The sequence below is a fragment of the Acetobacter fabarum genome, from assembly GCF_029069195.1.
GTDB lineage: Bacteria > Pseudomonadota > Alphaproteobacteria > Acetobacterales > Acetobacteraceae > Acetobacter > Acetobacter fabarum_A.
Genome location: NZ_JARDYK010000001.1, coordinates 627,536 through 685,206 on the forward strand (window position 1 = coordinate 627,536; position 57,671 = coordinate 685,206).

The 57,671-nt window shown below is 54.0% G+C and carries 49 protein-coding genes, 1 tRNA gene and 1 pseudogene (2 of these 51 running past the window's edge); 17 read left to right on the forward strand and 34 right to left on the reverse strand.

The window, feature by feature from the left end; translation table 11 throughout:
• Positions 1-830 carry the 3' portion of a CTP synthase gene (locus PY793_RS02940; RefSeq protein ID WP_275176602.1) on the forward strand. It extends 805 nt beyond the left edge of the window, so 830 of the gene's 1,635 nt are visible here — the last part of the coding sequence; the start codon falls outside the window, past its left edge; the stop codon is at positions 828-830.
• Positions 827-1,663, forward strand: coding sequence for a 3-deoxy-8-phosphooctulonate synthase (gene kdsA / locus PY793_RS02945; protein WP_275176603.1), 837 nt, complete (start codon positions 827-829; stop codon positions 1,661-1,663). The genes PY793_RS02940 and kdsA overlap by 4 nt, the downstream gene beginning before the upstream one ends.
• 79 nt (positions 1,664-1,742) lie before the next feature.
• Here kdsA and gyrB read toward each other — a convergent pair whose 3' ends face one another.
• The 6 genes from gyrB to mutM form a co-directional block, all read right to left on the reverse strand.
• Positions 1,743-4,181, reverse strand: a complete 2,439-nt coding sequence (gene gyrB / locus PY793_RS02950) for a DNA topoisomerase (ATP-hydrolyzing) subunit B (protein WP_275176604.1) — start codon at positions 4,179-4,181, stop codon at positions 1,743-1,745.
• Positions 4,182-4,274: 93 nt separating this feature from the next.
• Positions 4,275-5,408 carry a DNA replication/repair protein RecF gene (gene recF, locus PY793_RS02955; RefSeq protein WP_275176694.1) on the reverse strand — a complete coding sequence of 378 codons (1,134 nt, stop codon included), beginning with the start codon at positions 5,406-5,408 and terminating at the stop codon, positions 4,275-4,277.
• Between the two features lie 50 nt (positions 5,409-5,458).
• A complete protein-coding gene (gene dnaN / locus PY793_RS02960; protein WP_275176605.1) occupies positions 5,459-6,583 on the reverse strand; it encodes a DNA polymerase III subunit beta in 1,125 nt (374 codons plus the stop codon).
• Positions 6,584-6,700: 117 nt separating this feature from the next.
• A complete protein-coding gene (gene dnaA / locus PY793_RS02965) occupies positions 6,701-8,137 on the reverse strand; it encodes a chromosomal replication initiator protein DnaA (RefSeq protein WP_275176695.1) in 1,437 nt (478 codons plus the stop codon).
• A gap of 340 nt (positions 8,138-8,477) precedes the next feature.
• Positions 8,478-8,747: a 30S ribosomal protein S20 gene (rpsT, locus tag PY793_RS02970; protein ID WP_086645988.1), complete on the reverse strand. Its 270-nt coding sequence runs from the start codon at positions 8,745-8,747 to the stop codon at positions 8,478-8,480.
• A 138-nt stretch (positions 8,748-8,885) separates the two neighbouring features.
• Complete coding sequence (gene mutM, locus PY793_RS02975) at positions 8,886-9,725, reverse strand: bifunctional DNA-formamidopyrimidine glycosylase/DNA-(apurinic or apyrimidinic site) lyase (RefSeq protein WP_275176606.1); 840 nt, start codon at positions 9,723-9,725, stop codon at positions 8,886-8,888.
• Between the two features lie 29 nt (positions 9,726-9,754).
• On the opposite strand from mutM, the gene PY793_RS02980 reads away from it, so the two are divergent.
• From PY793_RS02980 to PY793_RS03000, 5 genes are all read left to right on the forward strand, one after another.
• Positions 9,755-10,537, forward strand: a complete 783-nt coding sequence (locus tag PY793_RS02980; protein WP_025825263.1) for a class I SAM-dependent methyltransferase — start codon at positions 9,755-9,757, stop codon at positions 10,535-10,537.
• Between the two features lie 6 nt (positions 10,538-10,543).
• Positions 10,544-11,770 (forward strand): bifunctional phosphopantothenoylcysteine decarboxylase/phosphopantothenate--cysteine ligase CoaBC, encoded by a 1,227-nt coding sequence (gene coaBC, locus PY793_RS02985; RefSeq protein WP_275176607.1) that lies wholly within the window; start codon positions 10,544-10,546, stop codon positions 11,768-11,770.
• A 39-nt stretch (positions 11,771-11,809) separates the two neighbouring features.
• Positions 11,810-12,289 carry a dUTP diphosphatase gene (gene dut, locus PY793_RS02990; protein WP_275176608.1) on the forward strand — a complete coding sequence of 160 codons (480 nt, stop codon included), beginning with the start codon at positions 11,810-11,812 and terminating at the stop codon, positions 12,287-12,289.
• Positions 12,290-12,441: 152 nt separating this feature from the next.
• Positions 12,442-14,046, forward strand: a complete 1,605-nt coding sequence (locus PY793_RS02995) for an ABC transporter permease subunit (protein ID WP_275176609.1) — start codon at positions 12,442-12,444, stop codon at positions 14,044-14,046.
• A 15-nt stretch (positions 14,047-14,061) separates the two neighbouring features.
• The gene (locus PY793_RS03000; RefSeq protein WP_275176610.1) at positions 14,062-15,417 is read left to right on the forward strand and encodes an ABC transporter ATP-binding protein; all 1,356 of its coding nucleotides are present in this window, start codon (positions 14,062-14,064) and stop codon (positions 15,415-15,417) included.
• On the opposite strand, the gene msrA is transcribed toward PY793_RS03000, so the two are convergent.
• From msrA to PY793_RS03025, 5 genes are all read right to left on the reverse strand, one after another.
• Positions 15,418-15,960: a peptide-methionine (S)-S-oxide reductase MsrA gene (gene msrA / locus PY793_RS03005; protein ID WP_275176611.1), complete on the reverse strand. Its 543-nt coding sequence runs from the start codon at positions 15,958-15,960 to the stop codon at positions 15,418-15,420.
• Between the two features lie 62 nt (positions 15,961-16,022).
• Positions 16,023-18,719, reverse strand: coding sequence for a valine--tRNA ligase (locus PY793_RS03010; RefSeq protein WP_275176612.1), 2,697 nt, complete (start codon positions 18,717-18,719; stop codon positions 16,023-16,025).
• Between the two features lie 136 nt (positions 18,720-18,855).
• Entirely contained in the window at positions 18,856-19,476 is a 621-nt protein-coding gene (locus tag PY793_RS03015) for a DUF2497 domain-containing protein (protein ID WP_275176613.1), read from the reverse strand.
• Between the two features lie 30 nt (positions 19,477-19,506).
• Positions 19,507-20,946: a TolC family outer membrane protein gene (locus PY793_RS03020; RefSeq protein WP_275176614.1), complete on the reverse strand. Its 1,440-nt coding sequence runs from the start codon at positions 20,944-20,946 to the stop codon at positions 19,507-19,509.
• A gap of 124 nt (positions 20,947-21,070) precedes the next feature.
• Complete coding sequence (locus tag PY793_RS03025; RefSeq protein WP_275176615.1) at positions 21,071-21,784, reverse strand: protein-L-isoaspartate O-methyltransferase family protein; 714 nt, start codon at positions 21,782-21,784, stop codon at positions 21,071-21,073.
• A 150-nt stretch (positions 21,785-21,934) separates the two neighbouring features.
• On the opposite strand from PY793_RS03025, the gene PY793_RS03030 reads away from it, so the two are divergent.
• A tRNA-Cys gene (locus tag PY793_RS03030) sits at positions 21,935-22,008 on the forward strand.
• 66 nt (positions 22,009-22,074) lie between these two features.
• Here PY793_RS03030 and PY793_RS03035 read toward each other — a convergent pair.
• On the reverse strand, positions 22,075-22,572 hold the full coding sequence (locus PY793_RS03035; protein WP_275176616.1) for a peptide deformylase: 498 nt from the start codon (positions 22,570-22,572) through the stop codon (positions 22,075-22,077).
• A gap of 323 nt (positions 22,573-22,895) precedes the next feature.
• On the opposite strand from PY793_RS03035, the pseudogene PY793_RS03040 reads away from it, so the two are divergent.
• Positions 22,896-24,185: pseudogene (locus PY793_RS03040) on the forward strand (Nramp family divalent metal transporter); the annotation flags it as partial.
• 30 nt (positions 24,186-24,215) lie between these two features.
• On the opposite strand, the gene PY793_RS03045 reads toward PY793_RS03040, so the two are convergent.
• The 4 genes from PY793_RS03045 to PY793_RS03060 form a co-directional block, all read right to left on the reverse strand.
• A complete protein-coding gene (locus PY793_RS03045) occupies positions 24,216-25,052 on the reverse strand; it encodes a transporter (RefSeq protein ID WP_275176696.1) in 837 nt (278 codons plus the stop codon).
• Between the two features lie 384 nt (positions 25,053-25,436).
• Positions 25,437-26,558 (reverse strand): acetoin dehydrogenase dihydrolipoyllysine-residue acetyltransferase subunit, encoded by a 1,122-nt coding sequence (locus tag PY793_RS03050; protein WP_275176618.1) that lies wholly within the window; start codon positions 26,556-26,558, stop codon positions 25,437-25,439.
• Positions 26,559-26,561: 3 nt separating this feature from the next.
• Positions 26,562-27,593 carry an alpha-ketoacid dehydrogenase subunit beta gene (locus tag PY793_RS03055; RefSeq protein WP_275176619.1) on the reverse strand — a complete coding sequence of 344 codons (1,032 nt, stop codon included), beginning with the start codon at positions 27,591-27,593 and terminating at the stop codon, positions 26,562-26,564.
• Positions 27,594-27,618: 25 nt separating this feature from the next.
• Positions 27,619-28,584, reverse strand: coding sequence for a thiamine pyrophosphate-dependent dehydrogenase E1 component subunit alpha (locus tag PY793_RS03060; protein WP_275176620.1), 966 nt, complete (start codon positions 28,582-28,584; stop codon positions 27,619-27,621).
• A gap of 236 nt (positions 28,585-28,820) precedes the next feature.
• On the opposite strand from PY793_RS03060, the gene PY793_RS03065 reads away from it, so the two are divergent.
• Positions 28,821-29,753 (forward strand): helix-turn-helix domain-containing protein, encoded by a 933-nt coding sequence (locus PY793_RS03065; RefSeq protein ID WP_275176621.1) that lies wholly within the window; start codon positions 28,821-28,823, stop codon positions 29,751-29,753.
• A gap of 8 nt (positions 29,754-29,761) precedes the next feature.
• On the opposite strand, the gene PY793_RS03070 is transcribed toward PY793_RS03065, so the two are convergent.
• From PY793_RS03070 to PY793_RS03080, 3 genes are all read right to left on the reverse strand, one after another.
• Positions 29,762-30,967 carry an acetate/propionate family kinase gene (locus PY793_RS03070; RefSeq protein WP_275176622.1) on the reverse strand — a complete coding sequence of 402 codons (1,206 nt, stop codon included), beginning with the start codon at positions 30,965-30,967 and terminating at the stop codon, positions 29,762-29,764.
• A gap of 27 nt (positions 30,968-30,994) precedes the next feature.
• Positions 30,995-31,978 (reverse strand): bifunctional enoyl-CoA hydratase/phosphate acetyltransferase, encoded by a 984-nt coding sequence (locus PY793_RS03075; RefSeq protein ID WP_275176623.1) that lies wholly within the window; start codon positions 31,976-31,978, stop codon positions 30,995-30,997.
• 76 nt (positions 31,979-32,054) lie between these two features.
• Entirely contained in the window at positions 32,055-33,146 is a 1,092-nt protein-coding gene (locus PY793_RS03080; RefSeq protein ID WP_275176624.1) for a L,D-transpeptidase, read from the reverse strand.
• A gap of 454 nt (positions 33,147-33,600) precedes the next feature.
• Here PY793_RS03080 and PY793_RS03085 point away from each other — a divergent pair, with 454 nt between their 5' ends.
• From PY793_RS03085 to PY793_RS03095, 3 genes are all read left to right on the forward strand, one after another.
• Complete coding sequence (locus PY793_RS03085) at positions 33,601-33,771, forward strand: hypothetical protein (protein ID WP_275176625.1); 171 nt, start codon at positions 33,601-33,603, stop codon at positions 33,769-33,771.
• A 336-nt stretch (positions 33,772-34,107) separates the two neighbouring features.
• Positions 34,108-34,407 (forward strand): hypothetical protein, encoded by a 300-nt coding sequence (locus PY793_RS03090; RefSeq protein ID WP_275176626.1) that lies wholly within the window; start codon positions 34,108-34,110, stop codon positions 34,405-34,407.
• Positions 34,404-36,038 (forward strand): PepSY-associated TM helix domain-containing protein, encoded by a 1,635-nt coding sequence (locus PY793_RS03095; RefSeq protein WP_275176627.1) that lies wholly within the window; start codon positions 34,404-34,406, stop codon positions 36,036-36,038. The genes PY793_RS03090 and PY793_RS03095 overlap by 4 nt, the downstream gene beginning before the upstream one ends.
• A 2-nt stretch (positions 36,039-36,040) precedes the next feature.
• Here PY793_RS03095 and PY793_RS03100 read toward each other — a convergent pair whose 3' ends face one another.
• The 4 genes from PY793_RS03100 to PY793_RS03115 form a co-directional block, all read right to left on the reverse strand.
• Positions 36,041-37,150, reverse strand: coding sequence for an S-(hydroxymethyl)glutathione dehydrogenase/class III alcohol dehydrogenase (locus PY793_RS03100; RefSeq protein ID WP_275176628.1), 1,110 nt, complete (start codon positions 37,148-37,150; stop codon positions 36,041-36,043).
• 16 nt (positions 37,151-37,166) lie between these two features.
• Complete coding sequence (locus PY793_RS03105; protein WP_275176629.1) at positions 37,167-37,442, reverse strand: metal-sensing transcriptional repressor; 276 nt, start codon at positions 37,440-37,442, stop codon at positions 37,167-37,169.
• A 194-nt stretch (positions 37,443-37,636) separates the two neighbouring features.
• On the reverse strand, positions 37,637-38,206 hold the full coding sequence (locus tag PY793_RS03110) for an NADPH-dependent FMN reductase (protein ID WP_275176630.1): 570 nt from the start codon (positions 38,204-38,206) through the stop codon (positions 37,637-37,639).
• A 57-nt stretch (positions 38,207-38,263) separates the two neighbouring features.
• Entirely contained in the window at positions 38,264-39,133 is an 870-nt protein-coding gene (locus PY793_RS03115; protein WP_275176631.1) for a pirin family protein, read from the reverse strand.
• 124 nt (positions 39,134-39,257) lie between these two features.
• On the opposite strand from PY793_RS03115, the gene PY793_RS03120 reads away from it, so the two are divergent.
• Positions 39,258-40,187, forward strand: a complete 930-nt coding sequence (locus PY793_RS03120) for a LysR substrate-binding domain-containing protein (protein ID WP_275176632.1) — start codon at positions 39,258-39,260, stop codon at positions 40,185-40,187.
• Between the two features lie 55 nt (positions 40,188-40,242).
• Here PY793_RS03120 and PY793_RS03125 read toward each other — a convergent pair whose 3' ends face one another.
• Positions 40,243-40,476 (reverse strand): hypothetical protein, encoded by a 234-nt coding sequence (locus tag PY793_RS03125; RefSeq protein WP_275176633.1) that lies wholly within the window; start codon positions 40,474-40,476, stop codon positions 40,243-40,245.
• A gap of 367 nt (positions 40,477-40,843) precedes the next feature.
• Entirely contained in the window at positions 40,844-42,058 is a 1,215-nt protein-coding gene (gene hmpA / locus PY793_RS03130; protein ID WP_275176634.1) for an NO-inducible flavohemoprotein, read from the reverse strand.
• 355 nt (positions 42,059-42,413) lie between these two features.
• On the opposite strand from hmpA, the gene PY793_RS03135 reads away from it, so the two are divergent.
• Complete coding sequence (locus PY793_RS03135) at positions 42,414-43,607, forward strand: MFS transporter (protein WP_275176635.1); 1,194 nt, start codon at positions 42,414-42,416, stop codon at positions 43,605-43,607.
• 220 nt (positions 43,608-43,827) lie between these two features.
• On the forward strand, positions 43,828-44,979 hold the full coding sequence (locus tag PY793_RS03140; protein ID WP_408744646.1) for an L-dopachrome tautomerase-related protein: 1,152 nt from the start codon (positions 43,828-43,830) through the stop codon (positions 44,977-44,979).
• Here PY793_RS03140 and fdhD read toward each other — a convergent pair.
• Together fdhD and mobA are read right to left on the reverse strand one after the other, a co-directional pair.
• The gene (gene fdhD / locus PY793_RS03145) at positions 44,963-45,838 is read right to left on the reverse strand and encodes a formate dehydrogenase accessory sulfurtransferase FdhD (RefSeq protein WP_275176637.1); all 876 of its coding nucleotides are present in this window, start codon (positions 45,836-45,838) and stop codon (positions 44,963-44,965) included. The genes PY793_RS03140 and fdhD overlap by 17 nt on opposite strands.
• Complete coding sequence (gene mobA / locus PY793_RS03150; RefSeq protein WP_275176638.1) at positions 45,828-46,457, reverse strand: molybdenum cofactor guanylyltransferase; 630 nt, start codon at positions 46,455-46,457, stop codon at positions 45,828-45,830. The genes fdhD and mobA overlap by 11 nt, the downstream gene beginning before the upstream one ends.
• 105 nt (positions 46,458-46,562) lie before the next feature.
• Here mobA and mobB point away from each other — a divergent pair, with 105 nt between their 5' ends.
• Positions 46,563-47,087: a molybdopterin-guanine dinucleotide biosynthesis protein B gene (mobB, locus tag PY793_RS03155; RefSeq protein WP_275176639.1), complete on the forward strand. Its 525-nt coding sequence runs from the start codon at positions 46,563-46,565 to the stop codon at positions 47,085-47,087.
• A gap of 24 nt (positions 47,088-47,111) precedes the next feature.
• Here mobB and PY793_RS03160 read toward each other — a convergent pair whose 3' ends face one another.
• From PY793_RS03160 to aspT, 7 genes are all read right to left on the reverse strand, one after another.
• Positions 47,112-48,374: a molybdopterin molybdotransferase MoeA gene (locus tag PY793_RS03160; RefSeq protein WP_275176640.1), complete on the reverse strand. Its 1,263-nt coding sequence runs from the start codon at positions 48,372-48,374 to the stop codon at positions 47,112-47,114.
• 19 nt (positions 48,375-48,393) lie between these two features.
• A complete protein-coding gene (gene fdhE, locus PY793_RS03165) occupies positions 48,394-49,314 on the reverse strand; it encodes a formate dehydrogenase accessory protein FdhE (RefSeq protein ID WP_275176641.1) in 921 nt (306 codons plus the stop codon).
• Complete coding sequence (locus PY793_RS03170; RefSeq protein WP_275176642.1) at positions 49,314-49,967, reverse strand: formate dehydrogenase subunit gamma; 654 nt, start codon at positions 49,965-49,967, stop codon at positions 49,314-49,316. The genes fdhE and PY793_RS03170 overlap by 1 nt, the downstream gene beginning before the upstream one ends.
• On the reverse strand, positions 49,967-50,902 hold the full coding sequence (gene fdxH / locus PY793_RS03175; protein ID WP_275176643.1) for a formate dehydrogenase subunit beta: 936 nt from the start codon (positions 50,900-50,902) through the stop codon (positions 49,967-49,969). The genes PY793_RS03170 and fdxH overlap by 1 nt, the downstream gene beginning before the upstream one ends.
• A 9-nt stretch (positions 50,903-50,911) precedes the next feature.
• Positions 50,912-53,965 carry a formate dehydrogenase-N subunit alpha gene (gene fdnG, locus PY793_RS03180; protein ID WP_275176644.1) on the reverse strand — a complete coding sequence of 1,018 codons (3,054 nt, stop codon included), beginning with the start codon at positions 53,963-53,965 and terminating at the stop codon, positions 50,912-50,914.
• Positions 53,966-54,432: 467 nt separating this feature from the next.
• Positions 54,433-56,025, reverse strand: coding sequence for a bifunctional aspartate transaminase/aspartate 4-decarboxylase (locus PY793_RS03185; RefSeq protein WP_275176645.1), 1,593 nt, complete (start codon positions 56,023-56,025; stop codon positions 54,433-54,435).
• Between the two features lie 33 nt (positions 56,026-56,058).
• On the reverse strand, positions 56,059-57,671 hold the 3' portion of the coding sequence (aspT, locus tag PY793_RS03190; protein ID WP_275176646.1) for an aspartate-alanine antiporter. 70 nt of this gene lie beyond the right edge of the window; 1,613 of the gene's 1,683 nt are visible here — the last part of the coding sequence; its start codon lies beyond the right edge, outside the window; its stop codon occupies positions 56,059-56,061.

Below are 57,671 nucleotides of genomic sequence, written 5' to 3' on the forward strand. Positions count from 1 at the left end.
AAGAACCCGATCTTTCCAACTGGCAGAATATTGTGGACGCCCTTCGTCACCCTGCGGGGGAAGTGCGCGTGGCGGTGGTGGGGAAATACACGGCCCTGCTCGATAGCTACAAATCCCTGAACGAAGCCCTGCTGCATGGGGGGATTGCCCACCGTGTTAAAGTGACACTCGACTGGATTGATTCTGAGCAGTTTGAAAAAAATCCGGCCACGCTGGAAGAAAAACTGAATGGTGCAGATGCCATTCTGGTGCCCGGTGGTTTTGGTGAGCGTGGTTCTCAGGGTAAGATTGAAGCCATTCGCTATGCGCGTGAAAAAGGTATTCCGTTCCTAGGCATCTGCTTTGGCATGCAGATGGCAGTTATTGAATGTGCCCGCAACCTTGCCGGTTTGAACGATGCCTCCTCCACTGAATTCGGTAGAACAGAAGAGCCGCTGGTCGGCCTGATGACCGAGTGGGCACGTGGAAATGAGCGTTTGCGCCGCAGCGAAGGTGGAGAGCTGGGAGGCACCATGCGGCTGGGGGCCTACCCTGCTACTCTGGTGTCCGGCTCCCGTGTTGCGGAAGCTTACGGAACCACCACCATTCGCGAACGCCATCGCCACCGCTATGAGGTGAATATTCATTACAAGGATCAGCTTGAAAAAGCGGGTCTCCGTTTTTCTGGCCTGTCACCAGACGGTATTCTACCAGAAGTGGTTGAATATACCGATCATCCCTGGTTTGTTGCCGTGCAGTATCATCCCGAACTTAAATCACGCCCTTTTGCGCCACATCCCCTGTTTGCCGGGTTTGTCGGGGCTGCTGCAGCCAAGGCAAAACAGGCATGATCCCGGCCATTGGCGCGCCTGTTGAAATTGGTGGGCTGAGTCTTGGGAATAATTTGCCTTTTGTGCTGATCGCAGGGCCATGCCAGATTGAATCAGCGGTTCACGCCATGGAAACAGCCGCTGCCCTTAAAGAGATATGTCAGGCTGCTGGCGTAGGACTGATTTATAAAAGTTCTTTTGACAAGGCCAACCGTACCAGCCTTTCCAGTACGCGCGGGGTTGGGCTGAAGGATGGGCTGGCTATTCTGGCCGATATTCGCCAGACGTACGCTCTGCCGGTTCTGACTGATGTGCATACGGTAGAGCAATGCGCTCCGGTAGCAGAAGCGGTGGATGTGCTGCAAATCCCTGCTTTTCTGTGCCGCCAGACTGATCTGCTTCTGGCCGCAGGCAAAACAGGTGCGGCAGTCAATGTAAAAAAAGGGCAGTTTCTTGCCCCATGGGACATGCAGCATGTTGCCGCCAAGGTTGCCTCAACCGGTAATCAGCGTGTGCTGCTATGCGAGCGCGGGACCAGCTTTGGCTATAATACACTGGTGAATGACATGAGAGGTCTGCCTGTTATGGCCCAAACCGGTTTTCCTGTGGTGTTTGATGCAACGCACTCCGTGCAGCAGCCAGGGGGAATGGGAAGTTCAAGTGGTGGGCAGCGTGAGTTTGCGCCCATTCTCTCCCGCGCAGCATTGGCCATAGGTGTTGCTGCACTGTTCATAGAAACACATGAAGATCCGGACAAAGCGCCAAGTGATGGGCCAAATATGTTGCCTATCAGCCAGTTGCCCGCCTTGCTTGAACAGTTCCGGTCTATAGATAGCCTGATCAAGGGGCTGTGACGGGCTCAGGGATGACGCATAAAAAAAGACGCCATGGCATGTAATCCATGGCGTCTTTTTTTTAAGAAAACGAGATTCCTTACACGTCCAGATTGGCAACCTTAAGAGCATTGCCCACAATAAAGTCACGCCGTGGTTCAACCACATCGCCCATCAGGGTTGTAAACACATCTCCAGCTTCTTCCACATCCCCAACACGTACCTGCAAAAGGGTGCGCATGGCGGGGTCCAGAGTGGTTTCCCAAAGCTGTGCATCGTTCATTTCGCCAAGACCTTTAAAGCGGTTAATGGCAAGGCCGCGGCGACCCTGTGCAAGCAGGCGCGTAAACAGATCAGATGGCCCGTTCAGGCGGTGTTCCGTGGCTTCAAACTTCAGCACAACGCCTGTTGAAAAATCTTTCTGCAACCGTGCCAGTTGGGATGTCAGCCAGCGTGCATCTGCCCCAGCCAGAGTGGCGGGGTCTATGCGGTAAACTTCGCCAACGCCGCGTACATTCCTCGCAAGTTCCACGCCATCCACGCTGGCGACGGCTTTCCAGCCCCGCTCGGTGGAGGGAGACGCCGCATCCAGCCGCTGCTGGAGCACGGGCATGCGCTGCTGTAGCTGCTCAAGGTCAGTGCTGAGTGCACCAGCAAGAGCAACCTGTTCGACAATCCATGCAGGAATGCGCGTGGAAATGCGAGAGATAGCCTGACAGGCCTGCCGGATAAACGGCAGATCGGCCTCCAGGTCCGTATTGCTGACCGTGCGACCATCAGCATAGACAAAGCTTGCATTGCTGAGCGCTTTATCCAGCAGATATTGCTCCAGTGCTGCGTCATCCTTCAGATAGGTTTCCTCATTCCCGCGTTTGGCCCGGTATAGAGGGGGCTGGGCAATGTAGAGGTAACCGCGCTCGATCAGTTCAGGCATCTGGCGGAAGAAGAAGGTCAGCAGCAGTGTACGGATGTGGGAGCCATCCACGTCAGCATCGGTCATGATGACAATGCGGTGGTAGCGGAGTTTTTCTATGGAAAAACCACCTTGATCCACTTCTCCACGGCCAATGCCCGTGCCCAGAGCGGTAATCAGTGTTCCAATTTCAGCCGAGCCAAGCATGCGGTCAAAGCGGGCGCGCTCGACGTTCAGGATTTTACCTTTGAGTGGCAGAATCGCCTGGAATCGCCTGTCTCTGCCCTGTTTTGCAGTGCCTCCTGCGGAATCCCCTTCCACAATAAACAGTTCAGCTTTGGCAGGATCACGCGCCTGACAGTCTGCCAGTTTACCCGGAAGGGATGAAACGTCCAGAATGCCTTTGCGCCGCGTCAGTTCGCGTGCCTTGCGCGCGGCCTCACGTGCAGATGCCGCATCGAGCACTTTGGAAACGACAATTTTGGCTTCCTTGGGGTGAGTTTCAAACCAGTGGGCAATAATGTCAGCCGCAGCCGCGTGGACCACAGGCTGCACTTCGGAGGAAACAAGCTTGTCTTTTGTCTGGGACGAAAATTTTGGGTCCGGCACTTTAACCGACAGAACGGCGGTCAGGCCTTCACGCATATCTTCGCCCTGAAGAGACTGCGCATCTTTTTTGGCAATGCTTTCGGCGTATTTGCCAACAACGCGGGTCAGGGCCTGACGGAAGCCTGCCAGATGCGCCCCACCATCCCTTTGCGGAATATTGTTGGTGAAGCAGAGCATGGTTTCGTGGAAACTATCATTCCAGCTCAGGGCAAATTCAACCTTGATCCCGTTGTCCGGGTTTTCCAGACTACCGGTAACAGGCGGAGTGATCAGGGATGTGCGTGAACGGTCAAGCCAGTTTACAAAGGCTTCCAGCCCGCCTTCATAGTAGAATTTTTCTTCCCGTATGGGTGTAACACGGGCGTCCCGCAGGACGATCTCCAGGCCGGAGTTCAAAAAAGCCAGTTCACGGAGCCTGCGTTCGAGAATGGTAAAATCGAACTCGATCCTGGGGAAAGTCTGCAAGCTGGGCTTGAAGGTGACCTGCGTGCCGGTTGCCTCAGCCGATGGGCCAACAACTTCAAGCGGGGCATCCCGCTCGCCATCATGGAAGCGGATGCAATGTTCATGCCCATTGCGCCAGATGCGTACTTCCATCCATTCTGAAAGTGCGTTCACAACAGCAGCACCCACGCCATGCAGCCCGCCAGAAACCTTGTAGGAATTCTGGTTGAACTTGCCGCCCGCATGCAGGCGGGTCAACACCACTTCGGCTGCGCTTATGCCTTCCTCGTGGTGCATGTCAGTTGGGATGCCGCGCCCGTTATCCCGGACAGTCACGCTGCCGTCTGCGTTCAGGGTGAGAACACAGCGCGATGCAAATCCGGCTTGCGCCTCGTCCACCGCGTTATCAATGATCTCGAATGCCATGTGATGCAGGCCAGAACCGTCATCAGTATCACCGATGTACATTCCGGGCCGTTTGCGGACAGCATCAAGCCCCTTCAGCACAGAGATAGACGCGGCATCATACTCTTCGTTACCAGCAGATGGCGTAGGCTGAGAGAGGTCTGTCATAAGAATGCTGCACTCCGCAAAAAAAGGATGGAAGCCATTGTGGTCTTATACTCCGCCCACGGCATTGCGACCAGCGCCCGAAGGCTCCTTTTGTCAGCAGATCGACAAAAAAGCACCCTGCCTGAGTGTTGCAAACTCAGCATGTCCCTGCAATGGCGTAAACGGCGCACGATCCGTGCCGGTTATGAGCACAGTACTTTGAAAATTTTGCAGAATTTTTTGTAAGGATAACCGGCGTTGTTCGTCCAGATGGACCAAAGGTTCATCAAGCAGCAATAGCGGGGCAGCCCCCCTGTGGTCCCTGACCAGACGGGTATGAGCCAGAATAAGCCCGATGAGCAGAGATTTCTGCTGACCGGTGCTGGCCAGCGCTGCAGGGAGCTGTTTTTTAAGATCGGTAAGCGCGAAGTCGCTTTTGTGCACACCAAGGCTGGAGCGCCCTTTTTCGCGGTCCAGTCTGCGCGAAGTGGCCAGTTGTTCCCTAAGCCAGTCTTCCACATGCAAGGCTGGATGCTTTTCAAGTCTGTCCGCTATTGTGCAGAGCAGCTTGATCTGCACTGCGGGAAACGCATCCATATCCTGCTGGGCATAGAGGTTGATCTGACGCACGGTTTCGTTCCGTGCAGCTGTGACCGATACTCCATGCCGCGCCATTGCGGCCTCCAGCCCGGACAACCAGACGGGTTCATTGGCGCGGGTTTGCAACAGGCGGTTTCGCTGGCTCATGGCACGATCATACGCCGCCAGTTCGCGCGCATGGTGGGGATAAGCGGCCATGACAAGCCGATCCAGAAAGCGCCGTCGCCCGGATGCGCTTTCGCTGAACAGACGGTCCATCTGCGGAGTGAGCCACACGGCAGCCAGAGGGTTTTCCCATGCATTCTGGTTGCGAAGAGGTTTACCATTGAGCAGAAAGATGCGGCGTGGAGCATCGGTTCCGGGCTGAAGCCCCGTACCAAGTTCCATGGGATCGCCATCAACCAGAATTTGGGAGGAAATACCCCAATGGGCGCTTCCATTCCGGCCAAGCAGGCCCAGAGATGCACCGCGCAGGCCGCGGCCGGGTGCCAGGAGTGAGGCCGCTTCAAGCAGGTTGGTTTTCCCGCTGCCGTTCTCCCCTGTCAGTACAACAATGGGAGCCTGAGGCCGAAGGCTGAACTGGTCGTAGTTACGAAAGCGGCAGAGGGTCAATCTGGCCAGTTGCAACCGTGCGGAGGTCTGCCCCACCTTGCCGGTAAACAAGGTGGGTGCTGTGTGCTGGTGCGGTATGGCGCTTGTCACACGCGCATCGGCATCAGAACATACAAAGCAGACGGGCTATCCACATCCCGAACAATGGTGGGGGATGCGCTATCGGCAAAGCAGAACTCTACTTCTTTTTCCACCTGATCGGTAATATCGTTCAGGTAACGGGCCTGAAAACCGATTTCCAGTGCTTCCGCGTCATAGGAAATCCGGTTATCGTCCAGCTCTTCCTTGGCTGTTCCCTGCTCTGCGCTGCTGGCGGAGAGGGTAAGCAGGCCGGGTTCCAGCATCAGTTTGACCGGGCGGGAGCGTTCCTGGCTAATGGCGGCCACACGCGCTACCGCATCGGAAAAGTCTTTTTTACCTACCCGTAGAATACGCGTATTATTGCGTGGGATAACACGTTCATATTCGGGGAAAGTGCCGTCTATTAGCTTGGAGGTCAGGGTGATCGGCCCAACCGTGAACTGAATTCTGGTTTCAGAAAGGGCAACAGCAATGTCTTCTGGCGCTTCATCAATCAGCTTGCGCAGTTCTGCAACAGTTTTACGCGGAATGATCACACCGGGCATACCTGCGGCACCTGCGGGCATTTCAGCCTCCACCCGCGCCAGACGGTGGCCATCCGTGGCAACGGCACGGAGCAGAGGCTTGCCGTCAATGTCTGCGGCATGCAGGTAAATGCCGTTCAGGTAATAGCGTGTTTCTTCCGTGGAAATGGCAAAGCGGGTGCGGTCGATCAGCGAACGCAGGACTGCATCATTCAACTGGAACCTGTGCGGGAAGTCCCCTGCCCCCATGGACGGAAAGTCGTCAACGCTCAGGACATTCAGGTGGGTGGCGTAGCGGCCTGCACGCAGATGCAGCTGGCCGTCACTGTCTGTCTGGTCAAGCTCAACTTCAACGCCATCGGGGAGCTTGCGCACGATTTCGTAAAGCACGGATGCGGGAGCTGTAGTGGCCCCTTCCCGCGTGATGGTGGCTGGTACGGTCTCAACCACCTCGATTTCCATGTCGGTAGCTTTCAGACACAACTGCCCGTTTGTGGCCTGCATGAGCACGTTGGCGAGAATGGGAATGGTATTCCGTTTTTCCGCCACGCTCTGGATATGAGCCAACGCTCTAAGGAGCGTTGCGCGCTCTGCCGAAAACTTCATGTATCCCTCTTTCCTGCACAGCAAGTTCTGCACTCCTGAGCGGAGATGGAACCCGTCTTATCCATTCTAAAACTAACAGGCCGTGTTTATCCGTCAATCTTTTTGAAGCCGCTGGTTCTAGCTTTCCAGCATGCGGCGCATCAGTTCCACATCTTCCGCAAAAGCTGCGTCACGCTCCATCAGTTCCGTTACGCGATTAACCGCATGCATGACAGTGGTGTGGTCACGATTACCAAATTTGCGGCCGATTTCGGGCAGTGAGCGGCTGGTCAGCTGTTTGGCCAGATACATGGCGACCTGCCGCGGGCGCGCCACGTTACGCGCACGGCGGGCGGAGGACATATCCGTCAGGCGAATGTTCCAGTGTTCAGCTACTTTTTTCTGGATTTCCTCAATGGTCACGCGCCGGTCGTGGGCTTTGAGAATATCGTGCAGCACATCTTGTGTGGCTTCGAGAGTGACCGGACGACCAAACAGGTTGGCATGGGCGATCAGTCGGTTCAGTGCGCCTTCAAGTTCGCGCACGTTGGATGTAATTTTGTGTGCAAGAAACTCCAGCACCTTTGCCGGAACCACTACGCCAGACGCGGCTGCCTTGGCTTCCAGAATGGAAATGCGCAGTTCAAATGTTGTGGCGTGAATGTCTGCCACCATGCCACAGCCCAGACGGGTGCGAAGCCTGTCTTCCAGCCCCGACAGGTCCGAGGGGGACTTGTCGGCCGAAACCACAATCTGCCGCCCCGCGTCAACCAGTGCATTAAAGGTATGGAAGAATTCTTCCTGCGTATTGTCCTTGCCGATCAGGAACTGGAGATCGTCGATCATCAGCACATCCACGGAACGAAGCTGCTCCTTGAACTCGATCGTGGACTGGGAGCGGATGGCCGCAATAAAGCGGTACATAAACTTTTCGGCGGACATGTACGCCACCGAGACATTGCCACTTTTAACCAGCTCCGCACCAATGGCATGCATGAGGTGCGTTTTGCCCAAACCAACGCCACCGTACAGAAACAGCGGGTTAAAACCGACGCTGGAGGGTTTTTCCGCCACCCTGCGCGCACAGGCATAGGCAAATTCGTTGGGTTTGCCCACGATGAACGTGCCAAACGTAAACCGGCTGTCCAGTGCGGTCACAAGGTCACTACGTACTTCGGCAACAGGACGACCTGCCGGGCTGCTCTCTTCCGCGGGAAGGGGCGCACTGACCGGTGATGGCGCAACTTCAGCGACGGGTAGGGGCGCAGGGTCACCAGCACGCGCGACCTGCAGTTCAACCCGCCGAAGGGAGGGAATTTCGTTATGCCAGAGTTCGTTCAGCCGGTCACCGTACTGGCTGCGGACCCAGTCGCGCAAAAAGCGGGTAGGCAGCAGAAGCGTAATCTCATCGCCATCAATCGGTCCAAGGGCAATCTGGGTTAGCCAGGTGCGGTATTCGACCTCCCCGACTTCTCCTTTCAGGCGGCCACAGATACGCACCCACGATTCCGCAAGCCCTTTATTGTCTTCCAGTCGGGAAAAGGCGCTTTCGTCATCGTCCACTCCGATTGTCATTTTTGCTCCCGAGCGGTCATTAAAGGCGCATGTGCTGCGCGAAAAATTCAGCGGCATCTGTGCCCTGGCCCAGACTACCGGTGTTCGTTTATTCTGATGCGGATATCTTGTCTCAGCGGGACCGTGGATACTCTTTTTGGTCTGGCTTGCTCAAGGGTATTCTAGCCAAGATAAAGCAGTGTCGTGCCCACGGGCAATGAAAAAGCATGTCCGGGCTGCAGGTCAGGCTTGTAGCAGGGAATAGTCATATACAAAAAACAAAGCCGAATCATCGCCTTGATGATTCGGCTTTGCTGCAAACAATCGCATAGGCTCCCCTGCGGAGGGCCCGATCGCTTGATTACGCTGCTGCCAGCGCCTTGATACGGGCCGACAGACGGGAAATCTTGCGTGCAACCGTGTTGTGGTGTGCAACGCCTTTGCTGGCTGCACGCTGGATTTCTGGTTGTGCAACGCGCAGGGCTTCACGAGCGGCTGCCTGATCCCCGGATTCAATCGCGGTTTCCACCTTTTTGATGAAGGTGCGCATGCGGGATTTGCGGGCCGTGTTACGGGCAGTCCGCTTTGCGGTCTGCCGGATGCGCTTACGCGCCGAAGCGATATTCGCCATGAGTTTCTATTCTGTCCAGCACTAAGAAAAAGTAAGGAGCCAACGCGCCGCTATGGCCCGTCAGCACAAAGAGTAAGCGGTGCTGTAATGCACGCATGCGCTTCCAGTCAAGCATGTTCCGGTCTGAACGCTCGAATTTTACCCGTTTTTCTGATGTTGCGGGCAGAAAAACGTCGTGCGTCCGGCCTGTGTCATGTGCTGCACACCCGCGCATTTGGGGGTGCCGGGGCACTTGGGGCAAGGCTGGTTTTTTTTGCCATAAACCTGCCATGCATGCTGGAAGTAGCCTAGACCGCCCTCTGGCCGCACGTAATCCTTCAGGCTGGATCCTCCTGCGGCTATGGCGTCCTGCAACACGGTGCGGATGGCACGGACCAGCACTTCTGCGGCTTTGGGCTTAAGGTCACAGGCTGGCATGGTTGGCGCAATGCCCGCACGGTACAGGGCCTCGCATACATAAATATTGCCCAGCCCGGCTACAACATGCTGGTCAAGCAGGAAAGGCTTTATGGCTGTGTGTCGGCCTTTGCCTGCGTCCAGCAGGGTTTGTGGGCTGAACTGGTTACCCAATGGCTCTGGCCCCATTCTGGCAAAGGCACGGTAGGTGTCTTCCGCATGGGTGGGCACAAGGTCCAGCATGCCAAAACGGCGGGGGTCTATATATCCGCAGCGTTTGCCGTCATCGGTCACAAAAACCACATGTTCATGCCGTTGAGGTGTCTGCGGAGAATCGAGTAACACCCGTCCGGACATACCCAGATGCAGCACAATCGACTGACCGCAGGACAGGCGGATAAGAATATATTTGCCTCGCCGATAAAAGCTCTGGATCGTCGAACCAGTAACCTGCTGTGAAAAATCGGCAGAAATCCGCCATCTTAGGTCATGGCGATGGATGATGGTCTGTTCAATGACGCGATCTTGCAGGGCTATCTGCATGCCGCGCATCACGGTTTCTACTTCGGGGAGTTCCGGCATGGCTATAAAGCAGGGTATAGAGGAAACCCATGACCGACAACTCTTTTGCGCCCTCCCCCGCTCCTTCTGACGTAACTGTGGAAGAAACGGATTTTGGCTTCCGTTCCGTCAGGAAGGAAGAAAAGAAAAACCTCGTCCGCGGCGTGTTTGACAGCGTGGCCGGACAGTATGACGTGATGAACGATATCATGTCGCTGGGTATTCACCGAATATGGAAACGCATATTCGTAACGGAGCTTGGCCCCCAGCCCGGCCTGACACTGCTCGACCTTGCCGGTGGTACGGGCGATATTTCGTTCGGCTGGCTTAAGGCAGGGGGTGGCCCTGTTGTTATGACCGACATCAATCGCAGCATGCTCTCTGTCGGGCGTGACCGGGCTTTGAACCGTGGGCTGGTGTCTGACCTGTCCTTCTGCGTTGTGGACGCCGAGGCCATTCCCGTGCGTGATATGTCCGTAGACCGGGTTTCCATTGCTTTCGGTTTGCGGAACTGCACGGACAAACTGGCCGTGATCCGCGAGGCCCGGCGTGTGCTCAAGCCCGGTGGGCGTTTTTTGTGTCTGGAATTCTCCCGCGTGCAGGTTGCCGCACTGGCCCCTATTTATGATGCATGGTCCTTCAAGGTGCTGCCCGCCATGGGGGGAATTGTTGCCAAGGATCGGGAAAGCTACCAGTATCTGGCGGAAAGTATACGCATGTTCCCGGATCAGGAAACACTGGCGGACATGTTCCGTGAAGCGGGTCTGTCCCATGTGCGTTATCAGTCCCTCTCTGGCGGGATTGCGGCTATCCATTCTGGCTGGCGTATCTGATCTGGCATGTCTGCTCCCTCCACTTCCCGCTCGGTCTTGCTGATTGTTGGCGGTAGTATTGCTGCTTTCAAAGCACCTGAACTGCTGCGTCTGTTGCAGGCCGAAGGCATGCAGGTCCGGTGCGTGCTGACCGAGGGAGGGAGCCGGTTTGTAACTCCCCTGACCTTGCAGGCCTTAAGCGGGCAGTCCGTGCATACAGACCAGTTTTCCCTGACCGCTGAGCAGGAAATGGGGCATATCGCCCTTTCACGCTCGGCGGATCTGGTGCTTGTCTGCCCGGCATCGGCCAATTTGCTGGCACGTATGGCGGGAGGGCTGGCCGATGACCTTGCTGGGACACTACTGCTGGCAACCAATGCGCCGGTTATGGCCGTGCCTGCCATGAATGTGCGCATGTGGGAGCACCCTGCGACACAGGCCAATGTGGCGTTGCTGGCTGAGCGTGGCGTGCGTATCCTGTGGCCCGTCAGTGGGCCCATGGCCTGCGGTGAATTTGGGCCGGGGCGTATGCCTGAGCCTGTGGACATTAAAGATGCGGTTCTGGCTTTCTTCCGGCAGCAGCAATGCCTGTCAGGACCGCTGGCGGGGTGCAGTATTGTGGTGACGGCAGGGCCGACGCATGAGCCACTGGACCCCGTGCGCTACCTTGCCAACAGATCGTCCGGCCAGCAGGGTTTTGCCCTTGCTTCGGCTCTGGCCGATATGGGGGCCATGGTCACGCTTGTGAGTGGCCCAGTATCTCTCTCTCCGCCTGCTGGAGTGACGTATCTGCCGTGTGAAACCGCGCGAGAAATGCACACCCTTGTAATGGGGGGGGGACCGTTTGATGTGGCAGTCTGCACTGCGGCGGTAGCGGACTGGCGACCTGAGCATGAAGCAGGGCAGAAAATCAAAAAAACCGGTGCCTCAGATGCCGCTCCTTCCATAAAACTTGTTCCCAATCCGGATATTCTGGCCGAACTTTCTGCTCCGGGGCAAAGTAGGCCCCGGCTGGTGGTGGGGTTTGCCGCCGAGACTGAAAATGTGATCGCCCACGCCACTGCCAAGCGGCAGCGCAAGCGGTGCGACTGGATCGTGGCGAATGATGTAAGCCCCCAGACCGGCAATATGGGGGGGCTGGATAATGAAGTGGTGCTGATAACTGCCAGTAACACTGAGCACTGGCCCAGAATGAGCAAGGCAGACGTGGCAAAACGGCTTGCCATGCGTATAACGGACTGGCTTTCTGAATAACCCTGATACAGTATCTGGTTCAACTCCGAGGAGTAGCGCATGTCCGTCTCTGAAAAACCGTCCGGCACCGTAGGCATCAAGGTTCGGCGACTTTCTCATGGACTGGGTCTTCCCCTGCCAGCATATGCCACGCAGGGTGCGGCTGGTATGGATCTTCTGGCAGCCCTTGACGCTCCCTTGCGGCTTGAGCCCGGGCAGAGGGGGCTTGTCCCGACCGGGCTGAGCATTGCCCTTCCTGCCGGGTATGAATTACAGGTACGTCCTCGCTCCGGGCTGGCTCTTAAGCACGGAATTATCCTGCCAAATGCGCCGGGTACCATTGATGAAGATTACCGCGGCGAGATTGGTGTTATTGTGATGAACGCCGGGCAGGAAGCTTTTGTCATAGAGCCCGGCATGCGTATTGCGCAGGCTGTTCTTGCGCCCGTTATCCGCGCAATCTGGATTGAATGCGATGACCTGGACAAAACCGAACGCGGTGCGGGAGGGTTTGGCAGTACGGGAACGGGAGCGTCATGAGCGACCGGCAGCAGGAATTTCCGTTTTCTCCGGAGTTATGCTCCTCATTGTCCGCATTCTGCGGCCAAAGGCGCGGAATATGGCTTGCCGGATTTTTTGTTTTTTCTGTTATTCTTCTCTGCGCTCCATATCTTCCGTCCAATGGTCCCGTATTGCCTGATGTTGTGGAAGCTCTGCCGTTAGGGCTTGTGTATCTGCCTGATTACGCGGTGCAAACCATAGGGCGTATGCTGCTTGGGCTGGCTTTGTCCCTTGTTTCGGCTCTGTTGTGCGTGGCGTTTATCTTCCGGAGCCGCGGGGCTGCCAAATGCCTGCTGCCTTTGCTGGATGTCGGGCAGTCTTTTCCTGTTCTGGCTCTTCCGCTTCTTGTTCTGCCCTTTGTGCAAAGACATATGCCCACACAGGCCGTGGGGGCGGAGGTGGTGGTCATCGTGACCATCTGGTGCAGCCAGTTCTGGGGTATGGTGCTGGTACTCTGCCAACGGTTTGATGGTGTTCCGGCTGAACTGGAAGACGTAGTCTGCAGCTTTGGTCTTACGGCGTGGCAGAAGTTCTGGCAGTTGGAGGTACCTTTTGCCATTCCTGCACTATTGCGCAAAACCATGCTTTCCATGGGGGGAAGCTGGTTTGCGGCATTGTACGCCGAGAGCATGGTGCTGGATGGCCATAACTGGCTTTTTGCGGGCATTGGCTCTTATGTCTGGCAAGCAGCCAGTGAGCGCAATGTAGGAGCGTTGCTGGCGGCACTTGCCTGCATGCTGGTTATTATTGTTGTTTTTGACCAGATTCTGTTTCGCCCGCTTTCAGCCTGGGCGGTGCGTTTTCAACCCGGCAAGGTTGGGGAGCCGCACCTTGCGGAACCGTGGTTTCTCAAGCTTTTGCGGCGTACCCACCTCTTCCGCCTGTGTGTTCTGTTCTGTGTCAATGCCGTGCGCAGGTTCAGCCGCCTGCCCATTGGAGCGCGCTATACCCAGAAACACAGGGTTGAAGGAGATGCACGCCAAAGCGGTTGGATTGTGGTGTCTCTGGCTGTTGTAGTCGTCCTGCTTTCTGGCGTTCTGCTTTCTGGCGTTCTGGCGTGGCCATCCCTGCATGCAACTTATGGATTGTCTGCCCTTTTTACTGTTGTGCTGTGTGGTGGCATGACCGGGCTGCGTGTTTTTGTCATGGTGGGGCTGGTCTCCCTGATCTGGATACCCCTTGGTGTCTGGCTTGGGCTTAAATCATCTTATGCGGGGCGTATGCAGCGACTTATCCAGTCTTGCGCTGTTTTTCCCGTTAATCTGCTATTTCCGTTATGGGCAGCCGGGTTGGTCGCCTGTCCGTTTATACCAGCGTTCTGGCAATCTCCGCTCATTGTGCTGGGAGCGCAATGGTATATTGCGCTGGGCGTTCTGGCGGGCGCAGGTGCCTATCCGCCCGATCTGCTGGAGGTTGCGCGTAACCTGAATGTTACAGGTGGCCTATGGTGGCGCAAGGTGTTGCTGCCGGGGATTTTACCGTACTATCTGGCAGGCCTTGTGGCTGCAACCAGTAGCGCATGGAATGCCGCCATTGCTGTGGAGTGGCTCCAGTGGGGGCAGACTACACTGAATGTGCGTGGTCTTGGCAGTTTTGTGGCCATGGCTGCCGCCCGTGGCGATGTGAATACCGTAGCCTTTGGCGCGGTTGCCATGTGCCTGTTTATGATGGCCTTGAACGCTTTTTTATGGCGTCCTTTATCTGATTATGTTTCTCGCCGTCTGAAACTGAATTGAACGGATTAACCTGGAATGGTGTTTCCCTCTCAACCCGGGCGTGCTGCGTCACAACAGACAGTGCTGGCGGAACTGCGCAATATTCGACAATTCTACCATAAAGATAGCACTGCGGATGTGCAGGTGCTTGATGATGTGAACCTGACTATTCATGCAGGTGAGATTGTTGGACTTCTGGGGCGTTCAGGGTCGGGCAAATCGACGTTGTTGCGGATTATTGCCGGGCTGCTCCCCCCCACATCGGGCGAGGTTTTGTGGGAGGGAGAACCCCTTAAAGGGCCAACACCCGATGTTGCTGTTGTTTTTCAGTCCTTTGCACTTTTCCCGTGGATGACCATTGAGGAGAACGTGGCTCTGGGTCTGGATGCAAAGGGTGTGCCCGCTGCGGAGCGCGATTTACTGGTGGAAAGTGCAATCGACCTGATCGGTCTTGGCGGGTATGAGAACGCTTGGCCCAAGGAGCTTTCGGGCGGCATGCAGCAGCGCGTGGGCCTTGCCCGGGCACTGGTGGTCAACCCTGCCCTGCTGCTGATGGATGAGCCGTTTTCCGCGCTGGATGTCCTGACAGCTGAAAACCTGCGGACTGATCTGGTGGAGCTTTGGTCGGACAACAAATTGCCCGTGCAGAGCATGCTGATTGTGACACACAACATTGAAGAAGCCGTGTTGATGTGTGACCGGATTGTGATTTTGTCCTCCAATCCCGGTCGTATTGCCCATGTTCTGCCTGTTCTCTTCCCTCACCCCCGCAATCGCGAAGATGTGGCCTTCCGCCAACTGGTCGATCATATTTATGCGCTGATGACGCAGCGCGCACCTATTATCTCGGAAGCGGATATGATGCATCGGTCTTCGGCCGCATCTTCTGTTGTGCCGGGGTTCAGGGCTCTGGTGCCCGTGTCCATTACCATGATGATTGGCATGATGGAGGCTTTGGCTGCACCACCGCTGAACGGACGAGCTGATCTGCCTGTTCTTGCAGAAAAATTACAGCTTGAACTGGATGATCTGTTCCCGCTTGGAGAATCTCTGGAGTTGCTGGCTCTGGCCGAACTGGAGGATGGAGACATCCTCCTGACCAACGAGGGCGTTCATTTTGTATTGAGCGATCTGGATGAGCGCAAAGCCATTATGAGCCATGCGCTCAGGCACCATGTGCCATTGGTTAAAATGATCTGCACCCTGCTGGATGAGCGTCCGACACATAGCGTTAAAGCCGAGCGCTTCCGGGACGAACTGGAAGCCTGCATGTCTCCCGATTATGCACGGCAGACACTTCAGACCATTATCGGCTGGACACGTTTTGCGGAACTCTTCGACTATGATGAGGAGAGCGACCGTTTTTTCCTGCCAGATGACAGCCGTGAATAACTATGCTTCAGGCTGTAGTATCATTGTGCCAAGAGTCTGCCGGGCCTTGGCCACTTTGGGCGCAATAACAGCCTGACAATACCCGGCATAGGGGTGCTGGGTGTAGTAATCATGGTGTTCAGATTCTGCGGGCCAGAACGTATCCAGCGGCAGAAGCTCGGTTACGGGTCTGGCTCCCCATAAATTGCTATCGGTTATGCTGTTTATGGCCGTGCGGGCAATGTCTCGCTGCTCCGTGGATGTATAAAAAATAACAGACCGATACTGACTCCCAACATCATGCCCCTGCCTGTTCAGGGTTGTGGGGTCATGTAATGTGAAAAAGCAGTCCAATATCTGGCGGTAATTCAGCACGGAATGATCCCATTCCAGTCGAACAACTTCGGCATGCCCCGTTCGTCCGGAGCAGACCTGCTGGTATGTGGGATGCAAAGATGTACCCCCCGCATAACCGGGAACAACAGAGATTATACCACGTATCTGGCGGTAAACGGCATCCAGACACCAGAAGCATCCTCCACCCAGCACTGCTGTTTCCGCCATGTGGATGATCTCCTTCAATCAGATGGCCCCACATTTATATCGGGTTTGTGGGGCCTGTTTGGTCAGGCGATACGGGACAGGGCCGCTTTGAGTCGCGCACATTCACCCTGCTGATTTTCCAGACGATCACGCATTTCCTGTACGATTTCTGGTTTGGCACGGCTGACGAAGTTTTCATTCCCGAGTTTTTTGTCGGTCTTGGCAACTTCATCTTCCGCTTTGGACAGTTCTTTTTTTAGGCGCTCGCGTTCAACGGCCAGATCAATCAGCCCTTCCAGCGGAATGATGACGGTAGCTTCATCCACAACGGCCTGAGCGGAGCCTTTGGGAATATCCCCCGCAAGCGAGTTGGTCTGGGTTACACGGGCCATACGGCAGATGGCTTCCTGCCACCGTCCGATACGCTCCAGCGTTAATGGTGCAGCATCCTTGAGGAGTACAGGGGCCGTCTGTGATGGCGGGACGTTCATTTCCGCCCGGACTGTGCGGATTTCCGTAATCAGGCGAATGATCTGCTCACATTCGGCCATGGCTTCGTCTGCTCCAGTGGGAGCAACGGGGTCAGGCCATTGCGCAGCGATCAGGCTACCTTCCTCACCAAAACCGAATTCGTGCCAGAGTGTATCTGTAACAAATGGCACTACAGGTTGCAGCAGACGCAGGATAAGGCCCAGCACATGGCCCGCAACGGCGCGGATTTCAGACGCTTCCTGATCGTTGGTGGAATTAAAGACCGGTTTGGCAAATTCCAGGAACCAGTCACAAAAACGGTTCCAGACAAAGCGGTAGCAGGTCAGTGCGTATTCATCAAAACGATAGGCATCCAGTGCGCGGGTGGCATCGGCAATGGCAGTCGCGGCTTCAGCCAGAATCCAGCGCCCTAGCGGAGAGCTGACCTGCGTGGGGTCAAAGCTGACTGGTGCGCGCACGCCGTTCATTTCGCAAAAGCGGGCGGCATTCCAGAGTTTGGTAATAAAGGAGCGGTAATCTTCCACTCGTTTGCGGCCGAGCTTGACGTCCCGCCCAATGCCGGTCAGTGCGCAAATGGTAAAGCGCATGGCATCTGCGCCGTAATCCTCGATCAGTTCCAGAGGATCAATGCCATTGCCTTTGCTTTTGGACATTTTCTGTCCATGCTCGTCGCGGACCAGGCCATGAATGAAGATGTTGCGGAATGGTACATCGTGCATGAAGTGCTGGCCCATCATCATCATTCTGGCAACCCAGAAGAAGATGATGTCGAAACCGGTTACCAGAACATCCGTTGGGTAATATCGGTCGAGTTCGGGCGTTTTGTCCGGCCAGCCAAGTGTTGAAAATGGCCATAGGGCAGACGAAAACCACGTATCCAGCACGTCCTCGTCCTGTGTCAGGATTTCTACCTTGCCGTAATGCGCCTGAGCCTGATTCTGTGCGTCTTCACCATCATGAGCAACAAATACATGCCCATCTGGCCCATACCATGCTGGAATGCGGTGTCCCCACCACAACTGTCGGGAAATGCACCATGGCTGGATGTCCCGCATCCATGCAAAAAAGGTATTTTCCCACTGTTTGGGAATAAAGCTGGCCCGGCCAGAAGTAATGGCCTCAATGGCAGGTCCGGCAAGTTTGGCTGCATCGCAATACCACTGGGTGGTCAGGCGGGGCTCAATAACCGCGCCCCCCCGCTCTGCGTGCGGAACCTGATGACGGTGAGGTTCAATTTTTTCCAGCCATCCGGTTTCTTCCAGCCTGGCGACAATAATCCTGCGCGCATCCTCGCGCGTGGTGCCAGCCAGTGAGCGCACAAAAGCGGGGTCCGCCAGACCGTCCTGCGTGCTCAGTTCTTCTTCTATCTCGTCCAGCATAATGCGCGCCTGCTCGTCCAGAATGCTGGGCATGGGGAGCTGGTGCCTGCGGCCGACTTCAAAGTCATTAAAGTCATGTGCAGGTGTAATTTTGACCGCACCTGTCCCCTTTTCCGGGTCGGAATGTTCATCCGCTACAATTGGGATCAGTCGGCCAGTCAGGGGCAGGCGAACGAATTTTCCTATCAGGTCCTTGTAACGTTCATCTTCGGGGTGAACGGCTACGGCTGTGTCGCCCAGCATGGTCTCGGGTCGGGTTGTGGCAACTGTAATGGTTGTGTCCCCCTGTCCTTCAACCGGATAGCGGATATACCATAGATTGCCCGCCACATCCCTGCTTTCCACCTCCAGGTCAGAGATGGCGGAGCGGAAGGCGGGGTCCCAGTTGACCAGACGCCTGTCCCGGTAAATCAGGCCATCTCTGTAAAGGGAAACAAAGACCTCCCTGACTGCGCGGGAGAGACCTTCATCCATGGTAAAGCGCTCACGCGACCAGTCGAGCGATGCGCCAAGGCGGCGTAGCTGGCGGGTAATGCCGCCGCCTGATTCTTCCTTCCACTGCCAGACGCGCTCAATAAAAGCATCGCGCCCCATATCCTGCCGGGTTGTTTTGCCTTCGGCTGCCAGAGTGCGCTCGACAACCATCTGCGTTGCGATGCCTGCGTGGTCCGTTCCGGGCTGCCAAAGGGTGTCAAACCCCTGCATGCGCTTCCAGCGGATCAGGGTATCCTGCAAGGTCATGGTCAACGCATGGCCCATATGCAGGGTGCCGGTAACGTTGGGTGGCGGGATCATGATGGTAAAAGGTTTTTTGTCGCTTGCTGGCTGGGCAGAGAAAGCCTTCCTGCTTTCCCAGAGTTCGTACAGCCGGTTTTCTGTTTGTGCAGGCTCAAAAGTCTTGTTCAGCATATTTATCCAACCACACCACGTAAAAAAGGCGGAAGGCATCTAGCCCCCGCCTTTGCAAAGCAAATAACAGACCACAGGATTCCATTCCATCTGCCTGTTCCTGCAGGATTACAGGCAGATGGAATGGAAGGAAACCTTACAGACCGCGCTGCGTCAGGCGTTCAACTTCCTTGCGTACAGCAGCCTGAACAATGCCTGCCAGATGGGCATCAAGCCATTTTTTGAGGAAAACGCGCACTTCCTGGCGCACGATGTCTTCAACCGTCAGAGACCCTTCATGCGTGACAGCCACTTTTCTCTCCTCATGTTCTCTAAGATATTTTTCCTGCAGGCTTTTCTGCAGGACAGCAAATGAGTTGGCGGTATCGGAAACCGTTTCGTCATTCAATGGGATGGGCAGTGGACCAGACATGGTATGTTCAGCCTTTTTGTTGAGTTCGATCTGCCTGAGATCCGTTACAGATAACACTTCATCTTGATCCACGGCCCGCGATTGCACAAGATCGGCATTGCCGCCTGCCTGAGCTGTATCCGTGGTACGGGTGGGGGCGGTGAGAGCCTCTTTTGCTCCCGGCTGTGCAGAATCCATCATGGATGGAGAGAGGACAAGCACATCCCCGTCCTGGTCATCCTGCGGCTCCGGGGCATGTTCTGCTGTAGCCGAAAGGTGCTCATCATGCAGTACCTGCCGAATGGAAGACAGGGTATCCGCTACGGATTTACCTGTTTCTTCAGATGAGTCCTGAGGCGACACCATACAAACATCCCTGCCACTGCTGGCTTAACATTATCGACCCGGCTGGTTGAGCGCGTAATCGTTCAACCCCCATAACCGATCCTTTACCGCGTTATAGTATGCTTTGTCATCATAAAGGGGAACATTCAGCTTCAGATCGGCAGCGGTCAGGCGTCCAATGGCTGCGGCTACGTTGTAGGAGGCCATGACCATGTTGCTCAGGCTCTGTACAAGAGCGACCTGAGCCTGCAACAGACTCTCCTGCTGCTGGAGGACGGAAAGCGTTGTGCTGGTGCCGACCATGGCCTGACGTTCCACCCCACCCAGTGCAATAGTGCCTGCCTTGATCGCGACCCGGTTGCTTGCGATGGAAGCCTGATAGGTGACCAGTTTCTGCCAGTTGGAAACAGCGTCCTGAGCTGCGGCACGGCGCTGGATGTCCACCTCACGGTGTGCTTCCTGCGCAAGCTGCTTGGCCTGACGGACTGCGGCATACTCCGATCCTCCCTGATAAATGGGAATATTGAAGTTGAGGGCCGCGTATTTGCTGTCGTTGATCTGGTTGTTCAGAGCCTGGTTGACCTGATGCTGATACCCCATGGTCGCGGAAATTTTGGGGAGGATGGCCGCCATGGCAACCCCCACGGAATCCTTGTGTGATGCTTCGGTAAAAAGTGCGTGAATAACATCAGGATTGTTCCTGACCGCCAGTGCAGCGGCAGTCTGCTCATTTTTGACAGGCAGGATCAGGGGCTGTGGAGGCACCAGATTAGGGGGCGGTGCCATGCCAATAATCTGCATGTAGGTTGCCTGAGCGGTCTGCAACGTGCCTTCGGACTGCTGGCGTGTGGCCTGTGCGGACGCGTAGGCAGCTTCCGCCTGCGCAACATCGGTCTGGGTAATTTCCCCCACCCTGTAACGCTCGTCTGTCGCGCGCAACTGCTGCTGTAAAACCCGTTCATTGTTGATATTGAGCTGTAGGAGCTGCTCGTCTTCAATCACACCCACATAAGCGCTGACCACCTGTTTGAAGACCTGCTGTTCAACCGAAATAAGATGCGCCCGCGCCGCCATGACCTGATTAACAGCCTCATGCGTGGCGGATGTGGTTCTGCCCCCGGTATAAATTGGCTGATTGATTGCGACACCCGCCGAATACCCCGGTGTATCGTAACGGCGCAGGGATTGGTGCGTGCGGGGGTGTCCAACCCCCTGATAATCATTGATCCCATTGTAGTACGAAAGACCAACCTGCCCGGTTACAGTAGGGTGCCAGCCTGCAAGAGCAGCCGGTAATGTTTCATCCGTGGCGCGGAGTGAGGCGCGTGCAGCCTGTAGGGTCGGGTTGGTCAGATATGCGGCAGCTAGAGATTCCTGAAGTGTGTGCGGGATAAAGGAAGGGGAGCCGATTCCATCGTATTTTTGCGCCCATGCGGCTGTGCCGCACAGTATGACCGCCAGAGTCAGGACGGTTTCGCAAATACGTCGCATGAGGCTGCTCCCGCTTGCAGTGACCGCAATATGTTTGCGGCACCGTTCCTTGCCATGATGCGAGATTAAATTCCAATTTATAGTTTGTGACGGATGGAAAATGAGATGTTTTTCCGAGCTGTTTTTAAAAGGAAAAAGCGTGTTCGGGCGTCATGCCCGGCAGGCGCGGCGCTTGTGCCTCGAACAAAAATGTCAGCCTGAACGGCTTGGAATATCCGGGCTCCCTGACTGCACTAAAGGCTTCGGGGAGAGATGAGCCACTCTGGAGCAGGCCTACTATACAGCCTTTGGCGGAAAGCTGCTGGTCACAAAAATCAGGGAGATTTGCAATGCAGCCATCAAAATAAATCAGATCATATGGAGCCGGACCAGCTAATCCTTCGGCAAGAGGTCCGCGCTGCCAGGTCACGGCCGGAGCCTGTGTCTTGCAGAAGGCCTGCCCGATCTGCGCCAGTTCGGGGTTGGATTCGAGCGCAGTCACAGAAAGGCCAAGCTGTGCAAAAAGGGCTGCGGTGTAACCGGTGGAAGCCCCCACAACCAGAACAGACTGCCCGGCTGCTGGTTGTGCCGCTTGCACAAGGCGGGCGGTCAGGAGCGGCTGTGACAAAACACGGCCCTGCGCCAGTGGCAGACTGGTATCTGCGTAAGCGGCATTGCGCAGATCGGGGTGTACACACTCCTCACGCGGGAGGTGACGCATGACATCCAGAATGCGCGAATCGGTGATCTCAGATGGGCGCAGCTGGTCGTCCACCATCAGGTTGCGTGCTTGGGCATACATGGTTGCGTCCATTGACTGTTCTCCTTGAAGCATGGCGGTGGCCACATGGGCATTCATGTTGCATTCCCTCCTGATTGGCCATCTACCCGGTTGACCCGCGCCGACCATGGGCGGGAGTCTGTCTGACATACTGTTTTAAAATTGGCACAACACAACGGCTTGACCAATTTGAAAGAAACAGACATAACGCTCCCACCATACACCGTTGGTCCGGTGGCAGAATGGTGATGTAGCGGACTGCAAATCCGCGTATGTGGGTTCGATTCCCGCCCGGACCTCCACTCCCCCTTGAAATCATAAAATGTCTGCTCAGGGTGTGGGTGCTCAACGGTTGCCTGATATTCTGCTCATGACGTCCTGAGTTTTCTGTACCGGGCCATAAGGCGGTTCCGCCGGAGGCTGGAGAGTTTTTGAAGCCAGAACACGCCATTCAATTGGTCAATCTCGTGCTGCAAGCAGACCCCCCGCAGGCCGTCCGCCTCTTTTTCCTGCATATGGCCGTTCAGGTCTGCATACCGGATTCTGAGCTTTGCCGGACGCACAACTGTGGCGGATATGCCCGGCATGGATAGACTTCCTTCTTCGTTCTGGATCGTATTCTCGGATTGCCAGATAATTTCCGGGTTAATGTAGGTCTCGGGTTCATTGCAATCTGGCAGTTCCAGAACAATCACGCGCTGGCCAACACCGATATGCGGGCCGGTTATGCCTAGTCCATGAGCAGCGCGGAGCGTGTCCCGCAGGTCTGTGGCAAGAATGCGTAATGTGCTGTCGAATAAGGTGACAGGCGTGGCAATCTGACGCAAACGCTGATCGGGGAAAAGAACAATAGGCTGTACGGTCATGGCGTAATCTTCTGGCGGAATAAAGCAGTTAGCTTGCGGTTATGCGTGATCTGTCATGCGTTGTCATACACTATAATAAAACGTGCGGGCACAGGTCTGGCTGGATTTTACGGGTTAATAGCTGTGTTCAGGAACATGTTGGGACTTGCCCGATGGCGTATCTGTTGCCACAGTTCAGGAATGAGGACCAATAAAGTACTTTTTCCCGGAATCTTGTCGCGTGCTTCTGGGCAAAGCCTAGCTTATGCCACGCAAGCTGGATTGCCTGAGCGCCAGAAATAATGCAGCCACCTGTTTTTCATTCCGATCATATTGATAGTCGGCACTCCTTGCCGGAGGCTTTCGCCAGCATCCATGTACCGAAGGATGATACCCATTGGATGCGGCGCTTTTTAAGCTATGTGGGGCCAGGGTATATGGTGTCCGTCGGGTATATGGACCCCGGTAACTGGGCAACGGACCTGCAAGGTGGCGCACGGTTCGGCTATGTTTTGCTGTCTGTTATCCTGTTGTCCAATTTCATGGCTGTTTTATTGCAGGCTCTTTCTGCCCGTCTGGGTATTGCAACCGGGCTGGACCTTGCACAGGCATGCCGGCAGCGTTTTCATCCCGTGCTTAATGCACTGCTCTGGATAACCTGCGAACTGGCTATCATAGCGTGTGATCTGGCAGAGGTTATTGGCACCGCTGTTGCATTACAGTTGCTCTTCCATATTCCCCTGATGGGCGGCGCATTGATTTCCAGCCTTGATGCCCTGCTGGTGCTGTTCCTCATGAACCGTGGGTTTCGGTATCTGGAGGCGTTTATCATTGGGCTTTTAAGCATTATTGCCCTGTGTTTTGCTGTGCAGCTTGTGGCCGCCGCTCCACCGTTGGCGGCTGTTCTGGCGGGGATGAAGCCTTCGCTTTCAATCCTGACCAATAGCGAGATGCTGTACATTGCGATCGGCATTATCGGGGCGACTGTTATGCCCCACAACCTGTACCTGCACTCTTCCATTGTGCAAAGCCGCGCCTATGAGCGGACGGAACGTGGCCGTAGGGACGCCATACGCTGGGCTACATGGGATAGTTCAATAGCGCTCATGCTCGCCTTGTTTATTAATGCCGCCATTCTGATTGTTGCTGCGGCCGCGTTCCATACAACGGGGCATCAGGATGTGGCCGAAATTCAGGATGCTTACCACCTGCTCTCCCCTCTTCTGGGGCTGGGCGTTGCCTCGACCCTGTTTGGTCTGGCCCTGCTGGCAGCGGGCACAAATTCAACCATCACGGGAACGCTGGCCGGGCAGATTGTCATGGAAGGATTTTTACATCTCAGACTGCCACATTGGGCACGGCGGCTTTTAACCCGTGGACTGGCAATTGTTCCGGTTATGGTTGGATTTGTGCTGTATGGTAACGCAAGTGTTGGCCAGTTACTTATGGCCAGTCAGGTTGTGCTATCCATGCAATTGCCCTTTGCGGTCGTTCCTCTGGTTCTGTTCGTTTCAGACCGCAAACTGATGGGCCCTTTTGCTATTTCCCGCCCTCTTGCTGTTCTTTCCTGGCTTGTTGCGGGGGTCATTCTTATTCTGAATTTCAAACTCCTCCATGACACACTTATGTTCTAAAATCTGGAGCAAGCCTGTTGGTATTCTGTGCTATGGCCACAGGTAGAGGAATTTAACATAATAAGCATTTGTTTCCGGCGTGTTGCGGCCTTCTACGGAATGGGCATAACGCGCCGTAAAACTGATTGTCCGACTGATATTGAACATGACACCAAGCCCGGGTGCTATTTCCCGGCTGCTGGAGTTGTTCAGGTCTGAATGTGCGCTCTGGTCATATGTTCCACCAACATTCTGCCAGTCAAAAGCAAAATAAGGTTCGATCAGTTTTGTTGCTTTCCAGCTAAAGCGTAAATTGCTGTAAAAAACAACACCGGGTGAATAACTATGTTGGCCTGTCTTATGTTTTGTTGAGCCAACAACAGTCCCTATATCACCATCAAAACTAAAATGTTTCCATTCATAATCAAAAATAATGCTCGATATATTGGCCCAGTACCCCGAGGCTAAAGTATCCCGTGTGCCAGATGGGGTTTGCAGGAATGTTTGAAAACCAAGCGTGCTGTGTGCATCGGGTTTAAACCATGCGGCGGGTCCAACTATTGTTCCGCCCAGCCCACCGTAATTTGTGCCGCCTGCCAGAGTATAGTTTTCAGATTGTATGACCTCAAAAGCGAAACCTACATGTGGGAGTGCATCAAATGTACGAAAATGCACGTATTTGGTTAACCCGGACCATGTGTGACTGCCGCCATGGGCGGGTACACGCTGGCCCGTACTATTATAGCTGTTGCCAGATGCATTGCCATTCCCATACTGGACGAGCACGTTAAATGGCTTGTAGTCTACGGGCAGGTCATATTCATGCGGGCCAATAATCCCTAAAGTAATATCCGCCGCATGGGATGGTACCGGCGTTAATAAAGGCATGCTGGCTCCATACAAACTTAAGGTCAGCAGGAGCCGTTTCGGCTTTTTGCCAAACAGCATAAGAGGTCTCCGTCATGGAGGCTGCTGTTGTAAAAACAGATGCAGCGTGGTGGGGTTATCTCATAATCAATCAAGGTCACTAACCGTGATGCGGTATTCGGTCAGGGTTCTTTGGGGGAATATATAAAATAAATTGATATAATATAGTTGTTATGCGTATGATTTCACGCGCCTGTGTTCGGCCGCTACAGAAACTGTCTCATTTCCGGAACAGAATGCTCGGAGCATATGTCTGGGGAACTCAGGATTTAAAGAGGCTGGTAGAATTATTTTTCAAAATCCCTTGCAGCAGAAAATTGCGCTGCAAGGGAAAGTGTTTGTGGCTTATTTTACAAATTTTATGAGTGCTGCGTTAACGTCTGCTGCTTTTTCCAGTTGTGGCATATGGCCGGTCAGGGGGAGCAGGGTAACGGGTATGGTATCTGGCAGGTTTTTGGCATCATCGGGTGACAAGACCTCGTCCGCCTCCCCCCAGATGATCTGAGCCGGTCCGGAAAAGCTGACCAGAACGGGTCTGAGGTCCTCTGCCTGCCTGCCATGGGGGAAGCAGGCTTTGGCAATTGTCTGCAGACCCTGAATTGCGCCATCCAGACGTTTGAAGCGGATAATGTCTTCAACCATCTGGCGAGAAATCAGGGTTTTGTCATGCACCAGATAATTCAGGACAGGCTCGAGGGTCTTGCGACGATCGGCGGAGATAAATCCTTCGATGAAATCCATATTGATGCCCTGCCCCAACCCCGCAGGGGCAATGAGGGAAAGGGACGCCACTTTTTGCGGGCAGGTTCTGGCAAGATCCAGTGCAATAGCCCCACCAAGTGAGTGAGCAACAACATGTACGCTCGTTATCGCCAGCTTATCCAGCAAAGCCGCAGTTGTTGCTGCAAAGCCTGCCGGAGTTCCATCCCCCACGTTTTTGGATGACCCCCCGTGCCCCGGCAGGTCAAAGGTGATCGTGCGCCGGTCGGTGGAAAGAGCGTTCTGGTTGAGCATCCAGTTGCCCAGGTCCCCACCAAAGCCATGTATGAACAGGACAGGCGTTGCATCGCCCTGCCCGGCTTCCTGCACACGCAGTGTCAGGTCTCCAACGCTGACCATAATAGGTTCTGCGTGATCAGCCTGCGTGTCGGCCGTGCTGCCGGATGAAAAATCAGCCTGAAATTTTGCAATGAAGGCATCAATATCCGCATCACTCACGGCAGGCTCGGCCAGAACACCCAAAAGGGCACCTACAGGCAGAGTTTCTCCCTCCGTTGCAATCCGGCGGCGAAGCGTGCCAGAGGCCGGGCTTTCGTAACCATTGGTGATTTTGGTGGTTTCTATGTCTGCAATTTCCTGCCCGGCTTCCACATGTGCGCCAGAGGGAATGTTCCAGCTTGTAATTTTACCCTCGGTCATGGCCAGACCAAATTTGGGCATTGTGATTGGGGTAATAAGGTCTGTCATTGCTCAGGCATCCTGCTTTGTTTTTTTATAGGCCATGACCGAACGAACCGCCGATTCAATGCGGGCTGCATCCGGGAGGTAGAGTTTTTCCAGTACGGTGGCGAAAGGTACCGGCGTGTGTGGAGGCACAACCTGACGTATGGGGGCTTTGAGTGCGTCAAACGCCTGTTCCGCTACAAGAGCGGCCACATCTGTTGCCATATTGCAGCGTGGGCTTGATTCATCGACAATGACCAGCCGCCCCGTATCTTCCACACATTCCAGTATGGTGGCGCTATCCAGCGGGGATGTGGTGCGGGGGTCTATAACCGTGCAGCTTATGCCGTCTTTTTCCAGCCTGTCGGCGGCTTCGTTGGCAAAATTGACCATGCGGCCAAAAGCAACAATGGTCACGTCATCGCCTTCCCGTGTCAGGTTTGCTTCTCCGAACGGGATGGAATAGGGCTCATCGGGCACTTCCTCCTCATCATCATACATGACCTTGTTTTCCAGAAAGATGACGGGGTCATCATCTCTTATGGCTTCGATCAGCAGGCCTTTTGCTTCGTATGGAGATGAAGGAACAACAACTTTCAGCCCCGGAATATGGGTAAAGAGCGGGTAAAGCGCCTGACTATGCTGTGCAGCCGCATTAAAGCCAGCGCCATACATGGCCCGGATGACCAGTGGTGTACGGGCTTTGCCGCCAAACATGTAACGGAATTTGGCAGCCTGATTCATGATCTGATCGAGGCAGGAGCCAACAAAATCCACAAACATCAGCTCAGCGACAGGGCGCAGGCCAGTTGCGGCAGCGCCTACGGCCGCCCCAATATAGGATGCTTCGGAAATGGGGGTATCAAACACCCGCTCAGGGCCAAATTCGGTATAAAGCCCTTTGGTAACCCCCAGCACGCCACCCCATGCATCCACAATGCCAGCAGAACCACCCTGCCCGCCTGCAATATCTTCTCCCATAAGAATAACGCGCGGGTCACGCTGCATTTCCTGGCGCAAGGCTTCATTAATGGCCTGACGGAAGCTTTTTTTGGACATGAGAATACTCCGTATTGCGCGTAGTTCAGTAAGATACGTAGACGTCTGCCTGCAGGTCGGCAGGTTCAGGTAATGGGGCGTTTTTGGCGGCTTTTACGGCGGCCTCGATTTCGTCCTTCACGCTGGTGTCAATGTCATCCAGCGCGGACAGATCGAGCAGGCTTGTTTCCGTTACGTGCTTGCGGAAGTTTTGCAGGCAGTCATGCTCGGCTCTTTCTCTGGCTGCTTCGCCATTGGCACGGTAGGTCATGGCGTCACCTTCAAAATGACCATACCAGCGTGCCAGATGAACATGCAGCATGACCGGGCCGTGGCCCGCACGGGCATGGGCTATGGCTTGCCCGGCGGCCTCATGCACGGCAAAAAAGTCTGTGCCGTCGCAGTCAAAATACGGCATGCCAAAGCCTGCCGCGCGCGCCTTCTGTGTGCCCGCACAGGCGTAGGACGCTCCTGTTGCCTCGCCATAACCATTGTCTTCGCAGACAAAGACGGCAGGTAGCTGCCAGACCATGGCCAGATTCAGGCTTTCCAGTGTTGTGCCCTCATTGGAAGCGCCATCGCCGTAAAATGCTACGGCAACGCCACCATCCTTGAGCACCTTGTGCGAAAGAGCAGCACCGCAGATCAGGGGAGGCCCCCCCCCAACAATGCCATTGGCGCCGAGCATGCCGAGGGAGAGGTCCGCAATATGCATGGACCCGCCCTTGCCGTGGCATACTCCGGTTTTGCGCCCATAAATTTCGGCCATCATGCCATCCACGCCCACGCCTTTGGCAATGCAGTGGCCATGGCCACGATGGGTGCTGGCGATTGTGTCCGTATTGCTCAGATGAGCGCAGACACCCACGGCGGATGCCTCCTCACCACAGTACAGGTGAACAAATCCCGGAATGTCTCCGGTTGCGAACTCTACATGAAGTCGTTCCTCAAAATCACGGATGGTCCGCATGGAACGGTAGGAACGCAGAAGAATATCGTGTGCAATCTGCATGTCTGCCCCCGGGCAATACTGCCGTGTGGGTTGGAAGATATAACGAAATTATTCCGCTCCATTCCGTACGAACGAACAGAGTGAAGCGGGTATGCATTCAATTATGGGGAGATATGCCAAAGGGTGAAGTCTGCGGATAATTTGGCTCACGTGTATTTGAGAAGGCAGAATGCGAAGTGTCGCATATCCGAAACGTAATACACGCCAGATACATTTTTTGTGGACGGACAGGCCATATGAATTCACTCACTTTGTCCCCCGGCGTGTGGTCCGGGTTATCCCCGCTGCTTCGCAACTCATGGCGTCGTTGCGCCGAGCAATATGCCATTCCCACAGACACCACGCTGGGTACGGATATTCTGTGTTCGGCCGAACTGCGGCAGGCACGCGAGCGCATGGGAGTGACCATGAAGATAGCGGACCCGGAGCTGGACCGGCTGCATGGTATTGTTTCCACGCTGGATTATAATGTGCTGCTGGCCGACCCGGCAGGTATTGTTGTTGCCCGCCGGGGCGCTCAACCGTTTGAAAAAGGGTGTCGGCGCTGGCATCTGTGGCCCGGCGCCAACTGGGCGGAAGCTGTGGCCGGAACCAATGGAATAGGCACCTGTCTGGTCGAGGGGCAGCCAGTGACCGTGCACCGGGACCAGCACTGGTGCACAAAACTGCGGTATCTGACCTGCTCGGCCGTACCGTTTTATGGACCGGATGGCTGTGTTGCCGGGGCGCTGGACGCCAGTTCCATTTGTTCGGATCCTTCTGGCCGTGTGGCGCTCATGATGGAAGCTGTGCTGATTGATGCCGCACGCAGGCTGGAACGACGGAGTTTTTTAGAAGCATTCCGCAACAGAACGGTCTTACTGCTGGGTGAAGGGAATGGCATATCCCTGCCCATGATCGCTCTGGACGACAAGCGCATTGTGGTTGGAGCGACCTATGCCGCGCGCTCCATGTTAGGGATAGCCAGCCCGGAGGTGGCCAGTGTCTGTTTTGATCTGGGAGCAAGAGCAGCCGGGGTGCCGGATTTTCAGGAGGCGGAACGGACGGTCATAGAAGGTGCTCTGGCCATGGTGCAGGGCAAGATTGCTCCAGCTGCCCGTCTGCTGGGTGTGAGCCGGTCCACCTTGTACCGAAAGCTGAAAAACCTGCCGCCGGCTTCGCCCCCGTAACCGGGGAGTTATGGGTTATTCTGCACAAAAGGCAGGACGTTCTGACAGATCACCAGTTCTTCATGCGTTGGTTCTACACGCACACGGATTGCACTATCGGGGCAACTGATGATGCTGGCATGCGTCTCGTTAGCCTTATGGTCCAGCTTGAGACCCAGCCAGCCAAGCGCCAGACAGACATCCTGACGCAAAAGAGCATCGTGTTCACCTATTCCTGCGGTAAAGACCAGCCCCTCCAGCCCACCCATAATAGCGGCGAGAGAGCCTATTTCTTCCACAATCCGATAGGCGGACAGGGCAAGGGCCTGCTGGATATGCTCGCGCAGTGTGGGGTCCTGCTCCGTGCCCATATGCTCGCGCAGTACGCGCATGTCAGACGATACGCCAGAAACTCCAAGCAGCCCGGACTGGTGGTACAGTGTGTTGACCATGGTGTTCCAGTCCGCTTTTTCTTCCCTGATCATATAAAGCAGGGCGCCGGGGTCTATCATCCCGCACCGGCTGCCCATCATGAGCCCATCCAGGGTGGAAAAGCCCATTGTGGTTTCCAGACTTTTACCATCCTTTAACGCACACAGGCTGGCGCCGCTGCCTAAATGCGCCAGAACAGTACGGCCGTTTGCCAGCGGAGGATCAATCTGGCGCAGACGCTGGGTAAGAAAATCGTAGGAAAGACCATGAAAACCATACCGGCAGACGCCTTTTTCCCCATATCGGCGCGGAAGCGGTAGAAGGCGGGCGATTTCTGGCATGGTGCTGTGGAAAGCTGTATCAAAACAGGCAATCTGGAGCAGGTCGGGCCGATAGGCCATTATGGCATGGGCCGGAGCAAGGGTTTGCGGCTGGTGGAGTGGCGCAAAGGGTGTCAGGGCCTCCAGTTGGCGCAAAATCTCTGGCGTTACCCGCACGGGTGCCTGAAGATCTGGCCCTCCATGAACAATCCTGTGGCCGACCCCCGCAATGTTGTGCTGGCCCTGTTCGTGGTCGGCCAGCCAGTCCAGAAGATGTTCCAGTGGTTTTTTCTGGCTGAGTGGGTAGGTAGCGCTGTCAATAAGCTGATCATTCTGATCTGATACAAAAAAATGAAACGTCTCCACATCATACTCAAGCCGCCCTTTGATCAGTTTTTTTATGAGCGGTCTTTGGTCTATCTGAAAAACCGTGAACTTGAGACTGGATGACCCGGCATTGAAGACAAGAACAACGTCTGACATGGATGTTTTTCCGCGAATTCTGGCGACTTAAAAAGCAGCGTTTTGCTGTGCCATATGTCTGGCGTACAATGCGCCAATGGCTGCGGATGCCAGACGGGCCTGCACACTGTCTGCCCGGCTTGTCAGTACAATGGGAACCTTGGCGCCAAGTGCTATACCAGCAGATTCCGCCTGAGCCATGAAGATCAGGTTTTTGGCCAGCATATTTCCCGCCTCCAGGTCTGGTGTCACCAGAATTTGCGCCTGTCCGGCCACAGGAGACATCAGGTTTTTTATTCTGGCGGCTTCGGGGTCTATGGCGTTGTCCATACCTAGGGGGCCATCGAGTATTCCCCCTGTTATCTGGCCACGTTCGGCCATTTTGCACAGGCTCGCGGCGTCCACTGTACTGGGGAGTTTGGGGTTGATGACTTCCACCGCAGAGAGAATGGCAACTTTGGGTTGCCCTAGTCCAAGCCCCGCATGCAGGTCTATGGCGTTTTGAACAATATCGCGCTTGGTTGAAAGATCGGGGCAAATATTAATGGCGGCATCGGTGACAAAAAGCAGTTTTTCATAACCCGGAACAGCAAGCAGAAAAACATGGCTGATTCTGCGGCCTGTGCATAAACCATTTGTGGGAGAGACCACTGCATGCATTAACGCATCTGTATGCAGGCTGCCTTTCATTAACCCCAGCACATGGCCTGCTCTGGCCAGTTCGACAGCTTTTTGAGCCGCAGCTTCCGGTGTTGCCGCTGGTATGATCTGATAAGGGCTCAGGTCTATCCGGTTTTTGCGCGCTATGGTCTGAATGCGCGCGTCATCCCCGATCAGAACAGGCCGGATAATGCCCTTTTGTGCGGCATCCAGCGATCCTGCCAGAGCGTGGTCCTCGCATGGCCAGACAACTCCGTAAGGAACGGGGTCATGCGTGAGAGCACGGTTTATCAGATCCGCAAAAAGCTGGTGGGACGTTGGCTGGCGCGATGGAGCCATGGCCCCTGTAAAAAGGGGGGAAGAGTGTCTCATATCAGGTATGGCCCGCTTTGTGTGTTCCACCAGTTCTGCAACATGGTTGAAAAACGCGCCATCTGCCGCGTTTAGTCTAATGAATAGGCGAATTGGGTATTCTGGCAGATACAAGATTGGGTGATGGAGCCTGTGCTGTTGTAGCGTTGGATGGAGATGCGCTGTCCACCACAATAACAGCCATTCCAGCCAGAGTGGATGGTGTCCTGTCTGATCGCAAAAGAGCACGAAAACGCTTGTCGGTTGCGGCCTTGCGCTCATACTCCACGTCCAGCAGCCCATTTTTGTCGATGTAGATATTCAGTGCGGCTGGAATACGAATACATCCGGCAGAGGCCATATGTCCTAGCTTGCGTTCCAGAAAAACGGGATCTGTCGCATGCATTTCAAGACGTATCGGACCTTGTTCACGGTTGGGAAGCCACCCCTTCTCCGCGACCTGCCAGCCAAAATCCCAGACACGCATGCCTTTGGTACCGTTCCCCATGATCCCGTTTTCATTTTTGGTACCCTGCGCACGGTAACCGAGCCTTTCTGCAGTATTGGTAAAAATACCAACGGGCGTAATATAATGATGTTTGCGGCCAATTGTGCCTGTGGATATGCGTGTGCAGCCAATAATGGTCCATTCTGGCGTGTCGGGGCGGGCTACTATAACACATGCACGTTGCACGGAGGGGTTGCGGTCTGCAACCACCACGGCTTGCGGTGTCTGAATAGTGTAACCAGACTGGCTGATCTGCTGACGTGCAAGTGCCAGCCATGTGTCTTTTTGAGTAATGGTTGGGGTAAAGGCGGCGGGCACTTCTTTTTGGAAAAGACTCCGGAGCCGATCTGTTTCTGCTTGTATCTGCTTCTCATCCAACTCAACGACTGGTGCTGGTGCTGGTGCTGGTGCTGGTGCTGCATTATTCGGCGCAGGCGGCTTGACCAGAGGTGTAACAGAAGCGGTCTGTACGGGGGGAGCCTGTAATGTTTTGGCCTGTTGAGGCGGTACGGGAGCTTTTTTTGCCGGGGGAATATGCAGTGGTGCCGCTATATCTCCATTAGGAAAAAAAACATGCGGAGAGGACTCTCCCACAGCTTTGGAGAGTTCTTCTGCAAAGTCCGCGCTGGCGGAATACGGTGCTGCCTGAAGAGTTTGAGCAGCAAATAGGCAGCCAAACATAATCGGAAAGATTAAATGTCTCGCCGCGTACACCGGGTTCTGTTCTCCTGTTCTTTTTAAGTGCTGGTAACTATGGCACTTCTTTCTGGCAAGCGAAATATCCAAGGTGATGAGTTTATTCCCATTATAGTGCATGCAAGGGCTGCGCTTGGGTTGAGTCGGGGTTTTAAAAATCAGGGCACTTTGTGTAAGCCAGATGAGAGAACTGGCGGTTTGCTCCGGGTTGCAACAGGATTACTCTTTGAGTGTCTGCGTGTCTGACCAGACAGGAGGTGGGGAATATGCCCTCCCCCATCAAGCCAAAAGGTGGCCTGAATGAACAGAACTTGTGCCGGGTTGTGTCCTAAACACAACAGGAGGGTTCGGTGCCTGGATTGTATTGTACGGATTTTATTGACAGTAATTATCAATTGCATATACCTCCCCTATTCATATGATGTGGCGGGGTAGACTGATGAACCACATGATCTTGCGGGCACGTTTTGCCAGTTCCGCCATGCTGCGTTGTCAGAGCCTGCTCTCTCGAATGACCGGGGCGGTTTTCCGGCCTGCCGGGACTTTGTCGTATCTGACAGAGTGGCACGGCGCGGCCAGCAGGCAGATTCTGCCCCATAGCAAGGCGTAGATCATGAGGTATGGAAGACAGGATGCGGGGTTGATGATGGCTCTGAAGCATGGGGGGCATTGATGTCCGCCATGCTTCTGTTTGGAGCCGGAGGGTGCACTCTGCTGTGTGGAGTGCTGTTTTACCTTTCATCCCGGCATCAATGCATTTTTACGCGCAGACCTAATCCACGGTTTTGTCAGTTTTTCGCCATGGGGCTGGGCGGGCTGGCTGTTTGCCTGCTCGGAGGCGTGGAAAGCACGCTAAGCGCCTGTTTTATGGTCGTGCTTCTTCTTATGGTCGTTTGTAGTTTTTTCCCCTTACTGATGGCCATGCTCCAGTCTGGAAAAAATGGCCATGACTAACCGGCCACTGACTAACCGGCAATGGCTTGCCAAGCTGGTGGCAGCCATTGTGCCCGGCATGATGTTCTCCTTTGGCTGCATGGCTGTGGTGGGTCTGCTGTGCCATGCCACAGGGGAAGCACGAACGGTTTCCTCCCAGTTTTTAATGTGGCTTGTCGTGCTGGTGTGGCTTTGCGTTATGGGAAGCTGTTTTCTGTTTCGTTCTGGCCTGTGTGCATGGGTCGTGCTGGGGGGGGCGGCCACGGTTGTCTGGGCTTTGTTTGAAATACTGGTGAAAGTTACGACAGCATGAAAATCCGCCCCGACATTGTGCAGGTTTACCGGGAGGTGCATAGCTGGGTGGGTATTCTTTGTAGCCTGTTCCTGTTCGTTGCTTTTTACGCGGGTTCCATAAGCATGTTCGAACAGTCCTTACAGGTCTGGCTTACGCCTGCTTCGTCATTGCCAAAACCTGTAGAACTGTCAGACACACCACAGCTTCTGCAGAAAGTGTTTGCCCAATACCCGGATGCACGCACGCATTATACTATTATTGTTAACCCGGATAACGCACGCCCTGCGCGCCTTATGTGGGCGCAGAACCCAACATACAGAGGCTCTGGTCCGCAAAATTATGTGCTGGGCGCGCTCTCTCCCGATGGAGAGTTGCACACTCTTGTCAGCGGCCCATCTGGAATTCCTTTTTTTATTGACCAACTGCATGAACAGATCGGCCTGCCTTTGCCGCATGTTGCCGCGCGTTACACCATGGGATGTGTGGCCGTAAGCTATTTTCTGGCGTTGGTTTCTGGCGTTATTATATTTTTTCCGTCCCTGAAAAAGATGCTGTTTGCTCTCCGGCTCGGTACTGCCACGCGCAAGGTCTGGCTGGATATGCATAATCTTGTGGGGTTTTTCTCCCTACCCTTTCATTTTATTATGGCGGCAACGGCAGTGGTTTTTGCTTTTCATGGCCCTATTTTTGCCCTGCAAGGCAAATTGTTTCAGCATGGGCAGTTGGCGGCACGCGGCTTGATACAACAGCATGGCCATGAAAAAAGCAGAAGTGAAAACAATACTACCCAGATTGTCGGTCAGGAGGGGCTGATGCCGCCGCAGGCTGTTCTTGCAGAGCTACACAAGCAGGCGCCCGGCTTTATTGCGGACACGTTGGAATATACAACACAGTCCGGCGGGGGAAAAAGCCGGACAACGCTCAGAATTGCCGGACATGACGAACGTTATCCCACGCTTGGAGCTTCTAATGGTTTTGCTGTGGTGGACCCGGCAAACGGCAGGGTTTTATCGGCAGATTACCTGCCGGGGCATCAATCTGCCGGATTTGCGGCATTGACCGCGTTTATTGCTCTGCATTTTGGCAGTTATGGTGGCCTGCCCGTGCGCTGGGGGTATTATTGCCTTGGGTTGGGTGGAGCATTTTTATTTTATACTGGTAGCCGGTTGTGGATTATTGCGCGGCAAAAGCGGGAACAGCATGCAGGAAAATCCAGTAAGCAAAGGCGGACCACATGGCTGCTCTCCTGCCTGACAACCGGGGGGTTTACAGGGTGCATAACGGGCATTGCGATTTTATTTATATGCGCACCGTTTTTACCATTGGGTGGAACGTATAATCAGGCATTTTTTTTATACTATACGGTTTTTTTGTTGTGTATGGGGCTGTCTTTTATCCTGCGTGAAAGCCAGCGTGAACCATTTCTGTTCCGTGTGGCTGGTTATGCCAATATTGCCATTGCGCCTGTCATGCTTGTCGCCATGCTTGGAGGACGGGCAGTTTTACCTTCCCTTGGAGTAGGAATGGTGGCGCTGGTGCTGGGGTGTTTTTTGTTGCGCTCGGTCAGGCGGTTCACATGTGGGCCATCAGCAGCTGATGTTTCTCCCATTTTTTCGCAGAAAATAACGGGAGAAACAAAAATGGGCTAAACTTAGTAAATAATAACGGACCGAATGGATTTGCCATCATGCATCAGATCAAATGCATGATTAATATCTTCCAGCCCCATCGTATGGGTCACAAAGGGTTTAAGGTCGATCTTGCCTTCCATGGCATCTTCCACCATGCCGGGTAGCTGGGTACGCCCTTTAACACCGCCGAACGCTGTGCCTTTCCATGTGCGCCCGGTTACAAGCTGGAAGGGACGGGTGGAAATTTCCTGCCCCGCGCCTGCGACGCCAATAACAACGGATTGTCCCCAGCCACGATGGGCACATTCAAGGGCTGCGCGCATGACATTGACATTGCCAATGCATTCAAAGGTATGGTCCACACCCCAGCGGGTTATATCCAGAATGACCTGCTGGATGGGTTTGTCATAATCCGATGGATTCAGGCAGTCTGTGGCTCCCATGGAGGTGGCGAGTTCAAATTTGTCCGGATTGGTGTCTATGGCAAAAATTCTACCGGCTTTTGCCTGTCGTGCGCCCTGAATGACTGCTAACCCAATACCACCCAGACCAAAAATCGCAACGCTGTCACCTGGCTGTACCTTGGCTGTGTTATGCACAGCACCAATGCCGGTTGTTACACCACACCCGAGCAGGCAAACATGCTCATGGTCTGCATGAGGGTTGATCTTGGCAAGCGAGACTTCAGCCACAACCGTATATTCACTAAAGGTAGAGCAGCCCATATAATGGTATAAAGGCTGACCATTGTATGAAAAACGACTGGTACCATCGGGCATGACCCCCTTGCCCTGCGTGTCGCGCACGGCAATGCACAGGTTGGTTTTGCCCGAGGTGCAGAACTCGCATTTGCCACATTCAGCCGTATAAAGCGGAATAACGTGGTCTCCGGGAGCGACCGAGGTTACATCCTCACCGACCTCCACAACCACACCGGCTCCCTCGTGTCCTAGAACGCAGGGGAAGAGTCCTTCCGGGTCACTGCCCGAAAGAGTGAACGCATCCGTATGGCAGACCCCTGTATGTGTAATACGGACCAGAACCTCCCCTTTTTTTGGGGGAGCGACATCAATTTCCACAATTTTAAGAGGCTCGCCAGGAGCAAAAGCAACAGCTGCACGAGATTTCATGATTGTTCCTTGATGGTTATTTCAGATAGGTGCGCACGAGGGACAGAATAGTGTCGATACTTTTCTTTTTTCCTGTGTCGAGCTCGTGGTCTGAACCAAATTCCTCCTGCACGTACATCCCCATGACTTCTGACATGAGACCATTAACCGCTCCACGTATTGCCGCGAGTTGCTGAAGTACAGGAGCACAGTCCGAACCTGCCTCCAAAGCGCGTTCCAGCGCATCACATTGCCCGCGTATTCGCCGTAGACGGGTCAGTGCTTTTTTCTTGTCTTCTGGAGTATGGGGCATTCTGCATGATCATCCTGTTACTATAGTGGGGTATAGTATAATCAGTGATGGTTGGCTACAATTTTCCGCGTGATACCAAGGCTGGGGCAAAGACATGCTCGTGCCCCGCAGAAGGTACCTAGGCCCTTCCCAATAAAACAGTTACCTCCAAGTGTAAGGGAAGGGCATACCTGCCTCTGTCATTCTATAAAATATTATTGCTGGAGCCTTCGGGCAAGATCCGCCAGCGCACCGATCTGCCGGGTCAGGAATTCACGGGTTGGTTTGTCTGTCAGGGTCAGCGTTTGTGAGTCAATCTTGCTTGCAGCAAGTCTGATCATGGCTTCGGGTTTGTTCAGAACAAAAGCGTCCAGAAAGACAAGGCTTTGGCGTAAATGATATTGTGCTCGCGCCCCCCCGATCTGCCCGGGAGATGCAGTTTGGATCGCCACGGGTTTTCCGGCAAATGGTTGGGGCGTTATGCGTGAGAGCCAGTCTATGGCGTTTTTGAGTACACCGGGTACGGAATAATTATATTCAGGCGTAACAATGATCACGCCATTTGCCGCCTGAATCTGCTCTGCCATAGCTATTACTGCAGACGGAAACTCCTTGTCCTGCACGTCCTGACTGTAATGGGGGAAATCGGCAATGCTGCCCAGAGCGGTAATGGATACGCCTTCTGGCGCAAGTTGGGGAAGACTGCGGGCAATGGCAGCGTTAAGGGAAGCGCTGCGCAAGCTGCCCAGAAGTGTTACAAAATGCAGGTTTGCAGAGGAAGTCATGCTTTTTGTCCTTTGTTGAAAAACATTGGAATGTCTCATGATCAAGGAAAAAGTTTCTCAATCGGGGATGCTGCCAAAATGACCATTATTAAAGTCTTCAATGGCCTGCCGGATTTGCGCGCGGGTATTCATGACAAAAGGACCGTAACCTTCAATCGGTTCGTTCAGGGGGGCTCCGGTCAGTACCAGTAAGCTGCTTTGCACATGCGCATGAATACTCACCTCCGTTCCCTTATGGTCCAATAGAACGAGTTGTGCGCTACCGAGTTCCTGTGAATCATGAATATTCAACTGCCCCTCAAGGGAAACAACGGCTGCATTATGCCCTTCCGGAAGAGAGAGGGTGACCGACGCCCCCTGTGCCAGTTGTACATCCCATACATTCAACGGAGAAAACACACGGGCCAGCCCTTGGGTCTGCCCGTATTCGCCTGCAATAACGCGGAGTGATCCAGCCGCATCAGGCAGTTCCACTACGGGAATATCCTTGGCCCGTAGCGTCTGGTAGGCCGGGGGAGCCTGCTTGTCTCCAGAGGGGAGGTTAACCCAGAGCTGGACCATTCTGAATGCTCCGCCTGCCGCAGCATAAGCGGGGGAATGGAACTCCTGATGCACAATGCCACTACCCGCTGTCATCCATTGTACATCTCCGGGGCCGATGGTACCGCCTCCGCCGGAGGAATCACGGTGTTCAACCTCCCCGTCATAAACGATTGTCACAGTTTCAAACCCCCGATGGGGGTGCTCCCCTACCCCCCGGCGCTCTTCTGTTGGCTGGAACTGGTGCGGACCTGCATAATCAAGCAACAGGAAGGGGCTGAGATGCTGGCCCAGAGTAGAGTAGGAAAAAAGGGAACGGACGGGAAAGCCATTTCCCACCCAATGCCCACGGTCGTTGCCGTAACACCCCAGAATTTTTTTGTGCATGGTTTTTCTCCAGATATTGGAACTGGGGCCAGTAATCGCCCCTTGTCGATTATTCTCAACATAGAAGTCAGATAGTGTTCTATAAAGAGTTCCGGATGAAACATTGCGTTGCATAGATAGGACAATGCGAGACCTTAATGACTATTATTATTTTGTGCAGGTTGTGGATTTTAAGGGATTCTCATCTGCCGCTCGGGCGATTGGTGTACAAAAATCGTTGTTAAGCCGCCGGATTGCCGTGCTGGAAACGTTTTTGAACACCAGATTGCTGCAACGTTCTTCCCGCCATTTTTCGCTTACCCAAACGGGGCGCCGGTTTTATGAGCACTGCAAAGCCATGCTGGCCGAAGCGGAGCTGGCGGAGCAGTCCATTGCCCAGTTACAGGCCGAACCATGTGGTTTAATACGTATGAGCTGCCCTGTAGCGTTACTCAACTTTCAGTTCGGGGCCATTTTATCCCGGTTTCTGGTACGCTATCCCTCCGTGAACCTGCAGTTGGAGAGCACAAATCGGCGTGTTGACGTTTTGCAGGAAGGATATGACCTTGCGGTGCGGGTGCGTTTTCCTCCCATTACCTCTTCTGATCTTGTTATGCGGGTTCTGGATACCAGCACGCAGTGCCTGATTTGTGCTCCTGGTGTGCTGGCGGCGCATCTGGATACCCCTGCTGATCTGGCTTCTTTTCCCAGCATGGATTTCCATACCAACCCGGCGGAACATTTCTGGAGTTTGGAAAATAAGCTGGGTCAGTCTGCTACGGTTTTTCACACACCATGCTTGATAACGGATGATCTGGCCGTGCTTCGGGAGGCGGCGCTGGCCGGTGTTGGTATTGTGCAGCTTCCGACAATTATGGTGTGGAAAGATGTTCAGGCCGGGCGGCTGGTGCAGGCGCTTCCGCACTGGACGCCGCATGCCGGCCTTGTGCATGCTGTCATTCCATCCCGCAAAGGCGTTATGCCAGCGGTGCGGGCCCTGCTGGACTTTATGGCCGAGGAATGCCGTCAGCAACGGCAGATGGCGACATCCACCTTTCTGGCACAGAACCCGTGAGGATTTTTGGCTCCACGGGCTGGCTGTTCTGTCTTTTCAGGTGGAGAATAATAAATTACTTGTTGCGATAATAAATTCCAGTGTTATCGCATTGATAAATAGTCTGTTCTGGTGTGAAAAACCCGGTAGAGGGCTGTGTTCCGGTAATGACACAATGGTGTTGTAGAATAAACTGCTCCCACTGTGTCTGTCGGTAATTATACAGGACTTTAGACCCGCCCCACATGACCCCACCAACAATGAGAAATGCTGAAAACCATAAAACAAATTCTTTTGTGCTCTTGCTCATGTTCCGTATCCTTGCACGATGCATCTGGTTTCAGGCTATTGGTTTTGACCTTCGCCCATATGAAACAGAGCGATAAACGCTATCTAATTACTTTTTGGCTATGTGGCAAATAGCGTATTAACGCTCGATGCCAAGGTAATGATTGTCCAATTTATTGCGTTTATTTATAATTCAACGCACGGCGATGTTGAAAATTTTTCGGAAGCATGTATGCCTCCTATTCTTCTGCCTTTAAAGGCGGAAAGCAGGAATATTGCATCAGGCACGCATGACAGAGCCAAACGACAGCAGGGCTGCCCACGCAAATAAATGCGTGGGCAGCCCTGTTATAAATGTTTCAGGCGCGCGTCTTTCGCGCAAGCCGGATTCAGGCTGCGGCGAGCAACTGGGCGTCTGATGCAGAGCCAAAGAACTCGTAATGAATCTGTGTCGGGGCGACACCCTGAGCTTTAAGAGCCAGAATTGTATCCAGCATGAACTGTTCAGGTCCGCAGATCCAGTAATGCGTATCCGGCTGAACCTGCTCTGTCAGCCATGCGGTTGTCATACGACCAGAATGCAAAGCCAGTCCAGGCACAGGGGATGCGTCTGTAGGTGCTCCCGCGCTGTAAAAAATATCGGCCTTGATAACGCCCTGAGCCACCAAATTCTGCACGTAGGGTGCAAAAGCCTGCGTGTCGGGGGCATGCACCCCATGCACAAAGTGAATCGGCCCACGCGGAAGTTTTTCAACTGCGCCCAGAGCAGAGATAAAGGGCGTCAGGCCAACCCCTGCGCTGATGAACATGTTTTTTGTGTCTGGCTCAGACGTAAAGACAAAATCACCTGCAGGGGCGGAAACCTGAAGTGTGTCTCCTTCCCTGACCGTGTCATGGAACCAGGAGGAGACTACTCCTCCTTCGGCTTTGCGGATGCTCAGGCGATAGTGGTCGGATGCCGGGGCGGATGAAATGCTGTAATTGCGGCGCTGGGATCCATGACCGGGAATATCGAGCTTGAAGCTCAGATACTGGCCAGGCTGGTGCTGCATCACGGGTTTATGGTCGCTTGGCACAAGTTCAAACGAACGGATTGTGCTGCTTTCAACCACAATCTTGCGCACCGTAAAGCTGCGCCATCCGGTCCAGCCTCCGGGGCTGTCGGCATGTTCCTGATAGATCTGCTTTTCCCGGCCGATCAGAACATCCGCCAAAAACCAGTAGGCCTTGCCCCATGCGTCCATAACTTCAGGCGTTGCCGCATCGCCCAGAACATGGGCAATGGCACCAAGCAGGGCTTCACCCACAAAGGGGTAGTGCTCGGGCAGAATGTTAAGGCCGACATGCTTTTCGGCAATACGTTCAACCATACCGCCAAGCGCGCCCAGATTATTGATATTGCGGGCGTATGCCAGCACCGCAAGAGCAAGCGCCTTTGGCTGCTCTCCATCCTTCTGGTGCGACATGTTGAATAGATCACGAATTTCCGGATTAGACAAAAGTCTCCGGTACATTTCGTGTGTTATGTCCAGCCCATGTGCTTCCAGGGCGGGGACGCAGGCAGAAACAATTGACCGGGTTTTGTCATCAAGCATTGTGCTCATGATAGGCATCCAAAAGATGTAAAATACAGGTACCTTTACTAGACCCGATCATATAAGGAGTCAATAGAATACATCTTATGTTGGACGAATATGTTCTGAAAAATTCATGAATAAAAATAGGGAATTAACTCTGAAATCATATATATTATGTGCCATTCATACCGCTGTTTATAGTGATCGTCATTGCCTCCCCCCGCCAGCCCGGAACCGCGTGATTGGCCTGATAATCTACGGCATCCCTCACAGCATTGTCATGCAGATAGGTCTTGGCAATAAAGTCTGACTTGGCCAAGACCTGAACAGGTTAAAGGCCATGCACAGGCACGGTCGATATGGCGAAGGAGCTGGAACCTTGATGCCCAGCACTCCCCCAACAGATCAGGATAAGGCGCCGCGTTTGCTAGTGTGGCTCGCGGTTGCCCTTTTTCTCTCCTATCTTGCTGTTGCCATGTCCATGCCAACGACTTCGGTTTATGTAGCCATGTCGCTGCATATGGGTAATGCCCTTGCCGGATTGGCTGTTGGTGTTGCGTTTGTGTCCACCATTCTTACCCGTGGCTTTGCAGGCCGGTTTGCTGACCATAAAGGCGGCAAACGCTGTATGCTGTTCGGTCTGGCCTTTTATGCTGTCAGTGGTGTTCTGGCCCTTATGGTTGCGTGGCTGGAAACTCCTTGGGCGGCATTCGTCATGCTTATGGTCGCGCGCTTGATGCTGGGTTTGGGGGAAAGCCTGACCGTTGTTGGCCTGCTGGCATGGGGAATCGGGCTGATGGGGCACCAGCGTTCGGGGCGGGTTCTCTCCATTGTGGGAATGGGGATGTACGGCTCGCTGGCAGCAGGTAGCCCTGTAGGCTTGGCTCTTTACGATCGCGGAGGATATTCACTGGTCGCCCTTGCCTGCATGGCCGTGCCACTGCTTGGGTTTGCCATGGCAGCTCCTGTTGTGGCTGTGCCAGCTCATGGGGGAGAGCGGCAACCAGTAAGTCGGATTATCAACAAAATTTCCGATCTTGGTCTGGTTGTCTTTTTTCAAGGAATCGGGTTTGCGGCCATAGGTGCCTTTATGCCGCTTATGTTTTTACATAGGCATTGGCCGCATGCGGCTATGGGGCTGACTTTTTTTGGCGCGGCGTTTGTGCTGGTCCGGGTGCTGTGCGGTCACCTGCCAGATAGGCTGGGCGGAGCGCGTGTCGCGTTTGTGTCCATGATGGTAGAAACATGTGGGCAGATTTTGCTATGGCAGGCGTCCGGCCCAACCGTAGCGCTGGTGGGTGCTTTTTTAACCGGTTGTGGCTGTTCCATGATTTTTCCTTCCATGGGCGTGGAGGTTGTCAGGCGGGTATCTCCGCAGATGCGGGGAACAGCCATGGGTGGATTTGCGGCTTTTCAGGATCTTGCCTATGGAGCCACCGGCCCGCTCACAGGCCTGCTGGCCGAGTGGGCCGGGGATAATGCCATTTTCATGATTGGGAGTGTCGCCGGGCTTGCCGGGCTTTTGCTATCTGCCCGCCTGGCCTGGCATGAGCGCGCCGCAATGGCGGCGGACTAGAAACGACAGGATAGATATGCACATGAAGCCACCGCAGGCAAACGGGCGGATCTGCTGGTTGTTGCAGGTAATCCTGCCAATATAATTTCTGATACCGACCGGGTGGTGGAAACATGGGAAAACGGCTCCGCCGTAACCGGCCCCATACCATATGGGCCCCCACAAGGGGGGGACAACACGGTGCGCTAAGAACGGCACGCCTGAACATGGTGAGGCAGGAATGAAAAGATCGGGACTTCTTTTGCTTGCTGCAGGTTTATTGGGGTGGCAGTTGCCAGCGGCACCAGTGCAGGCATTGCCCATCATAAATAATAGCGACCCTGCATTTGGTCGCAATGGACAGGTCCAGATTATTGCCAGCATAACCACGCCAGATCCTTCTGGCATAGTTGTGGTTCATGGACGCCTGTTTCTGACTTTCCCCAAGCATGATGGCGATCATGCTGGCCCGGTGCTGGCAGAGTGGAAGGATGGACGCCTGCTTCCTTTTCCTTCAACAGCATTTTCGGCCGCATCAAGCGGGGCACCGCAGACACGACTGATTTCGCCGCACGGGATGACAACAGACACCAAGGGCAACCTTTGGGTTATTGATGACGGTAAGATCAAAGGGCAGCCTATTCCCGCAGGTGGGGCCAAAGTGGTGGGGATCAACCCCACAACAGGGCAGATTATTGCCAACGTTCCCCTAACGACTGCGTTGCTGGTCCAAAGCCATATGAACGACCTGCGCATTGATCTGACACATGGCGCAAAAGGCACGGCATATATTACGGATAGCTCGTTCGATGGTCACCCGGCTCTGGTCGTGCTGGACCTTGCCACAGGCAGGCAGCGCCGTGTGCTGGAAAATACGGTCTATGTTCTGCCTGATCCGGGGTATCAGACTGTACTGGATGGGCGCGTTCTGCGTTATGACCCGGCACATCCGACTTTTCCCGCAGGTGGGGCGGATGGTATTACTCTCTCTACCGGGTCCGACCGTGTTTATTTTGCCCCTTTGGCCAGTCGGCGATTATATAGCCTGCCAACAGAAAAACTGGCCGATTTTTCCGTCACTTCCGCTCAACTGGCAACCTTGGTTGTGGATGAAGGGGAAAAAGGTGCGGCTGATGGGTTGGCAACGGACCCATGGAACCGGATTTACACCACAGCGGCGGATCATGATGCCGTGTTTCGTCGCAACCCGGATGGCACGTTTGAACTGCTTGCCTCCGACCCACGGTTTGTCTGGCCAGATGGCATTTTTGCAGATGATCGGGCAGTGTATGTGGTTCTGGGACAATGGAGCCGCCTGCCCCGCTTGCATAATGGGCAGGATATGCGCAAACCGCCCTTTCTGGTTGCCAGAATCCCTATTGCTGCTCCTTAAAAAGAGTGGCGAGTGCGCCGGATGTGTCAGATTTTTCCGGCGACAGGGGAAGAATGCACATGCTGTCTGCTCGGGCGGGAGAGATAAGTGTCAGCCCGGCCTGCTGTGCCGTTCTGAACGCCATAGCCGTAGGAGCAGAAAGCGAGACAAGGGCGCGCATGCCTGCTGCTATGGCTTTGCTGGCCATTTCATAAGAACAGCGGCTGGTTAGCAGGCAAAATCCATCTGCAAAATCCAAGCTGTTTGTAAGGCCGTGACCGATAAGCTTATCGAGCGCATTATGCCGCCCCACGTCTTCCCTAATGGATGTGATGGAACCATCAGGAGTACACCATGCGGCTGCATGAAGCATACCTATATCAGCATTGAGTGTCTGGTGCTCTCTCAGGTGCAGTAAGGCGCTGCGTATGGCTGAAATATCCGGGGTATAGGCCTGAACCGTATTCTGGTTGCGGGTGACAATACTGTTCATGTCAGACCCACAGATGCCACAACTGGTGCGCCCCGCAATTGGCCGCCTGCTGCGCGCCAGAACCTTACGGAGTGCATCGGCACTTATGCGTATATCGGCCTTTAACCCGCCGGACACGGAGGAGATGGCGATATGCCTGATTTCAGAAGCTTCTGAAACAATTCCTTCTGTTACTGAAAAACCGATAGAAAAATCATGAATACTATGCGGCGTGATCATCATAACAGCATAATCTATACCATTATAGACCAGAGAGAGTGGCGTTTCTTCTGCTAGATTTAATGTATCATCGAAGATTTTTGGAGCGCGATCCTGCACGTTTTCCCAAGTTATTCTTTTGACACGACAGAATTCTGAAATGGCAAAAGATGTTTGTTCATGCGCCACGGTCGTCGCTCCCGGCCTGAACCTGCCCAAGTGTTTGTACTTTCTGCAGGTCTTCGGGTGTATTGATATTCACGAACGGGTCAAACGGATAGAGGTGAGAAAAATCAATTGCCTGAGCATTCAGAGCAGAAGCCAGTGTACAAACCCGTGTCGTCTGTTTTCTGTTCGGCTCTGTAATGCTGGCCAATTGTGCTGCCAATGATGCACGGGCCTGGATAACAGGCCATAGTGCGACCAGTGAGTGACGCTGTTCTGCATATACGGCGTAAGATGGTGCTGGCAGCAAGGAACTCACCAGATTCTGCGGAATAAAAGGCGTATCTACCGGTATACTGAGCAACGCATCGAAGCCTGCCGCCTCAGCCCATTCCAGACCACTTAGCAGCCCCGCCAGTGGACCTACGTTACAATATGTGTCTGCCAGCACCGGATAACCCCAGACATCAAATCTTTTCGGGTTGCCATTGGCGCTTATGGCTATACTCGCGCACTGCTGTTCAAGACGGGTAATAACCCAGTCGATGCAAGGCTTATGGTCAATCTCCATAAAAGCCTTGTCAGCATAATGCATGCGGCTGCCCTGTCCACCGGCCAGCACCAGTCCTGCTATTTTTAACATGTGTTGCATAATAAGCTGTGTCTCTACCCGTTTGTACTGGCTATTGTGCGTGTGTCCGCTTAAAAATCAACGGTTCTTTTCAATACAGTATGGACTGGCCTGCTCGTGACATCCCCTTATAGAAAACAACGGGTTTTTGGCATTATCGGGCGGAGTGGTTCCGGAAAAACGCACCTTATCAGCCGCCTTATTCCTCTTTTTTGTCAACAAGGATTAAGTGTTTCCACAATTAAACATACCCATCATGGCGTGGATATGGATACGCCGGGAAAAGATACGTTCCAGCACAGACAAAGTGGCGCGGTGGAAGTCATGCTTGCAACGCCGACACGCTGGTTTTTGCAGCACCAAAGCCTGACCCCTCCCAAATTGGATGATCTGCTCAAAACAATGAAACCAGTTGACCTGATTTTGGTGGAGGGTTTCCATGCTGATGTTCCGGCCTGCATGGAGGTCTGGCGTTCCACAACAGGTAAGGAACCGCTGTTTGCAAATACCCCTCATATTCAGGCTGTTGCTACAGATAGTGTTCCTGCACAAAATACAGAAGAGAAAAGAGTTTTTTTATCGTTGAATGATACAAAATCTGTTTTTGATTATATTCAAAAAAATATTTTTTGTTATAAGTAACGCAAATAGCATTTGTGTATTATTTTATATGCTGCAAAAGCGCGTTGCAGAACACCAGTCTCCAATTGTTATGGCTTGTCCAGATGGGATTAGCAGGAGACCATCTGCCCGGGAAAAACAGAGAACGTCAGACGCACCTTTTGAAGGCACCAGAGAAAACACGGATTCTTTTCCACTTTGGGCATAAGTGACTGGTACAAAGCCAGTCGCATCTGATAAAGCGGGAGAAGAAAAGCCGCTTCTTCCTTGTATGATAGAGAGAGGTGTCAGGGTTTGTCTGTGTTCCATAAATGAGCGGAGGAACGGCAGCACAAAAACCTGAGCGCATATGGCCGTGGCTCCCGGGTTGCCGGGCAGGCAAAATACAGGCACGGAGCCTAATTGCATAAGAGTAAAGGGCTTGCCGGGGCGAATTTTAACACGCCGAAACAGGCAGGTTGCACCAAGCTGTTCCATAACGGGCAGGACATTATCTGTCTGACCAACAGAAATACCCCCGGTTGTCATGAGAATATCGGATTGTTCCGCCAGTTCAGATATGGCCGTTTGTAAATCCTCGCGGCTATCGGAGCAAACGATACGGCTTGTAACGTGAGCGCCCTGCCGCGTTAGCATTGCATTGAGCAAGGGTGTATTAATTTCTGCCCGGTTGTCTGGGGCTGACTGGGCAAATTCGGCGCCACTTGCAATAACACCAACCCGACAAGGCTTATAAACCGGAACCTGCCTGATGTTCTGGCTGACAAGGAGCGCAATATGTCGCCAGTCAAGTCTCTGGCTGGCTGCCAGAAGGAGGGAGCCAGCAGTAAACTCCTCCCCGGTCCGGCGTATGTTTTTGCCTGCGGCTATGTCGGACGGGGCAATATGGAGCAACCCATTGCGCACTTCCACCCGTTCGCGCGCAATAACGCAGTCCGCGCCTGCTGGCAGGCGCGCCCCCGTTAGAATTGTAGCAGCAGTACCTCTCTGGTGGGGAGCGGGCTGATCACCGGCTACAACGTAATCCCGCAAGGGAATGGTAATGGTCGCCAGATGGATGTCAGTAATATCCGCACAGCAGAAAGCATAGCCATCCATGGCGGAAATATCGGCTTCTGGCCGTGGAGTAAGGGCATGCAACTCTGTGGCCAGAACACGACCATCAGCCTGATGAACGGGTACGCATTCAATTCCAGGTGCTGGTAATGTCGCAGTCAGAGTCGATAAAATACGCCGCGCGTGCTCATAGTCCACCATGGCTGGGACTGGAGTATGTTTAATGGCAGCCAATGGATGAAGTGAATACACGCGATAGTCCGTAACGTTGTCAGGCAGGGAAGGAGAATGGGTTGATACCTATACGCATGAAGCCCTCTGTTTCCATGGCACTATCCAGCAGCAGGCTACCCAGATCATCGGCTACAGCTTCCAGTTCCGGGTCATAATCCAGGCGGAGTGTTTTAATGTAGCTCCGGCAATCCCCGCAGGTTTCGATCTGGATAGCGGATTTGGCGTCATCGAGGGTCCAGTGATCCAGTTGCCCGCTGGCATCACACGCCACACAAACAGCTCGGACCCGGTGCCAGCGCACTTCGCACAGGCTGCATTGCAGGTAGCGTAAGCCTTCGCGCGCTCCCCCCATGACAAGGCTGGCAACTGGAGGAGCATGGCAGCATGGGCAGTGCGTGGCATGTGCCAGGGATTGTACAATCCCCTCCCCCTGCTTGAACGTAACAGCCTGAGCCCAGCAGGTAGAAAGGGCTGCCCACACGACAACCGCCACACCAGGATCAACCTGTGCGTAGTCGGCGCGCAAAAGATGCGCCGCGGCCTTGATAAGCTGTGCCTTGCTCGCAGAGAGGTTACCAAGCGCCTGAGCCGCCTTTTGTGGGAGCATGGGCGCAAGCTGTGTTGCCAGTGTTGTATAGGCTGCCTGCCAGCCCGGTATGCCGCCAAGGCTGCGTTCGAACTGTGCGGCCTCGGGATCACCTTGTTTAAGCAGGCTGTGAATGGCCTCTATATCGGCCAGCTCAAGTGGTGTTCGTGCAAGAATTTCCTGCTGGGTCTGCACCAGATGCGTGAGAAAACGAAAATACTCTCCACCTTCATCTTGCTGAAGAACCTGTACCTTCAACCGCTCAATACGGCGCGCATAACGCTTGTCCAGCATGGGGTAAATGGCGGGATCAATCGCTACGACGCCGGGAGTCCGTTTATCTGGAGCGACAATATCTGAACCGTTCAGCATCAGCCATGCCTTTTGGATGGTAGAGGTTTGGTTGGCGCGATTTCCTCCTCATACCAACGGTCATGATGCTGCCGGGCCCATGCGCGCGAGACATAACCACTGATCATGCCGCCGATGGAACCACGTACCCAGATACCCATGTAAATATGGCCAATAACCAGCAGGATAAGTGCCAGCCCGGCAACAGAATGCGCCAAAAGTGCAAGGCGGAGGACAGGAATGGGAAACAGCACGGCAAAGTAAGCCCGCCAGATCATCAATCCGCTGACAAACAACAGGCTGATCAGGGACATAATGCCCCAGAACAGGATTTTCTGCCCTGCGTTGTATTTGCCGATCTGGAGTTTCTGCCCATGTTTGTTCAGCAGAACATCCATAATATGCTTGAACCAGGTCAGGTCCGTGCGCACAAAAAGATTGTGGTGCACAAAGCGGACAAACATGCACATCAGCAGGCCGAAAACGGCAATCCCCAGAAAAGGGTGCAACACACGGGCAAGTTGTGGCGGGCCAAGCACGTAACCCAGCCAGTTCAGGCTCGGGAAGAACCAGGACAGCCCCGAAAGAGCGACCAGCATAAAGCACGATACCATGCTCCAGTGGAACAGGCGGTCAATAAGCTTGGTGCGTAAGACCAGATTACTATTGTCCATTATGCATCCCTCCCGTTGTCGTTCGGGCCTTGCCCTGCACCTTCCAGTTCTTTTTCTGGCTCAGTTGGAGGTGTCTCGTCTGTCGTATTCGCGCCAACGCCCATATAATGGGCAAAGGCCCCGGCCAGAGTTGCAATAAACCCAAGGGCTCCCACGGGTTTGAGCCATTCTTTCCAGCCACGGACCACGGGACTGATGTGGGGGTCATCCGGCAGACGATGGTACAGGCTGGGCTGGTCGGCATGGGTGAGAACATACATAACATGCGTACCGCCCACACCGGCAGGGTCGTAAAGCCCCGCTCCATCGTGGCCGCGACCTTTGAGCTCTTCAACCCGTGTTGCCGCAAGGTCTTTCATCTCGGCTTTGGAGCCAAAGGAGATCGCGCCAGTCGGGCATGTTTTGACACAGGCAGGCTCCTGTCCAACCGCAACCCGGTCTGAGCAGAGAGTGCATTTATAAGCCCGGTTGTCTTTCTGGCTGATGCGCGGAATATCAAACGGACAGCCCGCAATGCAATAACCGCAGCCAATGCATTGTTCGGATTGAAAATCCACAATGCCGTTGGCAAACTGTAAAATGGCCCCAGGGCTCGGACATGCCTTCAGGCAGCCCGGCTCGGCGCAGTGCATGCAGCCTTCCTTACGCAGCAGCCATTCCAGCTTACCCGCCTCATCTTCACGTTCATCAAAGCGGATAACGGTCCATGTTTCCGGGGTCAGGTTTGCAGGGTTATCGTATACCCCTACGTTATGCCCGACCTCATCGCGCAGGTCGTTCCATTCCGAACAGGCGACCTGACACCCCTTGCAGCCGGTACAAAGGGAGACGTCAATCAGTTTGGCCACTTCCTGCTCGTGACTGCGGGCCTGTGGTAGCGGCGTCAGTCCGTTGGTGGCGGAGCGGCGGATAATGTCTTGTGACTGCATACCCATCAGCGCACCTCAGACTTTCTCAACATTAACAAGAAAAGCTTTAAATTCAGGCGTCTGGGAATTGGCATCCCCGATGGCCGGAGTCAGCGTGTTAGCCAGATACCCCTTCCGGGTCGCGCCCTTGAATCCCCAGTGGCAAGGCACACCGACCTGATCCAGATCTTTGCCCATGACACTCAGGCGCTTGAGTCTTTTTGTAACCACGGCTTTGGCCTCAATATACCCTCGGTGGGAGGAAACGCGCACCATATCGCCCGCAGCAATACCAAGCTTGCCTGCCAGTTTATCCCCAATTTCTACAAACTGCTCAGGCTGCATGATGGCGTTCAGCCTGGAATGTTTCGTCCAGTGCCGGAACAGTTCCGTAATAGAGTATGTCGTGGCCACATATGGGTACTGGGCCGGATCACCCATGCGTGGTTTTTCATCCGCATAAAAACGTGCTGCCGGGTTCCGAAGCGTGGTTTTACCCAGCGCAGAGGATAGAACCGGGGTTTCGGTTGGCTCGTAATGTTCGGGGAATGGCCCGTCAACCAGCTTGTTTCCACCAGCAAACAAAAGACCAACGCCTTCGCTGTGCATGATAAACGGCCCAACGCCGCTATTGGGTGGAGAGGTTACGGGGTAATCCGGCACATCACCACCTTCCCAGCGCTGCCCGTCCCAAGCAATAATCTGCCGCTTGGGGTCCCATGGGCGCCCCTGAACATCGAGTGAAGCCCGGTTGTACAGAATACGGCGGTTGGCAGGCCATGCCCACGCCCAGCCGGGTGTGGTGCCCAAACCTGTATCCGTATTGTCACGCCGGGCCATCTGGTTACCGGATTCGGTCCATGAGCCAGCAAAAATCCAGCAGTAGCTGGCTGTAGTGCCGTCATCTTTCATAACCGAAAAATCAGGGAGCAGTTCACCCTTGCGTACAACAATCCGACCTTTGTCGTCTGTTATGTCGGCCAATGCATAGCCATTGGCTTCCTTGGCGACCTCCTCGGGCATTGGGTCTTCGGGGTCGCGATAATTCCACTGCATATTTAGAACAGGTTCAGGGCAGACCCCGCCTTCCTTTGCATACAGTGCCCGGAGCTTGGTAAAAATGGTGCCAATAATGTGACCATCATTCCATGCTTCGCCCGGTGGTCTGGCACCTTCATAATGCCATTGCAGCCAGCGCGCGGAGTTGACGATAGAGCCGTTTTCTTCTGCAAAGCAGGAGGCTGGCAGCCTGAAGACTTCTGTCTGGATATCTTCGGACTTCACATCATTAAAGGCACCTTCATTCTGCCAGAAGTTGGCAGTTTCCGTATCCAGCGGATCCATGGTGATCAGGAAGCGGAGCTTGGAGAGTGCGTCGCGCATGCGGTTTTTATCCGGCATGGCGGCAAGGGGATTGAACCCCTGTGCGATGTAACCGTTAACCTTGCCCTGATGCATCATTTCAAAATAGGCCAGCATATCGTAGCTGCGGTCCCATTTCGGGAGCCAGTCGTAGCCCCAGTTGTTTGTGGGCGTTGCGTGATCACCCCATAGGGTTTTCATCAGGCTTATGAAGAATTTAGGCGTATTGTGCCAATAGTTGGCCTGACCCGGTTCATCCGCATGAGGTGTTGCGGCTTGCAGGTAGGAGTCCAGCGTCTGCTGACTGTCTTTGGGCAGGTTCATATAACCCGGCAGGCGGACTGACAGAAGTCCGAGGTCAGTAAAGCCCTGGATGTTGGAGTGCCCACGCAGGGCATTCAGGCCACCACCAGGCATGCCGACATTGCCGAGCAGAAGCTGAATCATGGCGGCGGTACGAATGATCTGCGTACCGTTGGTATGGTGCGTCCAGCCCAGCGCAAACAGGATGGTTGATGTCAGGTCTCGTGCGCTTGTTGCCGCAAGGGTTTCGCAGACATGCAGGAAGTCTTTTTCAGGCGTGCCGGTAATCTGCGTCACTACATCGGGTGTATAGCGTGCGGCATGCTGGCGCAGCAGATTGATGACACAACGCGGGTTCTGCAGAGTTGGGTCAGTAACCGCATACCCTTGCGCGTCACGTTCATAAGCCCAGGAAGATTTATCATAGCTCCGTTTTTCAGCGTCATAACCGCTAAAAAGACCATCATGGAAGCTGAAATCTTCACGCACGACAAACGATGCGTTGGTATAGGATTTAACATAGTCATGCTGAATCTGGTCATGCGTCAGGAGGTAGTTGATCACCCCCAGCAAAAATGCGCCGTCAGAGCCTGCACGGATAGGGGCATAAAAATCTGCCACAGCGGCACTGCGGTTGAACCGCGGGTCCACAACCATAACCTTGGCACCATTGCGGATTTTGGCTTCCATCACCCATTTAAAACCAACCGGGTGTGCTTCAGCCGGATTGCCGCCCATAATCAGCACAACATTGGCGTTTTTAATGTCCACCCAGTTGTTGGTCATGGCCCCGCGCCCAAGTGTCGATCCCAGGGCGGAAACGGTGGGGCCGTGGCATAGCCGGGCCTGGCAGTCCATGCCCAGCATGCCCATTGACCGTGCAAATTTAAAATCCAGCAACCCGGTTTCATTGCTGGCAGCAGAAGAGGCCAGCATGCCCGTGCTAAGCCAGCGGTTAACGGTCTCGCCTTTTTCGTTTTTCGCTATGAAATTTTTATCACGATCATCTTTGAGCAGGCGGGCAATACGATCGGTCGCCTCGTCCCAGGTGATCCGGGTCCATTCCTTGCTGCCCGGGGCACGGTAGGAAGGATACTGCAGGCGGCCTTCGCTGTGAATGAAGTCTATCAGGCCCGCCCCTTTTGGACAGAGCGAACCACGGCTTACGGGGTGGTCAGGGTCACCTTCGATATGGAAGATGTTGGGCTTGGCATTTTTTGCGCCATCTCCCAGAGAATACATAAGCAACCCACAGCCAACCGAACAGTATGTGCAGTTGTTCCGTGTTTCCCTTGCGCGCAGCAGCTTGTATTGCCGCGTTTCCTGCGCAAAAGCCTGCGGCGGGGCAAAACCAAGGGCAATGGCGCTGGCTCCCCCCACGCACGTTCCTGCACTTTTTAAAAATTCTCTGCGCCCCAGAGCCATCTGAACCATCCCGGTTTTGTAAAGAAACGATAGTATTATATCTGCTATATATACTTCGCAAATTAAAGCATTGATCAGGATCACATTGGTGTGCTTTTCCGCCTATTTTTTGTATTTTTACGCATAAATACAAAGAAGTGTTGCAAAAATGTATATATTTAATATGCCAATCAGGGTCGGAATGGGCCTGATACCGCAGTTGTCTATATTTATATAAATATAGACATATACATGTCCGTTTTTAAATTATACTTTATCCATCAGATCACCCCGCACGGTCCGAATCTATTTCGGACATATCCGTTAGGTATATAAAAGTAAAATACAATTCCAAGTTTATTTATTGATATATTGATTATGAATAGATTATATAAAAATGGTGTGGTGCAGAGATATGCACCACACCATGATTTAAAAAGTATTATCTAAAGCAGGGCAAAAATCGTCCCTGTCTTTAGATTTGGGCATTATGCGTCGCTTTTTAAAAATTCCTGATAATATTCATTTGCCATTTTGCGCAAAGAACGCCCAATGGCTGCGTACTGGTATTCGCTCAGATTCGCCAAAGAGGCACGGGCTGCGGGTTTTTGCACTCCAAAGCCTTCGCCAGGTAGAAGAACGATACCGGTTTCATCTGCTATGCGGAACAGCATTTCGCCAGTGCTTGCACGCTTGAGCATCCATTTGGCGAACTTTTTGCCGTAAAGTTCACGGGAAACGGTTTCCAGATCGATCAGGGTATAATAGTCGACCGCATTGGCATCTTCTTTTGGTTCAACACCGAGTTCGCGGTAAAGCGTTGCTTCCCGGCGGCGGATAACCGCTTTGAGAGAGGCCTTGTAATGACTGGTTTCATCCATCAGGGCAAAGAGGGCAAAGAGTACCATCTGCACCTGCTGGGGTGTGGAAAGGCCAGCCGTATGATTTAAAGCGACTGCGCGACTGTCCGCCACAAGGCGATCAATGAATTTGAGTGTGCTGGTATCCGTTGTCAGGCTTGAATAACGGCGCCCAAGATTTTTACGTACGTTCTCTGGAAGAGCACGAAGCAGTCCATCAATGGCATTATCTTTATGGACGCCAATGACACCTAAACGCCAGCCTGTAGCTCCAAAATATTTGGAGAAGGAGTAAACCAGAATGGTGTTGGCCGGGCACACCGCATAAAGGGAGCGGAAGTTATCTGCAAAGGTGCCATACACATCATCTGTCAGGATCATCAGGTCAGGACGATCGTTTTTGACGATGGATGCAATCAGCTCCAGCGAGGCGTCATCCATTTTCACAGACGGCGGATTACTGGGATTGACGCAGAAGAAAATTTTAACAGCCGGGTCTTTCAGCTTTTCCAGTTCAGCAGCAGGATACTGCCAGTTCATGTTGGGGTCGGCATGAATGGAAACAACTTCCAGCCCATATTCATCCAGTTGCGGAATTTCAATGTAAGGCGAGAAAACTGGCAGACCAATAGCGACCTTATCTCCTTTTTTCACCAAGCCATTCTGCTTGAGTGTGTTGAAGATATAAGCCATGGCGGCGGTGCCGCCTTCGGTCGCAAAAAAATCCGTGCTTTCAACCGGCAGAGCGCTTCCTACCATTTCGCGCAGTACGTAGTGCCCTGCGATCTGCTCGCTCATGGTTAGCATACGCGGTGGGGTTGGATAATTGCACCCTAAGATACCCTCAACCATCTCGTGCAGGAAGGCCGAAGCGGAAAGTCCCATTTGATCACGGACATAGCTCAGTGCCCGGCCCAGGAAGAAAATGCCGCTTTTGTCCCGATTATCCGCCAGAAAACGTTCAAACCGCTCTTCAATGCCTTCCACACGTGCCTGACCGCCCACGCCGGCCGTCATGTAGGAAAATGACAGCTCAGATTCCGAAACGGCAAACTGTCCAAGATGGAAAAAAGCTGAACGAGGAAGTGTGGCCAGAAAATTGGGGTTCCCCCGACCGGCATTCAGCATGGCACGGTCTGTGTGACTGGACGCCAGCCGAATGAGTTCGTCTTTCAGTTCAAACGGGCTAAGGTCTTTGAACTTGGCGTAATCAATAGCCATCGTGTTCTCGCTTTCATAAAGTGCAAAACAGGATCAGGAAAAAGCAACCACCAAAGGCCCAAGAAGGGTCAGCAGCACATTTGCCACGGCATAGGTAATGGCAAATGGGGTTGTTGGAACAGAATTGCCAGCTTTGTTAAGGACTTCGCCAAAAGCTGGATTGGCGCTGCGTGAGCCAGCCAGGGCTCCGGCAAAAATGGCCGTGTTGTCATAACGGAGCACGTAGCGGCCGAACAGCATGGTCAGGATAAGTGGTACAAGCGTGACAACAACACCAAGCATGAATAATGTAACGCCGTGTTCGATAATGGTTGCCACAGCCTGCTGGCCTGTTTGCAGTCCAGTAACCGCAACAAAACCGGAAAGACCAAGGTCCACCAGTAAGGCTGAAGATGCCAAAGGCATATTGCCCTTTGTGCTGTGCTTACCTTGGTACCAGCCAAATAAGAGCCCGGATAGCAAAGCCCCGCCACCACTACCCAAAGTCAGGGGAACCGATCCCATGCGTACCACCACCAGCCCCATCAACAGACCCATAACCAGACCGCAGCCATGGAAAACAAGGTCGGTTTTAATACTGTTGGTCAGAATTGGCCCCAATTGGGCGGCAACGCGCTGGACGTCCTGACTGGCGCCATAAAGAGAAACGATGTCGCCTGACATCGCGCGCAGATCAGCATTCAGGGGAGCGGGCTTTCCGTTCCGGCTGACGCCCATGAGGTAAACGCCATGCCGTGCAGACGCGGCCAGCAACTCGACACATTCTGACACCGTTTTACCGAAAAATGCTTTGTTGGTCAGGGCAATGTTGCGGCGCACCATGGTCACATCCATGCTGTCTGCGTTGCGTATTTCCTTTCCTAGAGCCTGTCCTGCAGCAATAACGTCCGCCCTATGCCCGAAGAGTAGAACAGCATCGCCTGCGGCAAGTCGGGTATCCGGTGCAAAACCAAGAGTGCTGCCATTGCGGCGTATCTGCTCCACGGTAACTGCTGGCGTTTCTATTTGGCTAACCGTTTGCCCATTCTGGACGACGGTAAAAATACGCCCGACAAGCTCTGGCAGAGCAGGCTGTTCACCTTCTGCATAAATATGAACACCACCCATTTGCGCGGCTTCTGCCTTCAGGGCATCTTCACGGATACTACGCTTTGTGAGCCACGGCAGAATATTGACGCAAAGAATAATGGGGCCCAGAGAGCCAAAAATATAGGTCACCGCGTAACCAACCGCGACATTCCCCTGCATCTGCTGGACCTGAGCCAGCGGAAGCCCAATTTTTTCCAAAGCTGAACTGGCTGTTCCAATAATGGCGGATTGCGTTAGGCCACCGGCGGCAATGCCAGCCGCCAAACCTTTGTCTAAATGGAAAATACGGGCAACCGTTACAACAGTCAGCAGACCGCTTACGGCCAGAACAACAGCCATGAGCAATTCACGCATGGACTGACGTCCCAGTGAGCGGAAAAACTGCGGACCACTTTGAAAACCAACGGCATAGATAAAGAGTGCAAACAGCACGGCCTTGATGCCGGAATCAATGTGTATGCCAATCTGGCTGATCGCGACAGCGGCAAGCAAAGACCCGGCGACCCCACCAAGCTGGAAAGAGCCAAAGCGGATTTTTCCTATAGCGTAACCAATTG

Excerpts from the sequence above, each read along its gene's own strand:
- PY793_RS03085 (WP_275176625.1), top strand. The coding sequence starts at position 33,601 with ATGAACCACATGATCTTGCGGGCACGTTTTGCCAGTTCCGCCATGCTG.
- fdnG (WP_275176644.1), bottom strand. The coding sequence starts at position 53,965 with ATGGCTCTGGGGCGCAGAGAATTTTTAAAAAGTGCAGGAACGTGCGTG.
- PY793_RS03020 (WP_275176614.1), bottom strand. The coding sequence starts at position 20,946 with ATGCGACGTATTTGCGAAACCGTCCTGACTCTGGCGGTCATACTGTGC.
- PY793_RS03000 (WP_275176610.1), top strand. The coding sequence starts at position 14,062 with ATGGTGTTTCCCTCTCAACCCGGGCGTGCTGCGTCACAACAGACAGTG.
- dnaN (WP_275176605.1), bottom strand. The coding sequence starts at position 6,583 with ATGAAGTTTTCGGCAGAGCGCGCAACGCTCCTTAGAGCGTTGGCTCAT.
- PY793_RS03080 (WP_275176624.1), bottom strand. The coding sequence starts at position 33,146 with ATGTTTGGCTGCCTATTTGCTGCTCAAACTCTTCAGGCAGCACCGTAT.
- PY793_RS03105 (WP_275176629.1), bottom strand. The coding sequence starts at position 37,442 with ATGCCCCATACTCCAGAAGACAAGAAAAAAGCACTGACCCGTCTACGG.
- mutM (WP_275176606.1), bottom strand. The coding sequence starts at position 9,725 with ATGCCGGAACTCCCCGAAGTAGAAACCGTGATGCGCGGCATGCAGATA.
- PY793_RS03055 (WP_275176619.1), bottom strand. The coding sequence starts at position 27,593 with ATGTCCAAAAAAAGCTTCCGTCAGGCCATTAATGAAGCCTTGCGCCAG.
- PY793_RS03170 (WP_275176642.1), bottom strand. The coding sequence starts at position 49,967 with ATGGACAATAGTAATCTGGTCTTACGCACCAAGCTTATTGACCGCCTG.
- hmpA (WP_275176634.1), bottom strand. The coding sequence starts at position 42,058 with ATGAGCACAATGCTTGATGACAAAACCCGGTCAATTGTTTCTGCCTGC.
- dnaA (WP_275176695.1), bottom strand. The coding sequence starts at position 8,137 with ATGACAATCGGAGTGGACGATGACGAAAGCGCCTTTTCCCGACTGGAA.
- kdsA (WP_275176603.1), top strand. The coding sequence starts at position 827 with ATGATCCCGGCCATTGGCGCGCCTGTTGAAATTGGTGGGCTGAGTCTT.
- PY793_RS03135 (WP_275176635.1), top strand. The coding sequence starts at position 42,414 with ATGCCCAGCACTCCCCCAACAGATCAGGATAAGGCGCCGCGTTTGCTA.
- PY793_RS03035 (WP_275176616.1), bottom strand. The coding sequence starts at position 22,572 with ATGACCGTACAGCCTATTGTTCTTTTCCCCGATCAGCGTTTGCGTCAG.
- PY793_RS03015 (WP_275176613.1), bottom strand. The coding sequence starts at position 19,476 with ATGGTGTCGCCTCAGGACTCATCTGAAGAAACAGGTAAATCCGTAGCG.
- msrA (WP_275176611.1), bottom strand. The coding sequence starts at position 15,960 with ATGGCGGAAACAGCAGTGCTGGGTGGAGGATGCTTCTGGTGTCTGGAT.
- PY793_RS03095 (WP_275176627.1), top strand. The coding sequence starts at position 34,404 with ATGAAAATCCGCCCCGACATTGTGCAGGTTTACCGGGAGGTGCATAGC.
- rpsT (WP_086645988.1), bottom strand. The coding sequence starts at position 8,747 with ATGGCGAATATCGCTTCGGCGCGTAAGCGCATCCGGCAGACCGCAAAG.
- fdxH (WP_275176643.1), bottom strand. The coding sequence starts at position 50,902 with ATGGGTATGCAGTCACAAGACATTATCCGCCGCTCCGCCACCAACGGA.
- coaBC (WP_275176607.1), top strand. The coding sequence starts at position 10,544 with ATGTCTGCTCCCTCCACTTCCCGCTCGGTCTTGCTGATTGTTGGCGGT.
- PY793_RS03100 (WP_275176628.1), bottom strand. The coding sequence starts at position 37,150 with ATGAAATCTCGTGCAGCTGTTGCTTTTGCTCCTGGCGAGCCTCTTAAA.
- PY793_RS03025 (WP_275176615.1), bottom strand. The coding sequence starts at position 21,784 with ATGAATGCCCATGTGGCCACCGCCATGCTTCAAGGAGAACAGTCAATG.
- PY793_RS03065 (WP_275176621.1), top strand. The coding sequence starts at position 28,821 with ATGAATTCACTCACTTTGTCCCCCGGCGTGTGGTCCGGGTTATCCCCG.
- PY793_RS03185 (WP_275176645.1), bottom strand. The coding sequence starts at position 56,025 with ATGGCTATTGATTACGCCAAGTTCAAAGACCTTAGCCCGTTTGAACTG.
- PY793_RS03070 (WP_275176622.1), bottom strand. The coding sequence starts at position 30,967 with ATGTCAGACGTTGTTCTTGTCTTCAATGCCGGGTCATCCAGTCTCAAG.
- PY793_RS03120 (WP_275176632.1), top strand. The coding sequence starts at position 39,258 with ATGCGAGACCTTAATGACTATTATTATTTTGTGCAGGTTGTGGATTTT.
- PY793_RS03140 (WP_408744646.1), top strand. The coding sequence starts at position 43,828 with ATGAAAAGATCGGGACTTCTTTTGCTTGCTGCAGGTTTATTGGGGTGG.
- PY793_RS03115 (WP_275176631.1), bottom strand. The coding sequence starts at position 39,133 with ATGCACAAAAAAATTCTGGGGTGTTACGGCAACGACCGTGGGCATTGG.
- dut (WP_275176608.1), top strand. The coding sequence starts at position 11,810 with ATGTCCGTCTCTGAAAAACCGTCCGGCACCGTAGGCATCAAGGTTCGG.
- PY793_RS03045 (WP_275176696.1), bottom strand. The coding sequence starts at position 25,052 with ATGCCTTTATTAACGCCGGTACCATCCCATGCGGCGGATATTACTTTA.
- PY793_RS03010 (WP_275176612.1), bottom strand. The coding sequence starts at position 18,719 with ATGCTGAACAAGACTTTTGAGCCTGCACAAACAGAAAACCGGCTGTAC.
- PY793_RS03060 (WP_275176620.1), bottom strand. The coding sequence starts at position 28,584 with ATGCAGATTGCACACGATATTCTTCTGCGTTCCTACCGTTCCATGCGG.
- fdhE (WP_275176641.1), bottom strand. The coding sequence starts at position 49,314 with ATGCTGAACGGTTCAGATATTGTCGCTCCAGATAAACGGACTCCCGGC.
- PY793_RS03110 (WP_275176630.1), bottom strand. The coding sequence starts at position 38,206 with ATGACTTCCTCTGCAAACCTGCATTTTGTAACACTTCTGGGCAGCTTG.
- PY793_RS03090 (WP_275176626.1), top strand. The coding sequence starts at position 34,108 with ATGACTAACCGGCCACTGACTAACCGGCAATGGCTTGCCAAGCTGGTG.
- PY793_RS03075 (WP_275176623.1), bottom strand. The coding sequence starts at position 31,978 with ATGAGACACTCTTCCCCCCTTTTTACAGGGGCCATGGCTCCATCGCGC.
- PY793_RS03050 (WP_275176618.1), bottom strand. The coding sequence starts at position 26,558 with ATGACAGACCTTATTACCCCAATCACAATGCCCAAATTTGGTCTGGCC.
- PY793_RS03125 (WP_275176633.1), bottom strand. The coding sequence starts at position 40,476 with ATGAGCAAGAGCACAAAAGAATTTGTTTTATGGTTTTCAGCATTTCTC.
- PY793_RS02980 (WP_025825263.1), top strand. The coding sequence starts at position 9,755 with ATGACCGACAACTCTTTTGCGCCCTCCCCCGCTCCTTCTGACGTAACT.
- mobA (WP_275176638.1), bottom strand. The coding sequence starts at position 46,457 with ATGTTAAAAATAGCAGGACTGGTGCTGGCCGGTGGACAGGGCAGCCGC.
- gyrB (WP_275176604.1), bottom strand. The coding sequence starts at position 4,181 with ATGACAGACCTCTCTCAGCCTACGCCATCTGCTGGTAACGAAGAGTAT.